The sequence below is a fragment of the Fredinandcohnia onubensis genome (genome assembly GCF_002734285.1).
GTDB lineage: Bacteria > Bacillota > Bacilli > Bacillales > Bacillaceae_L > Ferdinandcohnia > Ferdinandcohnia onubensis_A.
In genome coordinates this window covers 57,944-115,614 of the sequence record NZ_NSEA01000015.1, presented here as the reverse complement: position 1 = coordinate 115,614, position 57,671 = coordinate 57,944, and the positions used below count along the sequence as shown (strand labels likewise).

49 protein-coding genes, 1 pseudogene and 3 riboswitches (2 of these 53 running past the window's edge) are annotated in these 57,671 nt (G+C 38.7%); of the genes and pseudogenes, 39 read left to right on the top strand and 11 right to left on the bottom strand.

The features are described 5' to 3' along the window. Positions 1-21 (top strand): annotated as a pseudogene (locus tag CKJ95_RS23865) (branched-chain amino acid transporter permease); its annotated part reaches 171 nt to the left of the window's first position; the annotation flags it as partial. Positions 22-118: 97 nt separating this feature from the next. On the opposite strand, the gene CKJ95_RS15785 reads toward CKJ95_RS23865, so the two are convergent. The 3 genes from CKJ95_RS15785 to CKJ95_RS15775 form a co-directional block, all read right to left on the bottom strand. Further along, positions 119-553, bottom strand: a complete 435-nt coding sequence (locus CKJ95_RS15785) for a CBS domain-containing protein (protein WP_099354411.1) — start codon at positions 551-553, stop codon at positions 119-121. 104 nt (positions 554-657) lie between these two features. Further along, positions 658-1,203, bottom strand: a complete 546-nt coding sequence (locus tag CKJ95_RS15780; RefSeq protein ID WP_099354410.1) for a LysM peptidoglycan-binding domain-containing protein — start codon at positions 1,201-1,203, stop codon at positions 658-660. Between the two features lie 113 nt (positions 1,204-1,316). Next, on the bottom strand, positions 1,317-3,257 hold the full coding sequence (locus CKJ95_RS15775; RefSeq protein WP_099354409.1) for an endonuclease MutS2: 1,941 nt from the start codon (positions 3,255-3,257) through the stop codon (positions 1,317-1,319). Positions 3,258-3,867: 610 nt separating this feature from the next. Between CKJ95_RS15775 and CKJ95_RS15770 the strand changes: the two genes are divergently transcribed. The 9 genes from CKJ95_RS15770 to CKJ95_RS15730 all read left to right on the top strand — a co-directional run bounded on the left by CKJ95_RS15770 (position 3,868) and on the right by CKJ95_RS15730 (position 13,323). Beyond that, positions 3,868-4,437 carry a hypothetical protein gene (locus CKJ95_RS15770; protein ID WP_099354408.1) on the top strand — a complete coding sequence of 190 codons (570 nt, stop codon included), beginning with the start codon at positions 3,868-3,870 and terminating at the stop codon, positions 4,435-4,437. A gap of 367 nt (positions 4,438-4,804) precedes the next feature. Further along, positions 4,805-6,046, top strand: coding sequence for an MFS transporter (locus tag CKJ95_RS15765; protein ID WP_099354407.1), 1,242 nt, complete (start codon positions 4,805-4,807; stop codon positions 6,044-6,046). A gap of 110 nt (positions 6,047-6,156) precedes the next feature. Further along, positions 6,157-6,579 (top strand): VOC family protein, encoded by a 423-nt coding sequence (locus CKJ95_RS15760; protein WP_099354406.1) that lies wholly within the window; start codon positions 6,157-6,159, stop codon positions 6,577-6,579. 193 nt (positions 6,580-6,772) lie between these two features. Next, the gene (locus CKJ95_RS15755; protein ID WP_099354405.1) at positions 6,773-8,200 is read left to right on the top strand and encodes an alanine/glycine:cation symporter family protein; all 1,428 of its coding nucleotides are present in this window, start codon (positions 6,773-6,775) and stop codon (positions 8,198-8,200) included. A gap of 197 nt (positions 8,201-8,397) precedes the next feature. Then, a complete protein-coding gene (gene nhaC, locus CKJ95_RS15750) occupies positions 8,398-9,819 on the top strand; it encodes a Na+/H+ antiporter NhaC (RefSeq protein ID WP_099354404.1) in 1,422 nt (473 codons plus the stop codon). Then, positions 9,819-10,685, top strand: coding sequence for an MBL fold metallo-hydrolase (locus tag CKJ95_RS15745; RefSeq protein ID WP_099354403.1), 867 nt, complete (start codon positions 9,819-9,821; stop codon positions 10,683-10,685). The genes nhaC and CKJ95_RS15745 overlap by 1 nt, the downstream gene beginning before the upstream one ends. A gap of 142 nt (positions 10,686-10,827) precedes the next feature. Further along, positions 10,828-12,060: a poly-beta-1,6-N-acetyl-D-glucosamine synthase gene (pgaC, locus tag CKJ95_RS15740; RefSeq protein WP_099354402.1), complete on the top strand. Its 1,233-nt coding sequence runs from the start codon at positions 10,828-10,830 to the stop codon at positions 12,058-12,060. Then, positions 12,024-12,470: a poly-beta-1,6-N-acetyl-D-glucosamine biosynthesis protein PgaD gene (locus tag CKJ95_RS15735; RefSeq protein ID WP_099354401.1), complete on the top strand. Its 447-nt coding sequence runs from the start codon at positions 12,024-12,026 to the stop codon at positions 12,468-12,470. The genes pgaC and CKJ95_RS15735 overlap by 37 nt, the downstream gene beginning before the upstream one ends. 4 nt (positions 12,471-12,474) lie before the next feature. After that, positions 12,475-13,323 carry a polysaccharide deacetylase family protein gene (locus tag CKJ95_RS15730; RefSeq protein WP_099354400.1) on the top strand — a complete coding sequence of 283 codons (849 nt, stop codon included), beginning with the start codon at positions 12,475-12,477 and terminating at the stop codon, positions 13,321-13,323. 91 nt (positions 13,324-13,414) lie between these two features. Here the strand turns inward: CKJ95_RS15730 and CKJ95_RS15725 are convergent, their stop codons facing one another. Both CKJ95_RS15725 and CKJ95_RS15720 read right to left on the bottom strand, forming a co-directional pair. Continuing rightward, on the bottom strand, positions 13,415-14,863 hold the full coding sequence (locus tag CKJ95_RS15725; protein WP_099354399.1) for an SLC13 family permease: 1,449 nt from the start codon (positions 14,861-14,863) through the stop codon (positions 13,415-13,417). A gap of 1 nt (position 14,864) precedes the next feature. After that, on the bottom strand, positions 14,865-16,046 hold the full coding sequence (locus tag CKJ95_RS15720; RefSeq protein WP_099354398.1) for a glycerate kinase family protein: 1,182 nt from the start codon (positions 16,044-16,046) through the stop codon (positions 14,865-14,867). Positions 16,047-16,843: 797 nt separating this feature from the next. Then, positions 16,844-16,943, top strand: a riboswitch (SAM riboswitch). A gap of 134 nt (positions 16,944-17,077) precedes the next feature. Between CKJ95_RS15720 and CKJ95_RS15715 the strand changes: the two genes are divergently transcribed. From CKJ95_RS15715 to CKJ95_RS15625, 18 genes are all read left to right on the top strand, one after another. Beyond that, positions 17,078-17,251 carry a YezD family protein gene (locus tag CKJ95_RS15715; protein ID WP_099354397.1) on the top strand — a complete coding sequence of 58 codons (174 nt, stop codon included), beginning with the start codon at positions 17,078-17,080 and terminating at the stop codon, positions 17,249-17,251. Positions 17,252-17,436: 185 nt separating this feature from the next. Continuing rightward, positions 17,437-17,988, top strand: coding sequence for an NADPH-dependent FMN reductase (ssuE, locus tag CKJ95_RS15710; protein WP_099354396.1), 552 nt, complete (start codon positions 17,437-17,439; stop codon positions 17,986-17,988). Between the two features lie 20 nt (positions 17,989-18,008). Continuing rightward, a complete protein-coding gene (locus CKJ95_RS15705; RefSeq protein ID WP_099354395.1) occupies positions 18,009-19,391 on the top strand; it encodes an LLM class flavin-dependent oxidoreductase in 1,383 nt (460 codons plus the stop codon). 141 nt (positions 19,392-19,532) lie between these two features. Next, complete coding sequence (locus tag CKJ95_RS15700) at positions 19,533-20,354, top strand: alpha/beta fold hydrolase (protein ID WP_099354394.1); 822 nt, start codon at positions 19,533-19,535, stop codon at positions 20,352-20,354. Between the two features lie 608 nt (positions 20,355-20,962). After that, on the top strand, positions 20,963-22,168 hold the full coding sequence (locus tag CKJ95_RS15695) for a CaiB/BaiF CoA transferase family protein (RefSeq protein ID WP_257215815.1): 1,206 nt from the start codon (positions 20,963-20,965) through the stop codon (positions 22,166-22,168). A 56-nt stretch (positions 22,169-22,224) separates the two neighbouring features. After that, complete coding sequence (locus CKJ95_RS15690) at positions 22,225-23,169, top strand: hydroxymethylglutaryl-CoA lyase (RefSeq protein ID WP_099354393.1); 945 nt, start codon at positions 22,225-22,227, stop codon at positions 23,167-23,169. A 45-nt stretch (positions 23,170-23,214) separates the two neighbouring features. Beyond that, positions 23,215-24,243 carry a tripartite tricarboxylate transporter substrate binding protein gene (locus tag CKJ95_RS15685; RefSeq protein ID WP_099354392.1) on the top strand — a complete coding sequence of 343 codons (1,029 nt, stop codon included), beginning with the start codon at positions 23,215-23,217 and terminating at the stop codon, positions 24,241-24,243. 41 nt (positions 24,244-24,284) lie between these two features. Next, positions 24,285-24,764, top strand: a complete 480-nt coding sequence (locus CKJ95_RS15680; protein WP_180271544.1) for a tripartite tricarboxylate transporter TctB family protein — start codon at positions 24,285-24,287, stop codon at positions 24,762-24,764. A 14-nt stretch (positions 24,765-24,778) separates the two neighbouring features. After that, positions 24,779-26,311, top strand: a complete 1,533-nt coding sequence (locus tag CKJ95_RS15675) for a tripartite tricarboxylate transporter permease (protein ID WP_099354390.1) — start codon at positions 24,779-24,781, stop codon at positions 26,309-26,311. A 258-nt stretch (positions 26,312-26,569) separates the two neighbouring features. After that, the gene (locus tag CKJ95_RS15670; protein ID WP_099354389.1) at positions 26,570-26,890 is read left to right on the top strand and encodes a PadR family transcriptional regulator; all 321 of its coding nucleotides are present in this window, start codon (positions 26,570-26,572) and stop codon (positions 26,888-26,890) included. 9 nt (positions 26,891-26,899) lie between these two features. Then, positions 26,900-27,511, top strand: a complete 612-nt coding sequence (locus tag CKJ95_RS15665) for a DUF2812 domain-containing protein (protein WP_099354388.1) — start codon at positions 26,900-26,902, stop codon at positions 27,509-27,511. Between the two features lie 390 nt (positions 27,512-27,901). Next, positions 27,902-29,074 carry a sulfite reductase subunit alpha gene (locus CKJ95_RS15655; RefSeq protein ID WP_099354386.1) on the top strand — a complete coding sequence of 391 codons (1,173 nt, stop codon included), beginning with the start codon at positions 27,902-27,904 and terminating at the stop codon, positions 29,072-29,074. 771 nt (positions 29,075-29,845) lie between these two features. Then, positions 29,846-30,457, top strand: coding sequence for a DUF4352 domain-containing protein (locus CKJ95_RS15650; protein WP_099354385.1), 612 nt, complete (start codon positions 29,846-29,848; stop codon positions 30,455-30,457). Between the two features lie 165 nt (positions 30,458-30,622). Further along, positions 30,623-30,883 carry a hypothetical protein gene (locus CKJ95_RS15645; protein WP_099354384.1) on the top strand — a complete coding sequence of 87 codons (261 nt, stop codon included), beginning with the start codon at positions 30,623-30,625 and terminating at the stop codon, positions 30,881-30,883. 355 nt (positions 30,884-31,238) lie between these two features. After that, the gene (locus CKJ95_RS15640) at positions 31,239-31,802 is read left to right on the top strand and encodes a tyrosine-type recombinase/integrase (protein WP_099354383.1); all 564 of its coding nucleotides are present in this window, start codon (positions 31,239-31,241) and stop codon (positions 31,800-31,802) included. A 106-nt stretch (positions 31,803-31,908) separates the two neighbouring features. Beyond that, complete coding sequence (locus CKJ95_RS15635; protein ID WP_099354382.1) at positions 31,909-33,399, top strand: DUF1538 domain-containing protein; 1,491 nt, start codon at positions 31,909-31,911, stop codon at positions 33,397-33,399. After that, complete coding sequence (locus CKJ95_RS15630; RefSeq protein WP_099354381.1) at positions 33,389-34,057, top strand: P-II family nitrogen regulator; 669 nt, start codon at positions 33,389-33,391, stop codon at positions 34,055-34,057. The genes CKJ95_RS15635 and CKJ95_RS15630 overlap by 11 nt, the downstream gene beginning before the upstream one ends. Before the next feature lie 150 nt (positions 34,058-34,207). Then, positions 34,208-35,197 (top strand): glycoside hydrolase family 43 protein, encoded by a 990-nt coding sequence (locus CKJ95_RS15625; protein ID WP_099354380.1) that lies wholly within the window; start codon positions 34,208-34,210, stop codon positions 35,195-35,197. Positions 35,198-35,285: 88 nt separating this feature from the next. On the opposite strand, the gene CKJ95_RS15620 is transcribed toward CKJ95_RS15625, so the two are convergent. Continuing rightward, the gene (locus tag CKJ95_RS15620) at positions 35,286-36,422 is read right to left on the bottom strand and encodes an ROK family protein (protein WP_180271546.1); all 1,137 of its coding nucleotides are present in this window, start codon (positions 36,420-36,422) and stop codon (positions 35,286-35,288) included. Positions 36,423-36,709: 287 nt separating this feature from the next. On the opposite strand from CKJ95_RS15620, the gene xylA reads away from it, so the two are divergent. From xylA to CKJ95_RS15595, 5 genes are all read left to right on the top strand, one after another. Beyond that, positions 36,710-38,032 carry a xylose isomerase gene (xylA, locus tag CKJ95_RS15615; RefSeq protein WP_099354378.1) on the top strand — a complete coding sequence of 441 codons (1,323 nt, stop codon included), beginning with the start codon at positions 36,710-36,712 and terminating at the stop codon, positions 38,030-38,032. A 69-nt stretch (positions 38,033-38,101) separates the two neighbouring features. Next, entirely contained in the window at positions 38,102-39,601 is a 1,500-nt protein-coding gene (gene xylB, locus CKJ95_RS15610; protein ID WP_099354377.1) for a xylulokinase, read from the top strand. A gap of 134 nt (positions 39,602-39,735) precedes the next feature. After that, positions 39,736-40,791: an aldose epimerase family protein gene (locus CKJ95_RS15605; RefSeq protein WP_099354376.1), complete on the top strand. Its 1,056-nt coding sequence runs from the start codon at positions 39,736-39,738 to the stop codon at positions 40,789-40,791. 91 nt (positions 40,792-40,882) lie between these two features. After that, a complete protein-coding gene (locus CKJ95_RS15600; protein WP_099354375.1) occupies positions 40,883-41,866 on the top strand; it encodes an aldo/keto reductase in 984 nt (327 codons plus the stop codon). A 216-nt stretch (positions 41,867-42,082) separates the two neighbouring features. Further along, the gene (locus tag CKJ95_RS15595; RefSeq protein ID WP_099354374.1) at positions 42,083-42,706 is read left to right on the top strand and encodes a YesL family protein; all 624 of its coding nucleotides are present in this window, start codon (positions 42,083-42,085) and stop codon (positions 42,704-42,706) included. Positions 42,707-43,591: 885 nt separating this feature from the next. On the opposite strand, the gene CKJ95_RS15590 is transcribed toward CKJ95_RS15595, so the two are convergent. The 5 genes from CKJ95_RS15590 to CKJ95_RS15570 all read right to left on the bottom strand — a co-directional run bounded on the left by CKJ95_RS15590 (position 43,592) and on the right by CKJ95_RS15570 (position 49,383). Continuing rightward, positions 43,592-44,482 (bottom strand): carbohydrate ABC transporter permease, encoded by an 891-nt coding sequence (locus CKJ95_RS15590; protein ID WP_099354373.1) that lies wholly within the window; start codon positions 44,480-44,482, stop codon positions 43,592-43,594. A gap of 16 nt (positions 44,483-44,498) precedes the next feature. Beyond that, positions 44,499-45,377 (bottom strand): carbohydrate ABC transporter permease, encoded by an 879-nt coding sequence (locus tag CKJ95_RS15585; protein ID WP_099354372.1) that lies wholly within the window; start codon positions 45,375-45,377, stop codon positions 44,499-44,501. A gap of 74 nt (positions 45,378-45,451) precedes the next feature. Then, entirely contained in the window at positions 45,452-46,759 is a 1,308-nt protein-coding gene (locus tag CKJ95_RS15580) for an extracellular solute-binding protein (RefSeq protein WP_099354371.1), read from the bottom strand. 112 nt (positions 46,760-46,871) lie between these two features. Next, a complete protein-coding gene (locus CKJ95_RS15575) occupies positions 46,872-47,657 on the bottom strand; it encodes a response regulator transcription factor (protein WP_099354370.1) in 786 nt (261 codons plus the stop codon). Between the two features lies 1 nt (position 47,658). After that, complete coding sequence (locus CKJ95_RS15570; RefSeq protein ID WP_099354369.1) at positions 47,659-49,383, bottom strand: sensor histidine kinase; 1,725 nt, start codon at positions 49,381-49,383, stop codon at positions 47,659-47,661. Between the two features lie 286 nt (positions 49,384-49,669). Next, positions 49,670-49,775: riboswitch (SAM riboswitch) on the top strand. 240 nt (positions 49,776-50,015) lie between these two features. Next, a riboswitch (SAM riboswitch) is annotated at positions 50,016-50,127 on the top strand. Between the two features lie 97 nt (positions 50,128-50,224). Between CKJ95_RS15570 and CKJ95_RS15565 the strand changes: the two genes are divergently transcribed. The 6 genes from CKJ95_RS15565 to CKJ95_RS15540 form a co-directional block, all read left to right on the top strand. Then, on the top strand, positions 50,225-52,024 hold the full coding sequence (locus tag CKJ95_RS15565; RefSeq protein ID WP_099354368.1) for a PLP-dependent aspartate aminotransferase family protein: 1,800 nt from the start codon (positions 50,225-50,227) through the stop codon (positions 52,022-52,024). A 125-nt stretch (positions 52,025-52,149) separates the two neighbouring features. Further along, a complete protein-coding gene (locus CKJ95_RS15560) occupies positions 52,150-54,114 on the top strand; it encodes an acetoacetate--CoA ligase (RefSeq protein ID WP_099354367.1) in 1,965 nt (654 codons plus the stop codon). After that, entirely contained in the window at positions 54,114-55,280 is a 1,167-nt protein-coding gene (locus tag CKJ95_RS15555) for a thiolase family protein (RefSeq protein WP_099354366.1), read from the top strand. The genes CKJ95_RS15560 and CKJ95_RS15555 overlap by 1 nt, the downstream gene beginning before the upstream one ends. Further along, positions 55,277-55,696 (top strand): Zn-ribbon domain-containing OB-fold protein, encoded by a 420-nt coding sequence (locus CKJ95_RS15550; RefSeq protein ID WP_099354365.1) that lies wholly within the window; start codon positions 55,277-55,279, stop codon positions 55,694-55,696. Before CKJ95_RS15555 ends, CKJ95_RS15550 begins: the two co-directional genes overlap by 4 nt. Positions 55,697-55,745: 49 nt before the next feature. Continuing rightward, positions 55,746-57,074: an MFS transporter gene (locus CKJ95_RS15545; RefSeq protein ID WP_099354364.1), complete on the top strand. Its 1,329-nt coding sequence runs from the start codon at positions 55,746-55,748 to the stop codon at positions 57,072-57,074. Between the two features lie 45 nt (positions 57,075-57,119). Further along, positions 57,120-57,671, top strand: partial view of an acetyl-CoA C-acyltransferase gene (locus CKJ95_RS15540; RefSeq protein WP_099354473.1) — the 5' portion only. It continues 606 nt past the right edge of the window; the window shows 552 of its 1,158 coding nt (coding positions 1-552); it begins with the start codon at positions 57,120-57,122; its stop codon lies off the right edge, out of view.

The following is a 57,671-nucleotide window of genomic DNA, read 5'->3' as shown; positions in this document are numbered from 1 at the left end:
GTTTTGGTTCAAATCATATTTAAGGGACGCGAGGTATCGCGTCCCATTAATTTTGTTACATATTCATTTCTGGGACAAGGGTCACTCTGTCCCAAACCAGCCCCTTGTCCCAAACCCATTATTGTTGAGGTGCGGAGGGGGTTGAGATGTTTTGTAATGCTTGTTCGGCCTCGTTTGCGTATTGATTTTGTACGGCTAAATCGCCTAAGGCAACCATTCCTGTTACTTGCCCATTTTCAACGACTGGTAAGCGGCGAATTTGTTGCTGAGCCATTAAATTTGCTGCCTCATGTACATCCATGTCCGGGGTACCTTGAACAATTTTCTGAGCAGTCATAACTTGAGAAACGGGTGTTTGTGCACTTTCACCTTGTGCAGTCGTACGCAGGGTAATATCACGGTCAGTAACAATTCCGACCATTTGTCCGTTGTTGTTTACTACTGGAACAGAACCGATATTGTGTTGGCTCATTAAAGCAGCAGCTTCTTGGACTGATTGTGTTTCGTTAATTGTAACAACATTTGATGTCATGATTTCTCTTAATTGTGCCATATCAATTACCTCCAAATAATTTTTTCCCTTTACTAGGTTGGGAATTATTTGTTGTATTTATTGGTGGAATGTTTTCCCTGTGAGCTTTTACCTTATTTTAAAGGTTAAAAAGACGCCGGAATATTAATGATCTGCCCAGCAAGAATTTGGTTAGGATTTGTAATTTGAGGGTTTACTTGTAAAAGGTTATCCACAGATACTCCAAACCAAATAGCTATTCCAAATAAGGAACTCCCAGGACGTACAATGTATTGGACAATCTCGGGACGTTCGTTACATTCAAATCCTAACGATACCCAAGTCTCCTCATCTACAATCCCTGTTATTTCAAGTTCCTTTGTATTCTGTTGCCAGGTTAAAAGTGCTCTCTGTGTCAATGGTCCATAAATGCCGTCAATTGCTCCGTTGTAAAGACCTTGATCTCTTAAGAGAATTTGTATTCTACTTACAGCTGGTCCGCGATCGCCTTGTCGTAAAATAGGGCAGAGCATGTAGGAATGACCTGTTGGAGGTAAATTAATAATCTGACCAGTGTAAATGAAATTTGGATTCGTAATTTGGGGATTGTACATGAGCAGTAAAGCTATTGACGTTTTAAATCTTTGGGTTATCTGATAAAGAGTATCTCCAGGTTGAACAATATAAATCATCGATTTAGCTCCTGTCGTTTTTAAACATAATATATGTTCAATGAAAAGTTTGTGAAACCTAGTAGATAGAAAAAACGTTAACCCAAGTATGGTCAACGTTTTTTAGTTCATGATTACTCATCTTCCTCTAACCATTGGTCTTCTACGAATTTGCGGTTCATGTCTTTTTTTATTTTTCGATATTCTTTACTTTTGAAGATGATGTCAAAATCGTAATCAGAAGGGTAGAGCTCTGCTGCCGCAATCTTTAACTCCATTCTCTTATAATTAACAGTTCGTTTTTCCCCTTTAATTTGCACAATATAATCTCCACGGTCATTTGGTCCTTTGTACACTATGCCGGTTTCTCCTGTTGCAACAAGAAGGACGTTATCACCTTGATTGTAGACCGTGACCTTAGGTGCAAGTTGCTCTTGTTTTCTTTTTTCAACGTTGCTTCGAGCATACTTATTTACAATGATTTGCTTTTGATAGGCGGGTGATTGCAATGTTTCGTGTGCAATGTTTTGATGATAATCTTTATCCTGTTGATACGCTTTCTTATGTGCTCGTTCAATAAGTGTTGGGTGCATCCCAAGTTTAGCAGCTATATCAAACGCTTGGCTTTGCCCACTCTTTCCAAGCAAAAGTCTGTACGTTGGTTGCAGTGTTTGGATATCGAACTCCATGGAACCATTTAAAAATCCTTCCGTTTCATCAGCAAATCTCTTCATTTCACTATAATGGGTAGTCGCAAATAATGTAGCCCCTTTTTCAAATAGTTGCTCTAAAATAACGATGGCGAGGGCCATTCCCTCTCTTGGGTCGGTGCCGGAACCAAGTTCATCAATTAATACAAGTGACGAATCATTGGTGGTTTTTAAAATTTCAATAATGTTAACCATTCGGGAGCTAAACGTACTTAAGTTTTGCTCAATGCTTTGGCCATCTCCAATATCGACAAAGATATGTTGGAAGATAGCAATTTCACTCCCTTTTTTGGCAGGAATAGGGAGGCCAGATTGAGCCATCAATGTGAGGAGTCCAACTGTTTTTAAAGTAACCGTTTTTCCTCCAGTATTTGGGCCAGTAATGACAAGAGCTCGTTCTTGTTCTCCGATTGGAACTGTGAGTGGAATGGCATTATGTCCAAGCATCGGATGACGTGCCTCTTTTAGATGAATCCTGAACTTTTCATTCATTGTTGGAATGTTTGCTTGAATCTTTTGACTGTACTTAGCTTTGGCGAAAAGAACATCATAATGATGCATGGTCTCTACGGCAACCTGTATGGTCTGTTCATATGAGAGAAACAACTGAGTGAGTTCATATAAAATGCGCTCTACCTCAGTTTCTTCTGCAATTTTAATGAGCTCAATATCTTCCTGAAGCGTGCTTAATTCAACAGGTTCGATAAAGAGGGTAGAGCCCGAAGCTGACGTATCTAATACGGCTCCTTGAATTTTCTTCCTAAATTCCTTTTTTACCGCTAGAACATAACGACCTGATCGTTCTGCAACATTCGTTTCCTGCAAATAAGGAGAAATTCTTCCACTTTTCACTAATGACTGTGCTTTTTCTTTTAATTTTTCCTGCTGAGTGCTGAGATGTCTTCGCAAGTAGTTAAGGTCACTTGATGCATAATCATCTACTTGGCCATTGCGCAAACAGCGGCTAATTTCACCTTCTAGTTCTGATACATCTCCAATGGATGCAGCGTACATGCTTACCATTGGACCGGCATATTCCTTATCTTTCATAAATTGCTTTAACTTTTGACAGTGGTCTAGGAATGAGACAATCCGAGTGAATTGATCTACTTTTATAGCGATTCCTTTTTTTCCTTGCTCAATATAATGCTCGATTTGGTCCAAAGAGTGTATCGGAACACTCCCACTGATTGCAAGGATATTCATCGCTTCTGAAATCTCATGTAAAGAATGCTCGATTTTCTTTTTATTTTGTGTAGGTCTTAAAGAGAGCAGTGTTTCCTTCCCCCGGTTTGTTCTTGCGAATTGTGCGATCTCATTCAAAATTTGATAATAACCTAATGCTTCCATTGTTTGACTATTCAATGGTAAATCCTCCTTTTTATAAAAAACATAGTTCGTGAGGAATTGTTCACGGGCTATATCAAAAAAGCCGTCATGAACAAATCGCTCATGACGGCTGAAGATAGACCTGGGCATAGTATAGTCATTGGTGTTTTTTAGACACAAAAAAACCATGACAAACATGCCATAGCAAGATCCATTTTTCATAGCTATGATGCGTGTTCTTAACTTTCCAAAAGAAGCCATAGTGAAATAAACATAGCCTTGCTACGTTTTTTTTGCTTCTTCCAGCTATCCAATTATGGATTAGTTAAGAACCACCGATAACATAAACTCATACCCCTTTAATTTAAGGCATTTTTTTACTTACACTTCCTTTATAACCTATGCTCGTATGCGAAGTCAAGTGTCTGGGACAGAGGGACAGGTCCCGCGTCCCACCATTTTTTACAAAAAATAAGACTGAGGACTTAGTAGATAATTAGGCTCTAGCAGGTTAAATGTATCCACATCATTTTATATGATGGAAGAAATTAAGAATTTCTTAAGAAAACGATTAAGCTCTTCTTAAGATTTGTATGTATATTGGAATTAATAAGGTAGCTTTTGATAAATAAAGGGGAGAATCATTTTGAGAGATAAGAAGGTATATATTCTTTTAACAGATACGGGGACAGTATTTACAAGATTGATAAAACTATATACGAAAAAGCCATATAATCATGCTTCGATTTCCTTCGATGCTGAATTGTCTGAGGTATATAGTTTTGGTAGAAAGACTGCTAGAAATCCATTTATTGGAGGATTTGTAAAAGAGGATATGAAAAAAGGACTATTTAATAGAGCTGATTGTGTTATCTATACTTTTACAGTCACAGAGGTTGAAATCCAAAAGATGCGACGATATATTAGCGAAATTGAAGCACAAAAGGAGTCTTATCGCTATAACTTTTTGGGGTTATTTGGAGTTGTGTTCAATAGACCACTGAACAGAAAGAAGGCTTTTTTCTGTTCTCAGTTTGTAGCATCTGTACTAAATGAATGTACCAGCATTGATTTTGGAAAACCAGCTTCACTTATTGAACCAAATGATTTAAAGAGTATATCGTCACTTCAATTGAAATATGAGGGGAAGCTAGCTCATTATCCTACTAAAAATATAGTGAAAAAATCAGTTTCTTTTCGTATTATCCCAGTTTAAGTGAGATATTCTTGTCTTTCGACTTGACATCCCCCAAAAAGTAATTGTATTTAAAATGGGATTTTGTTATGATGATATCGATTATAAAGAAATGGAGGTTTTCCTTGTGACAGCATCAATCAGATTACGTTTCCCACTTTTCACTCGTTAATTTAATACGTTTGAAGCTCTGCCTACGTTCAGAGCAACGGGATTGGTCTGTCATTTTTTAAGAAAACCTATATTTTACGGTTATCTAAAAGAGGGGGCGAGGATTCCCTCTTTTTTTGTTGTCTAAAAAAGGATCTTTGACATAAGTGACACGAAGTATGTGAATGTAGGTGAAGCGTGCATTAAATAAATCTGAATAGAAAAGAGTTGTTAGTAAATGGATACAATAGAAAATAATCGTAAGGAGAATTGGTTTAAGAATATTATTCTCTTTTTAAGTAGCCAGACGATCTCCCTCTTTGGATCGTCTCTGGTTCAATACGCCATTATGTGGCATATAACGTTAACGACGGAATCCGGTTTGATGATGACGTTATATATCATATGCGGTTTTATCCCAGCCTTTATTTTGTCCCCAGTGGCAGGGGTTTGGGCGGATCGATATAACCGCAAAATGTTAATCATTTTAGCTGATGGACTTATTGCCACTGCAACTTTAATCCTTGCAATTCTCTTTTTTATGGGATTCGATGCAATTTGGCTGTTATTTGTGATGGCCGCAGTCCGTGCCTTTGGAACCGGAATTCAAATGCCTGCAGTCGGGGCTATTTTACCGCAAATTGTTCCTAAGGATAAATTGACAAAGGTGAACGGGGTTAATGGAAGTATTCAGGCTATTATCATGTTTGTATCTCCAATGGTAAGTGCGGCACTATTAGGTTTTGCGACTATTGAAACGATCTTCTTCATTGATGTCATAACGGCTGCAATTGCTATTATCACGCTGCTTGCTTTAAAAATTTCTGTACACGAGAAGGCAGCAGAAAAACAAACAACGAGCTACTTTAGTGATTTTAAACAAGGGTTACAATATGTAAATAACCATAAGTTTCTGAAGAGCTTTTTCCTTTTCTTTGCAGTGTTCTTTGTGTTAATGGCACCGGCAGCCTTTTTGACACCACTACAGGTCACGCGCAGTTTTGGAGATGACGTTTGGCGTTTATCAGCAATCGAAATCGCCTTCTCCATCGGCATGATGGTCGGGGGAGGAATAATCGCTTCCTGGGGAGGTTTCGAAAACAAAATTAAAACATTGGGATTTGCTAGTGTAATCATGGGTGTTTGTACATTTGCACTTGGTATTGTTCCTAACTTTTGGGTGTATTTTGCCTTCATGGCTTTATTCGGCGTCGCCATGCCGATTTTTAATACGCCCGCAACCGTTTTGTTGCAGGAGAAAGTAGAAGAGGATTATTTAGGAAGAGTGTTCGGTGTGATGGGGATGATTTCAACCTCAATGATGCCACTAGGAATGCTTATATTTGGCCCAATTGCAGATTTCATTAAAATAGAATGGCTCCTTCTAGGAACTGGAATATTCATTATCATACTAGCCATTTTCATGAGCAGAAACAAAGTATTAATTGAAGCAGGAAAACCTACAATCGCACAATCATAGGGACAAGGGGACAGGTCCCGCGTCCCACCATTTTTTGACAAATAGGATAGTGGAGACTGTGATGACATACCTGTCGCTCTTCTTGTCCTAAAAGGAGGCATCATTCAATTATGAAAGCCAGAGTCAACGTAATTACGTTAGGTGTAAATGATTTGGAGAAAGCATTAGAATTTTATCGTGATGGATTAGGATTCCCAACAGAGGGTATTGTGGGCGAGGAATTTGAGCATGGAGCAGTTGCTTTTTTTGACTTACAATCGAGTTTGAAACTTGCAATATGGAAACGGGAGGATATTGCTTATGAGGCAAAGGTTCCAAAGACTCCAGCAAGTCCTACTGAATTTACAATAGGTCACAATGTAAACAGTAAAGAAGAAGTGGATAAGGTATTGGAGCAGGCCAAAAATGCAGGTGCAACAATAACAGATCCAGCTCATGATACCTTTTGGGGTGGATATTCCGGTCACTTCCAGGATCCGGATGGCCATTTATGGGAAGTAGTCTGGAACCCAGCTTGGGAGATTGAGGACTAGGTTATTGTTACTAAAATTGAATATTCTACAAGGTTTTGAAGAGGCTGTATGTTTATATTAAGCATACAGCCTTTTTGCATTCTTCAATAATGTTTGAGGATGAAAAATTGTGGGACGATGAACCTGTCCCTCTGTCCCAAAAAATGTATAAGGAATCTGGGGATAAGCAATTTTAACTGTAGGAGGGGAATCTATGGAATGGTTTGGTAGTACATTAGGTGATATCAATACATTTTTATATTCGTATTTATTAATTATATTGTTGGTTGGAGTGGGTCTTTTTTTTACGCTTAAAACAGGTTTTATTCAATTCCGATTAATTTCAGATATGTTTAAAGTGATTACGGAAAAAACTCCAAGAGATGAATCAGGGAAAAAAGGGATCTCTTCTTTTCAGGCTTTTACAATCTCTGCTGCTTCTCGGATTGGGACAGGGAATATTGCTGGAGTTGCAACGGCAATAGCCCTTGGGGGACCTGGTGCTATTTTTTGGATGTGGATGATTGCGCTAATTGGTGGTGCAACTTCACTAGTTGAAAGTACACTTGCACAAGTATATAAAATCAAGGATCACGATACTGGGTTGTATCGTGGTGGTCCCGCCTATTATATAGAAAAAGGCCTAAATAAAAGGTGGATGGGGATTATTTTTGCCGTAGTTATTACATTTACATATGGTTTTGTGTTTAATGCGGTACAAGCCAATACGATAACCATTGCGTTTGAAGAAAGCTTCGGCACTAATCGGGTTGTCGTTGGAATAATAATTGCGGTTATAACAGGTATTATCGTCTTTGGTGGCTTAAAGCGTATTGTAAGTGTCACTCAAATTATTGTTCCGGTTATGGCAGTTCTGTATATCATCATCGCACTCCTTGTTGTCATCATAAATATTACAGAGCTCCCCAATGTGTTGATGTTGATCATTAAATCTGCCTTTGGATTGGAAGAAGCCTTTGCTGGGTTGCTAGGGGCAGCAATCATGAACGGGATAAAACGTGGGTTATTCTCAAATGAAGCGGGAATGGGATCTGCCCCGAATGCAGCGGCAACTGCATCTGTTACTCACCCAGTTAAACAAGGTTTAATTCAAACACTAGGGGTTTTTATTGATACATTATTAGTTTGTACGGCAACAGCTGCTATCGTATTACTAAGTGATGCGTATCTTCAATCCGACGCTGCTTCTGTTAACTTAACTCAAGTTTCTTTAGCCGAGAATTTAGGCGATTGGGCAGGGATATTTTTAGCTATAGCTGTATTTCTGTTTGCGTTCAGCTCGATTATCGGCAATTACTACTATGGCGAGACAAATATAGAATTTATTAATGAATCAAAAATTGGTTTAAGTGTATTCCGTATTTTTGTTGTAGTTTTTGTGCTATTTGGTTCAATTGCAAAAGTACAAATCGTCTGGGATTTAGCAGATCTCTTTATGGCCATCATGGCCATCATTAACTTACTTGCAATTCTGCTGCTTTGGAAAGTAGTAAGGCAAGTTATTCATGATTATGTTGTCCAACGAAAACAAGGTAAGGACCCAGTATTCTACAAGAAAAACATATCAAATCTGGGTGATGTTGAATGTTGGGCAGAAGAAGAAAAAAGCCGTTTGCATTAATAAAAAAAACGAATTCTGTAAATGGAATTCGTTTTTTTGTGCATCCAAGATAAGGACATTGACTAATTAAATAAAATAAATTATGATTATCGCAGTAAAAAGCTTAAAAGCATAAAAGCTTTAAAGTGCTAAAGCGACATTAATCTTCTAAACTATTAAAGTGCTATGTTAATTTTTATGGACTGGTGGGGGAAACGGTGAAAACAAATCTTACAATTTGGAAAGCAATCATTCCATTATTAGGTTTAATCATTGCTGCAGCTTGCTCTATTTTTATCTGGAATGCAGGAATGAATTTTCCATTAATGATAGGGGTGATTTTGGCATCCATCGTTGCAATTAGCTGCGGATGGAGTTGGAATGACGTTCAACAAATGTTGGTAAATGGAGTAACAAGAGCTTTACCGGCCGTGTTTATATTAATGGTGATTGGGACGATTATTGGGTCTTGGATTGCGAGTGGTGTTATTCCAACAATGATATATTATGGTGTTTCGATTTTAGATCCGTCCTGGTTTGTTCCGTTCGTTGCGCTAATAACAGGTATTGTTTCGATTACTCTAGGAACATCCTTTACTTCGATCGCAACTGTAGGACTAGCTTTCATGGCGATTGGAGAAGGATTGGGATTCTCATCGGCACTCGTTGCAGGGGCTGTCCTTTCAGGTGCCTATTTAGGGGATAAACTTTCACCTTTATCAGATACGACCAATATTGCTGCAGCTCTAGTAGATACGGATTTATTTAGTCATATTAAACATATGCTTTGGGATACGATTCCTGCATTTGTAGTATCCCTTCTGTTATTTTGGGTGTTTGGCAGTTTTGAGATTGCTAATAACACAAGTATTGGTAATGGGACGATTGAAGCCATCATGTCTGGCTTAGACGAAGCGTTCGTCATTCACCCATTGTTATTATTGCTACCGATATTAACGATATTTTTAATGCTAAAGCGTACTCCTGCATTACCAGCATTAATGGGTGTCGGCTTGTTAGGGGCAGTTATAGCTGTTGTAGTGCAAGGAATCTCGGTAAGTTCAATTGTTCAATTTATGACAAGTGGATTTAAGATTGAAACGGGAATAGGTGAAATTGATTCACTGTTAAATCGAGGTGGACTTGCTTCGATGCTTGGAACCGTTGGAATGCTTATGATTGCTACCGCTCTTGGTGGTATTCTAGAAGAAACGGGAACATTTGAAATGCTAACAGGTAAAATGATGAAAAAGGTAAAAACGACTGGAGCACTCATTGGTTCAACTCTTTTATCAACCTTTGTTGTAGCATTATCAAGTGGGGCTCAGTTTTTGGCAATCATCTTACCAGCAAGAACATTCGTTCAAAAGTATAAAGATATGAATATTGATACGAAAAACCTCTCTAGAACAGTCGAGTCAATGGGGACTGTAGGAATTAACCTCATCCCATGGAGTGTTCCAGCCGTGTTTGCAACGAGCATTTTAGGTGTCAGTGCATGGGAGTTTATCCCGTATGCTTTCTTTATCTACCTTGTTCCATTAGTAAATCTGTTGTTTGGTTTCACTGGATGGACGATTGCTAAAAAGGATTACAGCCAAGAAAAAGAACTGGCACAAGTAGAAAGGGAAGTTGTATAGTGAGTGAAGTTATTTTAAGTGTGGTTGGAACTGCGCAAGACGGTGGTTTACCACAAGCGAATTGTTTTTGTGAAAATTGTAAAAGGGCAATGGAGGATTCAAAGTATAAAAGAAATGCTGCATCATTAGCGATCATTTTACCAGAAGAGAATAAATGGCATTTAATTGAGGCTACTCCTGATTTGCGGGAACAAATGGCGCGATTACAAATGAGATATGGATTGGAATCGAAATTGATGAGCAGTATTTTTCTAACGCATGCTCACATAGGCCATTATCCAGGTTTGATGTTTTTAGGGAAAGAAGCGATTAATTCCCGACAATTACCCGTAATGGCAGGGACAAAAATGAAAAGGTTACTGGAAAAAGATGCTCCTTGGAGCCAGCTAACGGCGCTTGAGAACATTGTTGTTCAAGAAATGAAGGATAGACAACCTGTGAATGTTTCTTCAGAAGTAACAGTGACTCCGGTAACCGTTCCGCATCGTAATGAGTTTTCTGAGACGTTTGCTTTTTGGATCAAAGGACCGAATAAAAAGGTTTTATTTATTCCGGATATTGATCGATGGGAAGAATGGGATATTGATATTCGAGAGGCAGTGAAAGAGGCGGACATATGTTTTCTTGATGGCACATTTCATTCCCCACAGGATTTAGCGAATATCGGGCGTGATTATCGACAGGTTCCCCATCCTCTAATGACAGAGACAATGGAGTTGCTTCAGGATTTAGTAGGAGAAACGGAAATTTATTTTACACATCTTAACCATTCAAATCCAGTATTGCACAGTGACGGAGCATTAAGGAAAGAAATAGAAGCAAAAGGCTTCTATATTGCAGATGAAGAGATGGAATTTAGAATATGAATTTGTGGGACGCGGTTATCGCCTCCCACTTTTTTATTTGGAGGATAAAAACCTGGGACAGTTGACCTTCCCATTATAAATCTATACGGAATTACATAGACTACTGTTACTTATGTTTATTTTACGAAACAGGGTTGATGATATGGAGAGTTTGGTAGCGTATCTTTCACAATTTATTTTTTGGTACCCTTTGGTAATGTCTTTATTTTGGATAGCGGGTGCGAGCCTCTTTTTTAGGTACAGAGAAAGAAGGAATAAGGTCGATTTTGACGAGGTTGAATGGCCCTTTGTTAGTATTTTAATCCCGTGTTATAACGAAGAGGATACGATTGAGGAAACAGTTAAACATATTGTAAAAGTGAATTATCCGCATAAAGAAATCATTGTTGTGAATGATGGCAGTACTGATCGTACAGCTGAAATTCTTCATACATTAGCCCCTCAATATCAAGAACTTCGAGTCATTGATTGTAAGGAAAATAGGGGGAAAGCCAATGCCTTACATATTGCCTTACATGCTTCTAAAGCAGAATATTTAATTTGTATTGATTCAGATGCCATTTTGGACCCTGATGCTCCTTATTATTTGATTCACCAATTTTTTAATCGTGGTGAGAGATTAGGTGCAGTAACCGGTAACCCAAGGATACGCAATCGTGATACATTACTGAGCCGCCTGCAAATTGTGGAATATGCGTCGATTATAGGTGCGATAAAAAGAACCCAGCGTACATTGGGTAAAATTATGACAGTGTCAGGAGTGGTAGTAGCTTTTCGAAAAAAAGCTCTAGTAAACGTTGGCCTTTGGGACCGCGATATGATTACCGAAGATATTTCAGTATCTTGGAAGCTTCAGGAGAAGTTTTGGGATATCCGATACGAACCACGCGCTCTGTGCTGGATGCTTGTACCTGAAACGATTAAAGGGATATGGAAACAGCGAATTCGATGGGCACAAGGTGGACAAGAAGTAATTCTAAGACATTGGAGAATATTGCTGAACTGGAAGCACCGAAGAATTTGGCCCATTTATATCGAGCAATGGGTAAGCCTAGTATGGTCGTACTCTTGGATTTTTGTGACACTTTATTATTTCATTACCGCAACTAGTATCCAAGAGCTATTTATTTGGATTACCTTTTCTTCATTTTCGCTGATCTTCTTAAGCTTAATTCAATTGTGGATTTCAATTAAAGTGGATTCTCCATATGACCAAATTTTGAAGTACTATCTGTGGGCAGCATGGTATCCGGTCATTTATTGGGTACTAAATGCAGTTATTGTGGTGTTTGCGTTCCCGAAAGCAATTAAGTCACGAATCAAAGGTGGTTATGCGACATGGACAAGCCCAGACAGAGGAAACAGAGTGAATTAATTATCAGAACAAAACGCAATTGGGTTCACGAAGTGATTATAGGTTTTTTCTCACTTCTAATATGGATATTTTGCATATTTGTCATCTTCTTTTTTATCAGCGCACTTTTTAACAATAATAATGAATATTTAAATGTTGTGAAGATGTTATTTAAAACAACAAATATTGAAATAAGAGAATTTCTCTATACAGTATTTGCTATTTTTATCGCATGTTACTTAGGATTATGGTTTTGGAAGTACTACAACACAAAAAGGTTTAGTCATTTGGTAAGAAGAAAGTATCCGCAACCAACGACTGAAGAAGAGGTTTTAGCACTTGGCTTAATTAGTAAAGAAGACTATGATTCCTTGCAAAATGCAAAGGACATTACATTGAAGAAAAATCCAATCCGGGATCTTATTAGGTGATGAAATGAGTAAGAACCTATTTATTATAATTGTTTTTCTCGCTCTCACTGGAGGAATCGTTTATTTTATTTATACAAAAGAATTTTACGAACCTGCAATGACGTTTCCAGAGGAACTCGACAAGGATGGTTGCTTAGGGTTGACGTATCATCGTGTTCGCAATGAGAGCTTATTTTATAGAGTTTTTGGCTTAGTCACCCAGTCTGAGGAATTAACGAAATACAGTGTCTACACCAAGCAGTTTGAAAATCAAATGAAACAATTAAAAGAACATGGAGCAACCTTTGTTACTCTGGATGAACTAAGGGAGGTAAAGAAAACAAGAACTTTTCCTGAAAAATGTATCTGGATTTCTTTCGATGATATTGACGTATCTGTTTATGAGAATGCCTTTCCTATTTTAAAGGAAAATAAAATTCCATTTACTTTATTTATCATTGCTGGCCAAGTTGGAAAGGATTACTCCAATTTGGAGATGGCATCATGGGAGCAACTCCAAATCATGATAAATAGTGGGCTGGCAACAATTGGCTCCCACACTTATGACATGCATTATTTTTCAGGGGATATCCCAGTGTTTTTCCTTGAAGGCCATTATCAAGATTTTCAAAAAGACCTCAAACTTAGTAAAAACACACTTGAAGAACAATTGAATGTGGAGGTAAAAGATTTTGCCTATCCATTTGGAAATGCGAGAGCAGATCTTGTGGATGCTATCAAACAATCAGGTTACGAGACAGCATCAATTCTTGCTCCTCGCTCAATCACTTCCGAAAATGACAACTACTGGATGAACCGTATTCTCGTCAATCAACCCGTATTCGACGAAATCGTCCAACAATGGATCAATTAGTGGGTCACAGGGACAGGTCCCGCGTCCCACCATTTTTTTACAAACAGGCTCTCTTCGAATTTTAAAAAAGGACATTAAAATTCTGTACGAACTATAATTGTAGTCCCGTCCATTGCCAGTAGGTGAAGTAGAATATCATCATGACGAGGATGTAGACTGGCATTAATATTGCACTGATTTTTAATAGGTTCCTTGCGTCATACGAATTTCCTTCTTCTTCATAAAAGAGAAGCAACGCTTTTGAGCTGACGGGAAATGTGACACAGTAATTAATCCCTATTAAACTTAAAAACACAACCGTCGAAGGGTTAACTCCGATTGTTTCACTAAATAACAATAAGCCCGGAATAAACACGATGGCACGTGTGGTATGTGAAGTAATATATAAATGACTTGTAACTGTTACGGCTAAAATGACCAAAACAATTAACCACTCCGGAGCTACTGTAAACAAATGCAGAAAGCTCAGCATTTCTTTTTCCAGCCATTTTACGACACCTGTTTCAACCAACATTTTTCCTAGGGCAGCAGCTGCTGCAACAAATAAAATCAAATTCCACGAAACTGACTTCATTCCTTGTTTCCAGTTAATGATTCCATAATTGGGCGTCATCACTAAGATGGCACCTACCATCGTAATAAACGCAATATCATAGCCATGTAAACTTTCTGTCATCCAACCAATTATTAAGACAATCATCAAGATCAAGGTCTTTTTTTCCGTTCTATTCATCTGTTTTTTCAATATAGATGGTTCAATCGATTGAGTGTTCTTCAACACTCTTAATTCATCCCTAGGCCATAGGAGCAATTTCACAGTAAAAAACGAAAGGATTGTCATTACCAAAGCAAAAGGAAGCCCCCATATGAACCATTGGATAAAAGAAATGGATTGATGTACGGTAGTTTCAAGTAAACCAATTCCGATTAAATGAGATCCAGCTCCTATAATGGTGGCGGACGTGCTCATTAAGATAATGATGGGTGCTAACAAAGCCAACACACTTTGTTCTTTTTTCGTATATTCGTGATTTAGTTGATTTATAATTGGCATAGATAATGCTGCCCGACCGGAAGTAGACGGTATGAAAAATGCGGATGCGAATAAAATGGAACTCACCCCAGCAAGCACTTTTCCTTTATCCTTCGATTTATTCAGCAGCATCAGGGTGACTCGATCTGCTAAGCCAGATTCTTTGACTGCTTCTCCAATAATAAAAGAGCCAATCATCAACCATACGACTTTCTCTGATAGTGATTCGTATAACAAACTCGGTTCTCCGGCATTCAAGATAATGGTAAAAACAATCAGTGATATGGCAACAAATCCAGCTGGGATTTTTGTTGTAACCCATAATGTCATAGCAGATAAAAAGGCAAATAAAGCAATCTTTGAGCGATAATCCAATCCATCGATAAAAGCAATACCTGCCAGGAAGAGAACATGTAAAACAACGAGAACAAGCGGCTTTGAAACGGAGTGGACGCCAGATTTTAATGGCTGACGCTTTTCAATTTGTTTCTCCAATCCCGTAATCATATTAAATAGACACTTTCCTTAACAGGTTTTTGTTTGCCATTCCCCAACCAATTGCAATTTTTCGCAATGCGGACTCCGTGCTTTCCTCTATCCATTTTGGTGCTTTTTTCATGGCCAGCTCCAAGGAAACAGGCCTTTTAATAATACTGCTATAGGCGTCTATACCTGCTTCATAGTTAAGCTTCGCCCCTTTTCCGATTGTTCCAGTAATAGCAATTACAGGAATATCGTTCTTTTTCGCGATCCGAGCTACTTCCGCTGGAATTTTTCCATGAGGAGTTTGAAAATCTAAACTTCCCTCAGCGGTAAAAACGATATCTGCGGTTGAAATTTCTTTCTCAATATTAATGAAATCCATAATGATATCAAATCGAGGATGTAAAGTTGCGTTTGTAAATGCGAGTAATCCTGCACCTAAACCTCCGGATGCACCGCTACCTGGTAGTGAGCGAACATTCAATCCAGTTGTCTCTTGAATGACAGCAGCATAATTTTCTAGCGCTGATGATAAGACCTCAACCTGTTCTGAGGTTGCACCTTTTTGAGGACCAAATACTCGTGCCACTCCTTTTTCTCCACATAATACGTTCTTCCAGTTGCAAGCTACATCGATAGAGACGTTCTTTAATCGTCTATCTATATTTGTCGTTCTGAGTGAACTCACTTTCAGTAAATCCTCGCCACCCTTAATTTGGACGAGTTGTTGCTCCTTATTAAAAAACTGAACCCCTAACGCCTGGGCCATCCCTGCACCGCCATCTGAAGTACCTGAATCTCCACAGCCAATCAAGATATGGTCGACACCGAAATCAAGAGCGGCCATTATTAATTCTCCAACTCCATAGGTTGTGGTTCGTAACGGGTTTCGTTGATTACGGGGCACAAGCTTCAACCCAGCTACGGCAGCCATTTCAATTACAGCGATCCGTCTGCCATTCTCTACATAAAAGCCAAAATAACTGCTGACTTTCTTCCCGACTGGTCCAGTTACCTTTTTATAAATTAAATCGCCACCTTTAATGCTAATAATGGTCTTTACAAATCCTTCTCCGCCATCAACCATCGGGATTACTACAGGTTCAATAGACGTATCAAAACGCCTCACACCTCGTTCCATTGCCAAAGCAACTTCCTCTGCATCTAAACATTCCTTAAAGCCCGAAGGCACAATAACAATTTTCATCTCAAAATCCTCCTATAAAACGTTAATACCTAGTAATCTACAGTACAAAAATTAAAAAAGAATGAGAGAATTATGAGAAATCATTGAGGGACACAAATTCCGCGCTCCAGTAGGGACACAAGGACAGGTCCCGCGTCCCACCATTTATTTACAAAAAGGTCGTCAATAATGATAGAAAAACTGGGACAGTGAACCTCTGTCCCATATTGAGATATGTGTCCTGAATACTTTAAACTTTGTCCGATTCGTAGAGACTGAAAGAATATTGTCCACTGAAGAAAAAGATGAGCTCGCACGATTGCTTCGAGATTTATAAAATAGCATAAACGGAGGCCACGACTTATAAAATGATTCGTGGTCTTTTTTTGGGGTTTTCACCAATTTTATCACGTAGGTTTTTCCTGTGATTTCCAAAAGTAACGCTATAAGCAGCGTTTATGCTATGAGTTTTTCCAGTTTCACCCAAAGGCCATAAGAAAAAGAGCGTTTATGCTATGGGTTTTTCCAAAAAAATCCATTAGTAATACTATAAGCAGCATTTATACTATGGGTAATACCAGTTTTATCCAACTGTCATATCAAAAAGGGCTATTAAGACTCGACTTTTTCCAAGTATATACAAAAGTCCTAGCATAAAGATTATTTTGAAGGTATGTTAACCACCAAATCATTAAAGTCACTATAACCACTATGACGAAATGACTAAAATTTCTAGCTTTTAAAAATTTTCGCGGAAATCGATTGACAGAAACAAAAATTCCGTGTAATTTATATATCAACAACTAAATTACAATTTTTTCTTATCCAGAGAGGTGGAGGGACTGGCCCATCGAAGCCTCGGCAACAGACAATTGTACTGTGCCAATTCCAGCAAGCGTAAAGCTTGAAAGATAGGAAGAGTGTATGAAACTATTCACGTATGCCCTCTTCTTAATTAGAAGAGGGTTTTTATTTTTGGGCCAAAGAACTGATTGCCATACTGGTCAACCAATGGCAATGAATCATATACATCTTGAACAAGGGGGAGTTGTATGGCGCAGCTTGATGAAACAAAGGTGAAGCATATTTTATCGACCTTGGAGAAATTGGATTTTGGTTCTATTGTGATCACGGTTCACAATGGGGAAATTACCCAAATCGATGCAACAGAGAAGAAGCGGTTTTCCTTGCAAAAATCTACATCAACCCAAACCACAAATAAGTAAATAACTTGCCGATTAGACGACTAAAGGCATCTTTATTTTCAAAGCGTCCATAAAAGACGTTTTAGATAAAGATGCCTTTTTTTATTCAATTTTTGTCTTGGAGGAAGAGGGGATTCTTTGCGGATATTCCCCCATTAAACTCATTTAGATGAACAAGGAAGACACAAACGAAAGGGATGATTAAAATGAGTGAAATCGTAATTTTATCAGGAAGTCCGTCCGAGAGTTCTAGAACGGATTTAGTCCTTCAGTATGTTGGAAAAAAACTGAAACAAGAGGGTTTCTCGGTCACACATGTATCCGTTAGAGATATTCCATTTGAGGACGTTTTTAATCTGAGGTTTGATAGTCCTGCACTTAAGGAACTGACTTTACTTCTTCAAGGGGCTGACGGAGTGATTGTAGGATCGCCCGTATACAAGGCAGCTTACACCGGGATTTTGAAGGCAGTACTAGATTTGCTTCCCCAGGATGTGTTGGCGCAGAAAACCGTTTTACCAATTATGACTGGTGGAAGCCCCGCCCACTTACTTGCGATTGAATTCAGCCTCAAACCATTATTGGCTGCATTAAAGGGGCAGAGCCAACAAGGAGTGTACTTCCAAGATTGCCAAATCGATAAGACACAAGTAGTCAACCCAATAACAGACGAAAATGTGTTAGCTAGATTGAAAAAAGAGCTTTATTACTTTATCGAAACAGTAAATAAGAAAAAAGATTTTGCCTTAAAAAATTAACGGAAGAGGAGCTAATTAAAATGACTAAGAAAAGAATTTATTTAAATGCGTTTGATATGAATTGTGTGGGACATCAATCCCCAGGCCTATGGACACATCCAGAGGATCAATCCCACCGTTATAAAGACAGTGAGTATTGGATTGAACTCGCGAAGCTTTTAGAAAAGGGTAGATTCGATGCTATATTTCTAGCAGATGTACTAGGTCCATACGATGTGTATCAAGGTTCAAGAGATGCTGCAATCCGTCAAGGTACACAAACACCTGTTAATGACCCATCCCTTGTTGTCCCGTTAATGTCAGCGGTGACGAAGCATTTAGGATTTGGAGTTACTGCATCTGTTACCCATGAGCATCCATATACATTTGCTCGCAGGATGTCGACGCTCGATCATATTACAAAAGGGCGTGTAGGCTGGAATATTGTAACTTCATATTTAAAAAGTGCCGCTGTTAATATGGGTTTAGAGGATCAAATTAAACACGATGAGCGCTATGACATTGCCAATGAATACTTAGAAGTTTGCTATAAATTATGGGAAGGAAGTTGGGAGGATGATGCCGTTTTACTAGACAAACAGAATCGAATTTTCGCAGATCCAAGTAAGGTTCACGACATCAATCATGAAGGTAAATATTATAAGGTTCCGGGTGCTCACCTTTGTGAGCCGTCTCCACAAAGAACGCCAGTACTTTACCAAGCCGGAACTTCTAGTAAGGGGCGCGCTTTTGCTGGTAAACACGCAGAATTAATCTTTATTGGTGCACCTACTAAAAATGCAGCTAAGCATTCTGTAAAGAAATTGCGTGAAGAGGCAAAAAAGGCTGGCAGAGCACCCGAGGAAATTAAAATACTTGCTTGTATTACTCCAATCGTTGGTCGAACGGAAGAAGAAGCACAAGAAAAATACAATGAATATCAAAAACACGTAAGCTATGAAGGGGCATTAGCACTTTTGGGTGGCTGGACTGGAATCGATTTTTCAGAGTATGGTCCAGATGAAAATCTTAAGTATGTTAAAAACGATGCGATTCAATCGACCGTTGAAAACTTTACAAAAATTGATTCAGATAAAAAATGGACGATTGATGAGATTAAAAAATATACCGGAATTGGCGGCCTAGGTCCTGTTACTGTTGGAAGCCCAGAACAAGTAGCAAATGATTTAGAAAGCTGGGTGGAAGAAACCGGAGTAGATGGATTTAACATTGCTTACGCGATTACACCTGGAACATTTAAAGATTTTATAGAGCTTGTTGTACCGGTATTACAAGAAAGAGGTCTAGTACGAAAAGAATATGAAGGTGACACACTAAGAGATAGTCTATTTGGTCAAGGAAGCCAGTTGCCTGCTCATCATCCAGGAAAACAGTACTCCAAAACGGCAGTACTAGTAAAATAAGCTGTAAAAAAAAGCACCAGTTAAGTCTTCGAAAATATTCGGAGGCTTTTCTATTGGCATTTTATGATTAGCGATATAAAAGGAATTTAGGTCTGAAAAGATGAATATAGTGTTTAAAAGCTTAATATTGGAGGAGTTAAGATGAGTATTAATGAGGAGAAATATATTGAAGTCGATTCAGGGGTAGAATTGTTTGTACAAGATGTAGGAGAAGGGGAACCTATTGTTTTCATTCCAGGTTTTACTTTCACGACAGAGGTTTTTATTAAGCAAATTGAGTATTTTTCAAAAACCAACCGAGTAATTGTAATTGATCCAAGGAGCCACGGAAGATCAACTATTACTCCTCATGGAAATGATTATGTCACACACGGATCTGATTTGGCATCCGTTCTGCAAGCATTAGATGTGAAAAATGCAACTCTGGTAGGCTGGTCGTTTGGTTGTTTTACAGTTTGGGAATATTTGAAGCAAAATGGATCAGAAAACATTAAATCTATAATACTTGTGGATATGCCGCCTAAATCTTTATCGGTAAATGATGAAGATTGGGTTGAAGGCAAGCTAGATGATATTGCAGCAATCTATAATGGTTACTTACGAAATCCAACAGGACATAGGGAGTTCATATCAAGTTATATCACCCAAGTAATGGTGCAGAGAGAACTTGAGAAAGAAGAGCTAACCTGGTTAGTGGAGCAATCTTTAAAAACGCCATATTACATCGCTGGAAATTTATTTGCTTCAGGTATGTTTTCAGATTATCGAGAGGAAGCCAAACAAGCTAGTAAAGCCGTTCCTACCTTAACGATTGTTGCAGAGCACTGGGCGGATATTGCCGTAAAGTATACAGAACAATTAACACCAGAATCTCAAGTGAGAATTCTAGGTGGCCACTTGATGTTTTGGGAGCACGGTGAAAAGTTTAATGAGATTGTTAAAGGCTTTTTGAATGAACATTAAAATTCCAATTCAATCTTCAATAAAGAAAGTCGGTCATTTTCGCTTAGTCACATCAGAAGCATTCTACTATGCGTTCTACGAATGATCTCGCCACACTGCATATAGAACACATTCTATAAATAGGTGCGTGATATGTTAGGGAGCTTTGAGCTCTCTATTTTTTATGCCAATTTTTAGTAAACCATCAGTTTCCGTTAGACTAACGTTTTCTTACAATTATATAGGAAGGTGATTTTTTCTTTTCTAATAAAATAAACGTATCCAAAAATTTAGATTGAAAATAATAATTAGAATTGTTAAAATGCAATGTATATAAATTTATCAGACTAGTAAAAAAAGTCCAAACGGTAAAAAATGTACTTATTTGTTAAGCTTTCTTCATTTAGTAAAGGTATACTCCTATACTTTATCACTTTAAAGTTTAAACGCCTTACCCGAGGAAAAAATAACCTCTACAAGGTTGGTACGAAAGGTCTTTAGCTACTAGTAACAAATAATAGTTATGCTTGTGCTAATTCAGGAGGAGATAAACATACAAACTTCATAATCTTAAGTGTAGCTTAAGAACAAACGGTAGAATGTGAGTGTCTAACAGGGGAGGAATTTACTTGGGAACTGAATCTACAAGTCTACCATTAGCAGGCGTGAAGGTATTAGAAATGGGAACATTGATAGCGGGTCCGTTTTCAACGAGAATTTTAGCTGAGTTTGGTGCAGAGGTAATAAAAGTAGAATTACCGGAGAGTGGAGACCCAATACGAAAATGGCGTGAACTACATAATGGAACATCGTTATGGTGGTATGTTCAATCGCGAAATAAAAAGTGTATTACCGTAGATATCCGAACAGAGGAAGGACTAGAAGTCATTAAACGACTTTTGAAGGAATGTGATGTGTTTGTAGAAAATTTCCGACCAGGCACCATTGCGAAATGGGGTCTAACTTCCGAAGTGCTTCAAGAAGTAAACCCTAATCTTATTGTTAGTCATATTTCAGGTTATGGACAAACCGGGCCATACAGCGATCGTCCAGGCTTTGGGTCTGTTGGGGAGGCAATGGGAGGATTAAGGTATCTAACCGGTTATCCCGATCGCCCACCTGTAAGAGTAGGAGTGAGCATTGGAGATTCTGTGGCCTCACTTTACTCTGTAATTGGAATTTTAATTGCTCTTTATAACCGTGATGTAAAAAAAGGCGGTGGGCAAGAAGTTGATGTGGCTTTATACGAGGCCATTTTTAGTTTAATGGAAAGTCTAATTCCTGAGTATGACAAAAAAGGTGTTATTCGGGAAAGGACCGGTTCAACTTTACCTGGTATAGTCCCGTCCAATGTATATAAGACAAAAGATGAAAAGTATATCATGCTTGGCGCAAATGGGGACAAGATCTTTCAAAGGCTATTAAAAGCAATGGGAAGAGAGGATTTGTTAGGCGATGAAAGATTTCTTAGTAATGACGATAGAGTTCGACATCAAGACATGATTGAACGGATGATTGAGGATTGGGTTTCACAGAATATGCTGGATAACTGTCTGGATATTTTAAATCAACATGGGATACCAGCGGGAACATTTTATAATGCTGAAGACATTGTCAATGACCCACATTATCAAGCTAGAGATATGATATTAGAAATGGAACATGAGGATATCGGGAAGATGAAGGTACCAGGTATAGTCCCTAAGCTTAGCAAGACACCAGGACAAGTGAAGTGGCTTGGACCGAAAATCGGTGAGCACAATATGGAGGTGCTCAAGGAAATAGGTTTAACAGATGAGATGATTCAGGAGATGGAGAAAAAAGGTGTGATATAAAGTAGATCACACTTGCATGTCTGTTAAGTATCCAGCAATGATACAGGAGGGATCATATGATTTGGGATTTCGATCGTTCCATCAAAGTAAAAGAAGTAGGCCCACGTGACGGCCTGCAGATGGAAGCTATCCTTACACCCGAAGAAAAAGTTAAGTTAATCAATGCACTTTCTAAAACAGGTGTACATTCAATCCAGGTTACTTCAGTCGTACATCCCAAAGCAGTTCCACAAATGGCTGATGCCGAAACAGTGATGAAGAACATCGAGCGTCAGTCAGGTGTTTCTTATAGTGTCCTCGTACCTAATGAAAGAGGTGCAGAACGAGCAGCCATGATGCAGGCTGATGAATGGGAATTAATGCACTCCGTCACAGAATCTCATAGTCTAGCAAATGCGAACAAAAGTGTAGATGAAAGTCTTAAGGAACTTGAAAAAGTCGTCAAAATTGCACATGAACATAATGTAACCGTACAAGGGGCAATGGCAACTGCGTTAGGTTGTCCCTTTGAAGGCAAAGTTCCGTATGAAAAGGTGCTCTATACAGTCGAAGGCTATTATTCTATGGGGATTCGAAAGATAAGTGTCGCCGATACAATCGGAGTTGCTGATCCTAAGCTTGTGTATACGATGATGAAAAAGTTGGTTAGTCAGTTTTCAGATGTAGAATTTAGTCTTCATCTTCATAATACACGAGGGATGGCACTAGCCAATGTCTTGGCTGGAATCAATGCAGGAGTATTTTCTTTTGACTCATCCATTGGGGGGCTTGGTGGCTGTCCATATGCTCCAGGTGCGACTGGAAATCTCCCGACAGAGGACCTTGTTCACATGCTTGATTTAATGAACATCAAAAGTGGAGTTGATTTAACACAACTACTTGGTGTTACAAAGGATGTTGAAAAAATAGTTGCACATCAGCTTGAAAGCTCAATTCACCGGGCAGGGCCATCTTATCAAGTTCATTCGGCACCGAAAGTACAACAAAAAATCAGTAGATAAAATTTTATAAAAATATAAAATGCGAAAAAAGAGGAGGAACTTTCATTGAAATCTTTAAAAAATAAATGGTTTTCATTATTTATAGTTTGTTTATCCCTGCTACTTGTATTAGCTGGATGTAGTTCAAGTTCGAATGGTGGGTCATCTTCATCTGAATCAAATAAAGGGGAAGATGTTTATTCCGATGGAAAACCAGTAACGATCGTTGCACCTGCTTCTCCAGGGAGTGGCTGGGATTTAACTGCACGTGCATTGGTTGAGACTTTCACAAAAGAAGAGTTAGTGGACTTCCCAGTACCGGTTGCGAATGAAGCAGGTGCCATCGGTGCTGTTTCATTATCTCAGCTTGTATCAGCAAGCAAAGGTAAAAGTGACAAAATTAGTGTAACTTCTACTGCCCTTTTATCCAATCACCTTCGGGGTCTTGCAGAGAACTCTTATGAAGATGTTACGATGATTGCAAGACTTATGACAGAATATTATACAGTGGTTGTACCAAAAGATTCAAAGTATCAAAATCTTACAGAACTATTAAATGACGTAAAGGCTGATCCTAAAATTGCGATTGGTGCTTCTGGGGACGATCAACTTCCGTTTGCTCTATTAGTAGATGCAGTTGGTGGGGATGCATCAAATATTAACTATATCTCCTATGAAGGCGGAGGAGAAATTACAAATGCATTATTAAACGGTGACCTTGTCGCTGCTGTATCAGGAATTAGTGAATTTTCATCTCAAATCCAAGCAGGTGAATTTCGTGCTCTAGGTGTCTTAAGTGAGGAAAGATTAGGCGGTGTCATGCAAGATGTACCTACTGCAATTGAACAAGGAGTTGATGTTGCGTTTGGTAACTGGCGCGGAATTATGGGGCCACCAGACATGCCAGAAGAGGCAGTTAAATATTGGGAAGATGTTCTAGAGAAGGCGTTACAGACTGAAACTTGGAAGGAATTAGCAGAAAAGAATCAATGGGAAATCACCTTTATGAAGGGTGACGAATTTAAAACATACCTTGATGAAACAAACGAAGCAGTAAGAGTAGGCTTAGAAAAAACAGGACAGCTTAAGAAGTAATCTATGAAACACTCAAAATAATGAAAGGAAGGGGTGGTCAGATGAATAAGAATATCATATCAGGATTGGTAATCCTTGCGTTCGCCTTAATATATACATTTATGGCCTTCCGGTTACCAGAACCAGCCTCAAATTCAGTGGTTATAGGACCATCCGTTTTTCCGGGTACCATTGGTGTTCTATTAATAATAACGTCAGTTCTATTGATGATTAATGGTTGGCTAGAAACTCGTCAAACAAATAGTAAGCAAGAAACAAAGGAAGTATCTCAAGAGAAAGAGGAGCAGCAGGATAAAAGAAAGGTTTTCCTTATTTCTCTTTTCCTTCTCGGTTATATTGTATTATTCGTTCCATTAGGCTATTTACTTTCAACTGCCCTTTTTATTCTATGTGTCACGTTGTATTTGGACAGAAAGCATTGGATTCGAAATGTGATATTTGCTGTAGCCTTCCCGGTTACCGTCTATTTCTTATTTGACCGAGTGCTTTCTGTATATTTACCGGTAGGTCCATTAGGATAAGGGGGGGTTAAAAAGTGGATGTGTTTTCTAATATTTTAAGTGGTTTTGGTGCAGTATTGTCTTGGGAAACTCTTGCTTTTGCATTTTTAGGTGTTCTAATAGGCACGTTAACAGGAATTCTCCCAGGTATTGGTCCGATAACAGCTATTGCCCTCCTTATCCCTATGTCCTATGGAATGGAGCCAATGAGTGGTCTTATAATGTTAATTGGGATTTATTATGGGTCCATGTATGGTGGGTCAACGACAGCTATTCTTGTAAAAACACCAGGAGAGGTCGCTTCAGTAGTTACGACGTTAGATGGGTATGAAATGGCTCGACAGGGAAAAGCAGGTCGTGCCCTTTCAGCCGCGGCCATAGGCTCATTTATAGCAGGTACACTAGCGACACTCGGTCTTATGCTACTAGCACCGATTTTGGCTAAGTTGGCCTATCATTTCGGTTCAGCTGAATACTTTTTAATGATTGTATTAGCGATGACCATGGTATCGAGTTTAACAACAGGCTCCGCTTTAAAAGCATATATATCGACTCTGTTTGGACTATCAATTGCTATGGTTGGAATAGATTTGCAGACAAATGTTCCTAGATTTTCGTTTGGAATTCCTAACTTACTTGATGGAATTGATTTTGTCTTAGTTGCCATTGCCTTATTTGCAATTCCGGAAGCGCTTGAAAATATGGCACGTAAAGGAAAGGGTTCTAAATTAGAGGTTCAAAATTTTAAAGGATCAAACTGGATGACTAGAGAGGATTGGAAACGATCAATCGGTCCGTTTGGTAGGGGATCTGTATTAGGTTTTTTTGTTGGAGTACTACCAGGTATTGGACCATCCTTAGCTAGCTTTTTATCATATGGAATGGAAAAGAAGCTCTCTAAGAAGCCTGAAGAATTTGGAAAGGGTGCGATCGAAGGAGTGTCAGGTCCTGAAGCTGCAAATAACGCTGGAGTAGGTGGGGCCTTAGTGCCGTTATTCACCTTAGGTATCCCAGGGTCTGCGACAACTGCACTCTTAATGTTTATTTTTATGATGTACGGCTTACAACCGGGACCGGGAATGTTCGAATCGAACCCAACTCTTTTATGGGCGATTATTGCGAGTATGTATATTGGAAACGTTATGCTATTAATCTTAAATCTTCCTTTAGTAGGTGTGTTCGCAAAGTTATTAAAGATGCCAACAGTTCCTCTCTTTGTTGGAGTGGTCGCGTTTGCGGTTCTTGGAGTATACGGAATTAATTATAATCAATTTGATCTCTTTCTATTATTTGGATTTGGACTTGTAGGCTATGCAATGCAGCGCTTTGATTTCCCTCTTGCACCTGCCGTTATGGCTTTGGTGCTCGGTCCATTATTAGAGCAAAACTTCCGCCGAAGCATGGAAATTACGAGTGGAAATTGGTTCACATTCTTTGAAAGGCCGATTTCATTAGTACTAAGCATTTTAGTTATTTTAATCGTAATTGTACCGATCATAAAATCTGTAATGAAACTTAGCAGAAAAGGGAAACAACAAGAAAATATCAATACAGATACAAATGTATAACTTGTAGGAGACGTGGCTTCGGTTTCCGAGGGACGCAGGGATTAGGTTCCGTGTCCCAAAAAATACGCTTAATGATGCTCCATATATGAGATAAGATTATAAAAAACAAGTGTGATACTTCAAAAGAGGTATCACCCTTTTTTTGTTTTATAAGACATCCGCACATTTTTAAAAGCATTATTGACATATACAGTATGACTATATATAATCAAACTATATAGTCAAACTATATAGTTTACCTGAATTGAGGCGAATCTTATGAAACGAGATAAAAATATTCCACTAACAGAGACAGTTTATTACATCCTTTTGGCGTTATTGGAGCCGGCACATGGGTACTTAATCCTTCAAAAAGTTGAAGAACTTAGCAATGGGCAGGTAAGAATGGCAGCGGGCACTCTATACGGGGCTATCGATAATTTGCTAAAGCTGGGGTTTATCGGGCCTGTACCAAGTGAGGACAGCAGAAGGAAGGTTTATGTCATTACAGAAACAGGAAAAGAAATGTTGCACCTTGATTTAGAAAGAATGAAGCATATGATTCGAATAACCGAAGAGGCTTTTAATATTGAAAAATGAGGTGAAAAGATGAGAAAGTTAAAGTTTTTCTTGAACTTTGAAAAAGAAGAAACTTGGTTATGTGAGATGGCGACAAAAGGCTATGAATTTGTTGAAAAGTCATTTGCTTATCAATTTCGCACTGCAGAACCCGAAAATGTAAATATAAAAATTGACTACCGAAAGTTTAGATCCAAAGCGGATTTTATCGACTATATAACTCTTTTCGAGGATTGCGGATGGAAGCATATTGCGGGAACAAAGAGTTCTGGCACACAATATTTTAAAAAGGTGAGTGAAAGTGCGGACGAGGATATTTTCTCAGATCCTGACTCCAGGGCTTTCCGATATAAAAGACTGTCAAAAATGTACATGACTTTTGCTATCTGTTATTTACCTATTTTTATGGTACTAATCTTCCAAGATTATCTTTACGCTTCCGCTCTTTTAAATCCAAAGGAACTTTATTATACTCCAGGTTTATGGGAAAAGGCTGGAATGGACTTTTGGGGAGCTTTTCTATTTGAAACACCATTTGCACTCTTCAGAGCAATAATAGTCTTCTTTTTCCCAATCATGGTAATACTCTACCTTATTTTCAGCTTCAAAGCCGACCAACACTTTAAAAACACGCTAAAATAGGTGGGGCAAGTGCGTTGTCCCACCATGGACCCTAAAGTTGGAACCAGAGGATTCGTCTAAATGATTTCGAAGAATCTTACCGACTACAAATAAAATCCTACATCCTTTTTTTCAAGCTTCTCATGCACGCATTTGACTTATTGTACAATATAATATCAAAGGAATGCTTCATGTCATTACGAACTTATGAGAATGGTGCAGTTCTGGATTTTATCAAAAAACGACATAATTGAAGAACATGATTATGTAAAGACTAAGCGAATATATTGGGCTGCACTCTTTTTTGGTAGTATAATGAAAATAGTGCTGAAAATGTGTCAAAATGCACACAAGGTAACTTGTACATGTGTTATTCTAACTATATATATAACTGTTGGAGGTTTTTAGAAAATGCAACGAACTATAGATAACGAAAAAGATCCGAAAAAACCTGTTCCTGCAACATTTTCAAGAACAAATCCATTTCAAGCAAAAGTTCTTAAGAACATCAACTTAAATGGGGAAGGTTCTAGCAAGGAAACCAGACATATTGAACTATCATTAGAAGGTTCAGGATTCTCTTATATTCCCGGTGATACACTTGGAATTGCTCCCTCAAATGATCCAGAATTAGTCGCAACCCTTCTTGAGGAAATGAAGTGGGATGCAGATGAGGTTGTAACAGTTGGTCGTAAAGGCGAAACAATGCCGCTTAAAGAAGCATTGATAACGTATTTAGACATCACATTACTTACAAAGAAAATATTACAAGGGGCGGCAGCATTCACAGATAATGAAGAGTTGCAAAAACTTGTGGAAGATACAACAGCAATAAAAGAATATTGCGATGGTCGGGACTTACTTGATATGCTACGTGACTTTGGCCCGTGGAAGGCTTCTGCCCAAGATATCGTTGCATTATTAAGACAAATGGTACCTAGACTTTATTCCATTGCGAGTAGTTTAGCAGCACATCCAGATGAAGTTCATCTAACAATCGGTGCAGTGCGTTATACTGCGCACGGTCGTGAACGCAAAGGCGTTTGCTCAGTTCAATGTGCGGAACGAGTTCAGGAAGGCGATACCCTTCCAGTTTTTGTTCAAGTCAATAAACACTTCCATTTGCCAGAAGAATTAGATAAAGATATTATCATGGTTGGTCCTGGAACAGGGATTGCGCCATTCCGTTCATTTATCGAAGAGCTTGCTGTAAACAAGGCAACAGGTCGTTCTTGGTTGTTCTTTGGAGATCAGCATAAAGCGACTGACTACTTGTATCAAGACGAGTTGGAAAAATACCAACAAGAAGGTATCTTGACAAAAATCGATGTTGCTTTCTCACGTGACTCTGCTCAAAAAGTATATGTACAACATAAAATGCTTGAGCATGGCAAAGAATTATTTGAGTGGATTAACAACGGTGCTTATTTCTATGTTTGTGGAGATAAAGAACATATGGCAAAAGACGTGAATGAAGCCCTTCTCACAATCATTGAACAAGAAGGAAGCATGGACCGAGAGGCAGCAGAAGCATACCTCAAAGAAATGAAAACACAAGGTCGTTATCTACGCGACGTATATTAATAGTAGAGTTACGAAACCCTTTGCAATTAGCGAGGGGTTTTTTCTTGGTTTGTACTGCTTTTCGTCTTTTCGACAATAAAAAATATTTTTTGACAAAATGTTTACTTTAGGAAGGAAATGGGTTCAGTTTGGCGAATATATAAAAATAGATTTGAGAGGAGGTATGGAAATGCAAACAGATTAAGAAGAACCATTTATAAGTCATTTTGCTGTACGTAACCACTTTTTTAAGAACTTTTCTTTTGCCTCAATCGATTTCGGCTACATGGAACCTACCACTACTAACAATTAGCCTCAAAGAAAAACCTGCTCTACATCTATTGAATCCCATCCGTTACTAATTTCTAAAAACATTCAAATCTATAAAATGAGGTGCAATTTTTGTTTTTTGATGCCCGGTTTTAGCCATGGTAAGGAAATTGAGACCAGGTATGCTTGAATGTGTTTAAAAAAAGTGAAGTGAATAGGAAAGGAAATTCCTAATAAGATAAGAGCCTCTATTATCTCCAAACTCATAAGCTTTTACCAAAGTGATATTACCATCACAACCGGAGAATTCTTCTCTAGACATTATCCCGACATGCTAAAAATGACGTTGGATCATTTACTCCATCACAATATTAGGTTGAAACATTCATAGTACCGCCTATTTAAATTTGCCGATTGAAGAAATTCAATTGGGCAAGTTCTACTTTTCTACGCGAAAATACAGGCTACTCTAAAAAAATATCGTCTATTAAACATTCATTCATTAAAAGGAGATGTTAGAAAATGACTAAAGAAAAGAAAGTGAAAGTAAGAAAACCGTTTTACAAAAAGGTTTGGGTCTGGGTTTTGGCTGTGATTATTATCGGTGTGATTGCTAGTGGGGGCGGAGAGGAAGGGACGGAACAAGCCTCTACTACACCTAAAGAAGAAAAGTCTATCGAAAAAGATGAAGTTAAAGAGGAGGAAATAGTAGATACAGAGGAACCTGAAGAAGAGGTACAGACAGTAGGAATCGGACAACCATTAATGGTTGGTGATGTTGTGTTTACTGTGACCGGTACAAGTACAGCTACAAATATTGGTGGTGAATACGGAAAAAGTTCTTCAGGAGAATTTTTTATTTTGGATGTAGTTGTAAAAAATGAAGGAAAAGAAGCGATCACAACAGATTCCTCATTTTTTAAGTTGAAGTCTGGGGATATCACATACGAAGCGGATTCAGAAGCGGGAATATGGGCGAACGAAGAAAATAATTTTTTCCTGCAAGATGTGAACCCCGGCATTGAGAACAAAGGGAAAGTGGTTTTTGACATCCCAGCAGGTACTTCAAATCTTGTCCTACAAGTACAAACCGGCTTCTGGGGAACAGAGACCGGAGAAATCACGCTACAATAAAGATAGAATGATTTAGTTGGAAACTTGCTATTGGTATGGGGGAGAAGGGTACACAGAACCACCAATATTGGGGCTTGAATACATCTATCCTTTCTGCTGATTGATATATTTTTATTATGAATGTGATATAATCTAGGAAGAAAAAACCACAAGGTGGTGTAAAGTTTGAGTATAAATCGTGAAGAATTAAAACGAATGATTGACCAAATTCCTGAACAAGATGCTCTTGAGGTTTTTGATTTTATTAAGTACTTAAACAAGAAACGGGAAAAAGAAATACTAAATGAGACGGAAATTGAATATCTTTCAAAAGACGAAAAACTAATTCGTCAGATTGAGAAAAGTCGTGAGGATCGTCAGAATGGAAGAGTTTTTAGTAAAGATGAAGGGCTCAACTATCTTCGAGAACGCTCCGAGGATTCATAAACATGGAAAAAGAATATAGTGTTTTTTGGTCTCAAACTGCACTTGAAGAATTAGCAAATATTCTTGCATACCCACCTGGTTGATGAAGACGAATTAATAGTTTGGATTGATGGAATAAAACATAAGCGAGAAAATGTTTATTGGAATAAGTAAATATGTGATATAGAAAACACCTACAAGGAGAATGTAGGTGTTTTCTTTAGCGTTAAGATTGGTACCCAAGTGGTGTGTTTTTTGATAAACCCGGATATGCCTGGGACAAGGGACCTGTCCCTGTGACCCATTTTTTATTGTGGTGTTACATAGTTGGTGTTAAAATATGGTTAAGTAACATTGGTAATTGGAGGAAAATCCTATGGAGTTTGTTGAACCTATAAAAAAGGTTGCTGATATTAAGGTAATGAAGGAAGTATTGAGTCAACATTCGCAGCGGGATTTGTTGTTCTTTGTCTTTGGGATCAATACAGGGATGAGGGTTAGTGAATTACTTTCTTTAAAAGTCAGTGATATCTGGGATGGGAAGGATATAAAAGAATTTGTTTCGATAGAAGGTTCTTCCACAGATGAAGTAACTGATTTCTATATTAATCTTAGTGTGAAAACAGAATTAAGGAAGTATTTAAACCAAGTTGAATTGGAGGAGAGTGATTATCTATTTAAATCAAAAAAACATGATAAGCCGATTACTCGTCAGCAAGCGTATCGAATTATTAATCATGCGGCAAAAGAGGTGGGGATTCCAGGGAAAATAGGTACCCACACTTTAAGAAAAACGTTTGGGTATCATGCATATCGTAAGGGGATAGCCGTTTCCATCCTATCAAAAATTTATCGCCACCAATCCTCTGCAGAAACGTTACATTATATCGGTATTGATAAAAATGAAAAATATATTATAAAAGTGGATGTTAATCTATAATCTAAAATTTTATATAAACCATCATTTTTGTGTAATAAGACACTAGATATCATTTTTTTCAGGTTTTCAGGTTAAAACAAATCTAATAGAAAGGAATGAGCTAAAATTGCATGTATTAGTTTCTAAACTTGTAGAAGTTTTGTATGCTGTTCTCCCTATAACAGCCATCGTCTTGATACTAAACTTTACTTTGGTTCACTTAGATATGACACTAATAGTTCGCTTTATCATTGGAGCGATTTTAATCATTATTGGATTGTCTATCTTTTTATTTGGAGTCGATCTTGGAATCACGCCAATCGGACAGTCGATGGGGGCAAGTATTGCAAAATCTAATAAACTATGGATCGTGGTGATAGCTGGATTAGCGCTAGGATTTTTCATCTCAATTGCTGAACCCGATTTACATATTCTCGCCGGACAGGTTGATCTTGTTACATCTGGATTAATTTCTAAGAGCAGTCTTGTCGTGATCGTTTCAATTGGAATTGGTGCTTTAATTGCGGTTGGTCTTGCAAGAATTGTTTACAACTTTCCTTTATATAAATTGTTATCCATCTTGTATTTACTCATCTTTGTACTCGCCATATTTACATCTCCAGAATTTTTAGCCATATCATTTGACGCTTCAGGAGCAACGACTGGTGCATTGACCGTTCCGTTTATTTTAGCTCTTGCCTTAGGGGTTTCTACGCTAAAAAAGGATAGCAAAGCGTCTGAAAAAGATAGCTTTGGACTGGTAGCGGTAGCTTCTACAGGTGCGATCATCTCTGTCATGATCATGAATATCATTGCCAAAACAGATAAAATCTCAGGAAGTTTGGAAGACTCTGAGGTTTCAAGCTCTATTATTGGACCTTTCCTACATAAATTTCCAATCATAGCGTTTGAAATCATCATAGCGTTACTACCTATTTTAATTCTTTTTCTTATCTTTCAAAAAATCTCATTTAAGAAGTCTAAAAAAGCAGTTCGGAAAATTTTAATGGGGCTCTTATTCACATTTATCGGACTTGTCCTGTTTTTAGTCGGAGTGAATGCTGGATTTATGGATGTCGGTACAGCAGTTGGGTATAGTATTGCATCTTTAGACAGTAAAGCATATCTTGTTATTGTAGCTTTTATCTTGGGGCTTGTAACAATATTGGCAGAACCTGCTGTTCACGTGTTGACACATCAAATAGAAGATGTTACAAGTGGGTATGTACCGAGAAAGACGGTCATGTTTTCTTTATCCATAGGAGTAGGTATTGCGGTGGCATTGTCGATTCTGAGAATATTAATTCCCGAACTACAGTTATGGCATTATCTTCTACCTGGGTATATGATTGCTATAGCGATGACTTATTTCGTACCGAAATTATTCGTTGGGATTGCATTTGATTCAGGCGGTGTTGCCTCTGGTCCAATGACAGCCACTTTTATCTTGGCGTTTATTCAAGGTGCAGCAGAGGCAATTGAAGGTGCCAATGTCCTAATAGATGGATTTGGAATGATTGCGATGGTAGCGTTAACACCACTAATTGCTTTACAGGTGTTAGGATTTGTATTTAAATTAAAATCAAAAAAAGGAGGACTGGAGAAGAATGTTGGGTAATTCTGAATCAGCCGACTTTGAACTGATTTGCATTATTGTAAATCATGGTATGGGAAGTAAAATCATGCAAACAGCTAAGAAAAACGGGATATCAGGGGGAACAGTGTTGTTAGGAACAGGAACGATAAAAAATCGCCTCTTAGAATTCTTAGCTTTAAACGATGTTCGAAAAGAAATTGTCTTAATGGTCTCTAATAGTAAGATAGCGGAACAAGCGCTAGATCAACTCGATAAAAAATTTAAATTCTCCAAACCCAATCATGGCATAGCTTTTACGACTTCTGTTGGTCATATTGTTGGAGCAAGTAGCTGTAAAAGTGGAGAAATTAAAGAAGAGGAAGGTGCTGACAATCCAATGTATCATGCGATTACGGTGATTGTAGAAAAGGGTAATGCGGAAGATGTGATCGATGCAGCGGTCGAAGCTGGTTCTAAGGGTGGTACAATCATGAATGCAAGGGGTTCTGGAATCCATGAAACAAGTAAACTATTTTCAATGGAAATCGAACCGGAAAAAGAGATTGTATTGATTTTATCCGAGATAGACAGCACTGATGCAATTGTGGAATCAATAAGGAAAAAAATTAAAATTGATGAACCAGGTAATGGAATCATTTTTATACAAGATGTAAAGAAAACGTACGGAATATATAAGTAAAATGAGGTGCCAGCCCTGACGTGTTAAAGAATCGGGGTTGGCACTTTTTATTTTAAAAAAGCAATTAAAAAGTTAGTTGTTTCACTATACAAAGTATATCGAATATGATTTAATGAATGTGTAGGTATCATAAAGTTACTGGAGGCTGTTATGGTGAAAAACACGAAACCTAATGAACCAATTGTTACACATATTTTTACAGCAGATCCTTCTGCACACGTTTTTGAAGGGAAACTTTATATTTATCCGTCACATGACCTTGAACACGATGAACCGTCAAATGATAATGGGGACCAATATAAGATGGAAGATTACCACATTTTATCCATGGAGGATATCGAAGGACCTATTGTAGACCATGGGGAAGTGCTTCATGTAAAGGATGTACCATGGGCAAGTAGGCAAATGTGGGCACCAGATGCAGCTTACAAAAATGGCAAGTACTATTTTTATTTTCCTGCACGCGACAAGGAAGATATTTTCAGAATTGGGGTTGCGACAGCGAATAGCCCAGCTGGACCTTTTACACCAGAGGAAAATTATATACCAGGAAGCTTTAGTATCGACCCGGCTGTTTTTGTAGATGAAAATGATAGCGCTTATATGTATTTCGGAGGACTTTGGGGTGGTCAGCTTGAAAAGTGGCAAACGGGTTCATTTAAAGCTGAGGTTACAGAAGGACCAGCTCCTACAGAACCTGCATTAGGACCAATTTTCGCTGAATTAAATGATGATATGCTTACTTTTAAAAGTGAGCCAAAGGAAATTTCAATTGTTGATGAAGATGGAAACCCAATATTAGCAGGTGATGAAGACCGTCGATATTTTGAAGGACCATGGGTTCATAAATACAATGGACTTTATTATCTATCCTATTCAACGGGAACAACACATAAAATTGTATACGCTGTCAGTGACAATCCACAAGGACCATTTGTGTTCAAAGGGACAATACTTAATCCAGTCATTGGTTGGACAACCCATCATTCAATCGTTGAATTTAAAAACAAGTGGTATCTTTTCTACCATGATTGCTCTTTATCAAATGGGATTAACCATAAGCGTAGCGTTAAATTTACTGAACTTAAATACAATGAAGATGGAACAATCCAAACGATTGATCCATACGGTGATAAATAATGTAGAGATTCGACAGGTGAGCCTGTCGAATTTTTTTATAAAAAAAGCCCTGCTACTAAAAGCAGGGGACAGATGTGGGACAGTTTCCTTAACTTTTAATAAAGTTGTCTACAGCGAAGGCCGATACACCTAATGAGGTTGAGTATTTTCCAAGTTTTGAAAAGTTGAGTTGCAAGTCGTTTTGGTGGAATGCGAGTGTGTGTTTTTCAATCGTATTCCGGATTGGTGCTTCGAGCCATTCTTTCGCTAATGCAAGTCGATTTCCAATGATGACTTGTTCTGGGTTAAACGTATTAATGATATTATTAATTCCAAGTCCAAGATAGTTTCCAATCTCTTCAAAGAGATGCTTCGCTTTTTCGTCACCATTCTTCGCTAACTCAAGCAGCGCTTCCAGTGATTCAATACTAGGGTCAGACATTTCCAGTAATGCTTGCTCTGATGCATAAGCTTCCCAGCATCCGCGGCTGCCACAGTTACAACGCTTGCCGTTCATGTCAATAATCATATGTCCCATTTCACCGGAGAATCCATTTATTCCTTTATAAAGCTCCCTGTTAACAATGATTCCGACACCAACTCCTATACCAGCGCTGATATAAAGAATGTTTTCGTGGTTTTGTCCTAAACCAAAATTCTGTTCACCGACAGCCCCGGCGTTTGCTTCGTTCTCAATAATAACGGGAACACTGTAGAGTTTTTCAAGCTCCTCTTTTAATTGGATATTACTCCATCCAAGATTCGGTGCTAGCAGGACGGACCCCTCATTATTAACAATTCCCGGTACACCAACTCCGATGCCAACAATTCCGTACCTGCTCTTTGGCATTTCATCCATTAACGACTGAATCATCTTTTGTAAAATATCCATGACTGACGCATAAGTAGTACGGTTCAGAGTTTGGCTTTTTTCAATTAAAATAGTCCCTTTTAAATCGGTAAGAACAGATAGCACATAGTTCACACCAATATCGATCCCAATTGCATAACCGGCATCCTTATTGAAATGAAGGATAACGGGACGGCGTCCTCCACTAGAGACACCTGGTCCTGATTCAAAAAGTAAATCTTCCTCTAATAGTTCCGTAACCAAAGTTGAAACTGTTGTTTTATTTAAGCCTGAAATCTGAGCAATGTCCGCACGTGAAATTGGCTCATTTTCCATAATTAATTGTAAGACGAGTGCTTTATTATTTTTTTTAACAACCTGTTGATTCCATGTCATCGTTCTCACTGATTATAACTCCTTATTTGGTATTGTATTTATTTTATCATAAAACTTAGTATGGTGAGTATACGAATGTGAAACTTAGATTAAATAAGGGAATTAAGACTAAGTTATGCTCATTTAAACTAAAAATAAAATAATTTTTGAGATACTTAGTTTATCGTGTAGACAAACTTTGTAAGCGGTGTTATAATCTGATTATAAAAGCTTGCTTAAAGATGACGAGCTTTTGATTGCATTTAAAAAACTATTGAAATATTAAAAATACTAGGAGGAATAACCCGATGGCTTATTTCGATTCAGTTAACAAAATTAAATATGAAGGCGCTAAATCAACGAATCCTTTTTCATTTAAATATTACAACCCAGAAGAAAAAATTAATGGCAAGACAATGGAGGAAATCCTTCGTTATTCTGTTGCTTACTGGCATACATTTACCGCTGATGGAACAGACCCATTTGGTGTAGGGACTGCAGTACGCCCTTGGGATCACCTTAAAGGTTTAGACTTAGCAAAAGCTCGTGTTGAAGCATCATTTGAGCTTTTTGAAAAATTAGATGTTCCTTTCTTTGCGTTCCATGATGTTGATGTTTCTCCAGAAGGAAGTACATTAAAGGAAACAAATGAAAATCTTGATGTCATTGTTGCAATGATTAAAGATTACATGAAGACTAGCAAAGTAAAATTACTTTGGAACACAGCTAATATGTTTACAAATCCACGCTATACACATGGTGCTGCGACTTCTCCAAATGCAGATGTATTTGCTTACTCTGCTGCGAAAGTGAAAAAGGGCCTAGAAGTTGCTAAAGAACTTGGTGCAGAAAACTATGTTTTCTGGGGTGGCCGTGAAGGTTACGAAACACTTTTAAACACAGATATGAAGCTTGAGATGGACAACTTAGCTCGTTTTTTCCACATGGCTGTTGACTATTCGAAGGAAATCGGATTAAATGTTCCATTCTTAATTGAGCCAAAACCAAAAGAGCCTACTAAGCACCAATATGATTTTGACGTAGCTACAGGTCTAGCATTCTTACAAAAATATGACCTAACAGATTACTTCAAGTTTAATATTGAAGCAAACCATGCAACACTTGCTGGTCATACTTTTGAGCATGAGTTAAGAACAGCACGTATTAATGGTATGCTTGGTTCAGTTGATGCAAACCAAGGGGATACATTGCTTGGCTGGGATACAGATGAATTCCCAACAGACCTCTATACAAACACATTAGCCATGTATGAAATCTTGAAAAATGGCGGACTTGGCAAAGGTGGACTAAACTTTGATGCAAAAGTAAGAAGAGGTTCATTTGATACAGATGATCTTTTCCACGCACATATTGCAGGTATGGACGCATTTGCAGTGGGCTTAAAAGTGGCTAACAAACTAATCGAAGATAAAGTGCTTGATAACTTTGTAGAAGAGCGCTATAGCAGTTATACGAAAGGCATTGGCTTAGATATCGTAGAAGGAAAAACTAACTTCCGTGAGCTAGAAGCATATGCACTTGGATTAACTGAAATTAAAAATACATCAGGTAGAACAGAACGCTTAAAAGCGTTAATCAACCAATATCTACTAGAAACTTTAAATGCTTAATGAATAGAAACCAAGAATGTGCTGGATGTATGCTACTCCAGCACATTTTTGCAGAAAAGGATGATACGGATGAAATATGTAATCGGTGTGGACCTCGGAACAAGCGCTGTAAAAATTTTACTAGTAAATCAAATCGGAGAAGTAGCTGGTGAGGTATCGAAGTCATATCCTCTTATTATTGAAAAATCAGGTTATAGTGAACAAAATCCGGAAGAATGGGTTGAAAAGACAACTGCAGGTTTAAAAGAACTTGTTGCTCAATTCGATGGAGATGTAAATGATATTGAAGGGATTAGTTTCTCTGGACAAATGCATGGACTCGTTTTACTAGATAAAGAAAATCAGGTGTTGAGAAACGCCATTTTATGGAATGATACAAGAACGACAAAGCAATGTGAAAAAATCTATGAGACTTTTGGTAAGGAAAAACTATTGGAAGTAACAAAGAACCCCGCATTAGAAGGTTTTACATTGCCGAAAATTCTTTGGGTAAAAGAAAATGAGCCGCAAATATTCGAACGCTCTAATCTGTTCATGCTTCCAAAGGATTATTTACGTTATCGTATTACAGGTGCCATTCACATGGAGTACTCAGATGCGGCAGGGACATTGATGTTAGATGTGGCAAAACGTGAATGGAGTCAGGAAGTAGTAGAAGCATTTGGACTTGTGCCGGAATTTTGTCCACCATTAGTGGAGTCACACGACTTTGTTGGTACGGTAATCCCTGAATTTGCTGAGGTAACTGGACTATCTAAGGCAACTAAGGTATTTGCTGGCGGTGCGGATAATGCTTGTGGTGCGATAGGTTCAGGTATTTTATCGGAAGGCAAAACCCTCTGTAGTATCGGAACCTCAGGTGTGGTGTTGTCTTATGAAGAACGAAATGACCTTGATTTTGAAGGTAAGGTTCACTATTTTAACCATGGTGAAGAAAACACGTATTATACGATGGGTGTCACTCTTGCGGCAGGTTACAGTCTAAGTTGGTTCAAGGATACGTTTGCAAAAGAAGAGGCTTTTGATCAGTTTTTAGAGGGTGTCGATGAAGTGCCTGCAGGCAGCAACGGTCTATTATTTACGCCGTATATTGTGGGCGAAAGAACACCACATGCTGATTCGAATATCCGCGGTAGTTTCATTGGAGTTGATACAGCCCATGAACGAAAGCATTTTGCTCGTGCAGTCCTTGAAGGAATTACATTTTCTTTAAACGAGTCGATTGAGATTTTCAGAAATAGCGGCAAAACGATAGATTCAATTATTTCAATTGGTGGCGGTGCGAAAAACGAAACTTGGCTACAAATGCAGGCGGATATTTTTAACGCAAAAATAGAGAAATTAACATCTGAACAAGGTCCTGGAATGGGAGCAGCCATGCTTGCTGCATATGGCAGTGGATGGTTTGAATCATTAAAAGAATGTGCAGATTCATTCCTGCAAACTTCAAAAACGTATGAACCAATTCCAGAAAATGTGGAAGCGTATAAAAAATTATTTGCCATCTATCAACAAGTTTATACCCAAACAAAAGCACTCAACGAACAACTAAAAGACTTTAGAAAATAATGGGACAGGGGGACAGGTCCCTTGTCCCACTTCCCAATTAAATGAAACTTAATGAAGTGTATTGACTACCCATATAAAAACTGGAAACGGCAGGATCAACCACAACTTGTCTAGTAGTAGGAAGGAAGTTGAAAATGAAAGTTAAAAAAGAAAGTTTTGGTCAAATTGATAACCAACCTATCTTTTCATTTACACTGCTGAATGATCACGGCATAGAAGTTTCGGTCATAAATTATGGCGGTATAATCACGAAAATCAACGTTCCGGACAAAAATGGAGTTCTTGAAAATATTGTTCTTGGCCATGACACACTCAACGATTATATGCAGGATTCCTCATTTTTGGGTGCTATTTGTGGACGTGTGGCAGGTCGAATAAAGAAAAGCTCTTTCGAACTTGAAGGAAATACATACAATCTAGCGAAAAATGACAATTCCAATCATCTTCATGGAGGCATAAACGGGTTTAACAAGGTTGTATGGGATGCGGAAATTCTTGAAGACGGAGTTCGTTTTTCGTATGTAAGCCCCGATGGTGAAGAAGGGTATCCGGGAATTTTAACCGTCGAAGTGATTTATACGCTAAACAACGAAAATGAGCTGACGATTCATTATGGTGCTCAATCAGATCAAAAAACGCTACTAACTCTTACCAACCATTCTTATTTTAACCTAAGCGGAGATTTGAAAAGGGATGTGTTAGACCATACCTTAACTATAAAAAGCAATCAATTTCTTGAACTCGATCAAGAATTTATCCCAACAGGTCACTATTTAAATGTCGATAATACACCATTTGATTTTAGAAATGAAAAAGTAATTAAATCGGGGACAAATTCTCAGCATCCGCAAAATGTTCTTGTAGGCAATGGCTATGACCATCCGTTCATTCTCGATAAAAACCATGAAAACGAAGTTCTATTAAAGGATCCAGAAAATGGCCGAATATTAACGATAGAAACAGATGAACCTGCTGTTGTGGTTTACTCAGGAAATTCCCTGCAATCTGAAGGGAACTTTCGAGGTGTTCCTTCCAGACAATACTTAGGGATATGCTTAGAGACACAGGCATTTCCTGATGCCATCCATCATTCTCATTTTCCATCAATTACTCTCGAAAAAGGCCAGGATTATTCTTCGGTCACTAAATATAAATTCGGAGTAGCGGGAGAAGAGAGTATTAAAAAGTGAGCTCTGATACGAATAGGACATGTTTCATCCACCAAATAATGGTCAATAAGAAGATATTAAAGGATAAGCAGTAGTGAAAGGGGACGTAAAAATGAATTACCGTGAATTAGGTAACACTGGAATAAAAATTAGTGAAGTGAGCTTTGGTACTTGGGCGATCGGCGGTGCTTGGGGGAAAACGAGTGATACGGAGGCACTTAAGTCCTTGGAATTTGCGATGGATCAAGGTGTAAACTTTTTTGATACAGCCGATGTGTATGGTGACGGACATAGTGAAGAGTTGTTGGCCAAGGCAACGAAAGGCAAGGAAGATAAGATTCATATTGCCACTAAGTTCTGCCGTCAAGGTGACATCTTTGATCCCCAAAATTACAGCTATGAACAAGTAAGTAAATATTGTGAAGACAGCCTTCGACGTTTAAATCGAGAGGCAATTGATTTATATCAAATTCATTGCCCTGCTACAGAGATTTTACGAGATGGAAGTGTTTTTGAAGTACTCGATCGCTTGCAACGTGAAGGGAAAATTCGTCACTATGGGGTAAGTGTAGAAACAGTTGAGGAAGGGCTTATTTGTTTGGAGAATCCAAATGTGAAGAGCCTGCAAATTATTTTTAATATGTTCCGCCAAAAGCCCTTGGAAGAGTTAATTCCTGAGGCCCACAAAAAAGGAGTCGGACTACTTGTGAGATTGCCACTTGCTAGCGGGCTGCTCACTGGTAAATTTACCGCTGATCATGTCTTTGAAGAGGATGATCACCGTCGTTTTAATGAAAATGGGGAAGCATTTAATGTTGGGGAAACGTTTGCAGGTCTTGGTTTTAAAAAGGGTGTTGAACTCGCGGACCAGTTAAAGTGGATTGCAACTGGACGTAACTCGATGGCAAGTGCAGCTCTACGTTGGATATTAGACCAAAGAGAAATAACATGTATAATTCCTGGCTTTAAAAATGTAAAACAAGTTCAAAATAACCTGTCAGCTCTTGAAGAAAAGCCATTTACAAAAGAAGAAATAGAAAAGATACAGCGTTTTTATAACGAAAATGTAAAAGAGTTCATCAGAGGCGCATATTAAAAGGACGAGCTTAGTCTCGTTCTTTTTTTAGAGAGAGGTTGATCGATATGATGATCGACTTCAAACAGTTGAAGCTGTTTGGATGCTTGTTCAGGAATTGAAAAAAACAAGTCTACCGGTTTGTTACTGTTAGCGAGCTATTAAAGGATTTTAAGAGTAGATTGTGATAAAATTTTATTGAAATAATTTTGTTTTTGTCGACGTCGGAGGGATTTGATGAGTAAAACAGCAAACCGAGCCTATGCGGCTACATTGTGGATTTCAAAATTCGCGTATCTAAATATACTTTGGATTGGGTTCTCGTTAGTGGGTCTGGTTGTTTTGGGGTTCTTTCCAGCAACGGTGGCCATGTTTGCGGTAGTCCGCAAATGGTTATTGGGAGATACTGATATTCCAGTCTTTGGTACTTTTTGGAGTACCTATAAAGCTGAGTTTATAAAAAGTAACGGTCTAGGGTTGATCATTGTAGTAGTTGGTGTCCTGATTGTACTTGACCTGTTTTTTATTAGGAATTTAGGTGGAAGTTTTGTTCGTGTAATTCAAATCCCAATTTATTTGTTTATTTTTGCCGCATTAATGACGTTGTTGTACATTTTCCCAGTGTTTGTCCACTATGAACTTAAGATTGTCCATATGATTAAAAACTCCTTTTTATTAATGCTGATTAATCCACTTGAAAACGTTGTGATGGTTATTAGTTTGGTAATGGTGTTCTTTGTCGTAAAATATATCCCTGGATTGGGCTTTTTCTTCGGTGGGAGCCTATCCGCAGCAATCATCATGGCTGCATGCTACCGCACTTTTCAAAAGACGGAACGGAAGAAGGAACAGTTAGGTTGATGGAAGAAGTTTTATCTTAGGTCAGAAAGTAGTTGAAGATTACTGAATCCTCTTCATCGTGCCGATGAAGGGGAAAAGCAGCGTACGCCTGTTGCTGAATCCCTTTCATGGCATCTATGAAGGACTGAAAGTGAGTAGAATGATAGAAAAAAGGTCTTCATAAGGGTCATGAAGTCCTTAACGAATGAAATTGTCTAAGCTAAAGTCCTTCATCAAGGTTATGAAGGACCGACCGTGAGTAGATTGCTAGAAAAAAGGACTTCATAAGGGCTATGAAGTCCCCAACGAATGAAGTTGTCTAAGCTAAAGTCCTTCATCAAGGTTATGAAGGACCGAAAGTGAGTAGATTGATAGAAAAAAGGACTTCATAAGGGTCATGAAGTCCCAAACGAATGAAGTTGTCCAAGCCAAAGTCCTTCATCAAGGTTATGAAGGACTGAAAGTGAGTAGAATGATAGAAAAAACGTCTTCATAAGGGTCATGAAGTCCCCAACGACTGAAGTTGTCTAAGCTAAAGTCCTTCATCAAGGTTATGAAGGACAGACCGCAAGTAGATTGATATAAGAATGGTCTTCATAGAGCCCATGAAGGCCAGAACGAACGCATGGAGTTACCTAGAAAGAGTTCTTCATTGAGGTGAGGAACGCCCAATTAAGATTGCTCAATAGCATAAAAACTCCTTCATCCGCCTAATTCCTACAGTATTAACTCCAAACGCAAAGTCCCACAATAACAAAAAGACAGATAAGAGGATCTAGTACAACCTTTCCTATCTGTCCCTTTATTATTTGACTCTCCAAGCCTATTTGCATCCAAATTTCAGGCAGGCTTGCGGCATGTCCCTTACGAAGGTCGCAAGCCCAATCCTTGTCCTTACTCACAACCTTATCCTTTCACAGACCCAGCTGCCATGCCTTCAACGATCTTATCACTTAAGAACAGGAATGCTAGTAGAATTGGCACGATACTGATAACAAGGGTTGCACCGATTGCGCCCCAGTCTGTTAAATACTGACCAACGAAGTTATTGATTCCCACTGTTAGTGTCTTCCACTTATCAGAACTGATAAAAGTATTTACAAACACAAATTCATTCCAATTGTAAATCATGTTGATGATTGCGGTTGTTGATAATACAGGAACCGTCATTGGCAGCGTAATTTGGAAGAAGATTCGATGTACTGAGCATCCGTCCATAACCGCAGCTTCTTCAATTTCGCGAGGGAATGTTTTATAAAACCCAAGTAAAATCATGATTGTCAATGGCAAGTTAAATGCTGTATAGGATAATACAATTGATAATGGATTATCAATTAAGTTCGCACTGTTGTACATTTTAAACAGTGGAATTAGAGTAGAATGTAACGGAATCATATAGGCGACTAGGAATAATCCAAGAACAGGGCCGCTTAGTTTCCAATGCATTCGTGTTACTGCAAATGTTACAAAACTAGCGAGAATGATTGTTAGGAAAACTGATAGCACAGTAATCCAAACACTATTAAAGAAGTAGACACCGATATTTCCGGAAGTCCAAGCTTTCGTATAGTTTTCCCATTGTGGGCTTTGTGGTAAAGCGAAGGGAGACATACCGAAAACTTCTTTATTGGTTTTTAGGGAAAAGAACACCAACCAAACCAATGGATAGATTTGAATAATAGCAAAAGTACCTAGTAAGAGATATAGAAACCCAAATCCAATTTTGTTCAAGAAGGATTTCCTTGGCTTTTGTGTGGAAAGGTTTGGTGTAACTTGTTGTGTACGAACCTCACTCATTTTGATTCACTCCCCCTTAAAATTGAACATCGTCTTTAGATTTCGTTAATTGTGATGTTAACCATGTCATAACTAGACAGATCACTAATAGTCCAAAGCCAATGGCACTACCATATCCAAAGTTGTTTAGTTTGAATGCTTCTTTGTACATGTATGAGGCCATAACTTCACTTGCTCCGTTTGGTCCTCCTCCGGTCATAACATAGATTAGGTCGAAATATTTTAATGAACCCACCACTGCTAGCATGATTGTTACCTTGAAAACGCCAGAGATGAGTGGAAGTTTGATTTTATAGGCAATTTGAAATGGGCTAGCCCCATCGATTTTTGCTGCTTCGATGACTTCGTCAGGAACATTTTTCAAAGCTGCATAATAGATCAAAATGTAAAATCCTGCGTACTGCCAAATGATTGGGATGAAGATTGCATACAGTGCAATCTTTGGATCTGCTAACCAGATCGGTGTGTTTTCAACACCAAAGAACTCTAGCAATTTGTTTGCCATACCGTTTGTTGGGTCAAAAATTTTCATCCATAGTTGGGCAATCGCAACAGAAGATAATAGCATGGGTATTAAATAAATTTTTCGTAAAAGGTCAGAACCTTTGATTTTGCTAGCTAGAACAAGTGAAATAGCTAAATATAAAAGTAAGCTGGCTGTTGAAAAGATTGCTAGTAAAAATGAGTGCCAGGTACTTGACCAGAATAATTTATCCTGAATTAAAGTAATATAGTTATCTAATCCGATAAATGTCATTTCACCAATTCCGTCCCAATCCATGAGACCGTAGTAACCTGATAAAGCAATTGGAATATAAATAAGGACTAGAATGAGAAGTAAAGCCGGGAGTGTATAAAGGGCGATAACGAACTTATTCGACATCACAGTTTTCATAATGGTTTTGCCCCTTCCTTTCTATAAAGAAGAGGGCATATTACAAGCAATATGCCCTCTCTTTTAAGCCACAATTATTTTTCGGCAGCAAGAGCTTCCTCTTGTGTTTTTGCAAATTCTTCTGGAGTTGTTTGACCGCCAAATAATGCTTGAATTTGATTTAAGTGAACATCAGCCACACCAGCAGACATTTGAACATCAGCATAAAGTGTTAAGTTTGAAGCTTTTCCTAAATCGTTAAGAATGTCAATGTACATTGGGTGAAGGTCGCCATTAGATGTATCAACAACTGTTGCAGGGATTACACCAGCATCAACAACTGAACGCTTGCCCCACTCATCAACAAGGTAAGAAACAAATTCTTTTGCTTCATCTTTTACTTTTGATTGTTCAGAAACGAATAAACCAACACCAGGACCACCTACGTAGCTATCAATGTCGCCTTTGCCACCTTCATAGGTCGGGAACTTAAAGTATCCAACTTTATCTTTGAATTCTTGATCGACATCAGGTGTTGTTGTATAGTTTGGTAATTCCCAAGTTGCCATTAAGTACATAGCTGCTTGTTCATTCATGAAATATCCTTTTGCTTCATCATTTGAAAGACCATTAAATCCTTTAACAAAGGCATCCATATTTACAAGGTTTTCGATTTCCTCAGCTGCTTTTACAAGTGCTGGATCTTCGAAGCTACCTGTACGGTTGATTGCATTATTTAAGCTTTCAGGCCCTCCGATTCTATCTGCAAGGTACATGTACCACATAGAGCCAGTCCAACGGTCTTTGTTACCTAAAGTGATAGGGGTAACGCCGTTATCAACAAGTGTTTCAACAACATTTAAGAACTCATCATATGTTTTTGGAGCTTCTAAATTATATTTTTCAAAGATTTCCTTATTGTAGTAAACTGGAGTAATGTTCAATTCTAAAGGTAATGCATATGTCTTTTCTTCAACTGAGAAGGCATCCAAAGTGCCAGCTACGAACTTATCTTTCTCAACAATATCATCAAGTGGAGCGAACATGTTTCCATCTACAAAAGGCTTCATATAACCAGCAGCCCAAGTAATACCTACGTCAGGAAGTTCATTTGAAGCAGATAATACTTTTACTTTCTCTTTGTATTGCTCGTTACCTAAAATTTCAGTTTGAACGTCTACATCTGGGTTCTCTTCCTCATAAGCTTTGATAATATCATCTACGATTGTAAACTGAGCATTGGAGCTACCTTCTGGCCATAAGTGCATCATTTTTACAACGGTTTTATCACTGCTAGATCCACTGGAATCTTTAGCGGTATCATCTGATGAAGAACATCCTCCTAAGATTAATCCACCAGCTAATGCCATCGACATCACAGTAGCAAACGCTTTCTTTTTCATTGTTCAAAAACCCCCTTAATTTGTCTTATACCCTCTTTGCCTTACATTTAAAGTCTACCATCACGGGAATTATCAAAAAAGGGAACGATGATTGGGAAAAATACTACTATTTTTAGAAAGCCCTTTCATTCCTGGTTTTTCGGTATGTGGTTGGTGTCATACCTTCATACTCTTTAAAAATCTTAATAAAATACTTAGCAGTTTTATAGCCAACTTCTTCAGCAATTTCATTGATGGTATGGTTGGTGGAAAGGAGAAATTCTTTTGCGCGTTGAATTCTGCGTCTTGTTACATATTCACTAAAATTCAATTTCACTTCTTCTTTAAATAGCACGCTAAAGTAACTAGGGTTTAAATGGACATGAGCTGCAACGTCTTTTTGGCTGATATCATCCTTAATGTGACGATCAATATAGGTAATGGCCATGCGAATTGTATCTGTTGTTGTATCAATTTTCGTTGAGGCATCGATGATTTTTTTATCGACAACTCTTTCGATCATACCCACTCTGAACTGATTTTCCAAAATCTGAATCGCTTCTTCAACCGCCTCAATTAATTTAGTTTTGCTAATTGGCTTTAATAGATAGTTCACGACACCAAGACGAAGCGCCTCTTGGGCATACTCAAACTCCGAGTAAGCGGATATAACAATAACGACAGGAGACATTCCCTTTTCTTTAATCGTTTTTAATAGCTGAAGTCCTGTCATCTCTGGCATACGTATATCGGAAAGCAATATATGAATCTTTTGCTCTTCTGCAATTTGTAACACTTCCTCACCGCTTTGCGCAGTGAGGATATGAAATTCACCATTATTCCAACTTTCCAACGTCCTCTGCAAGCCCTGCCTAGTTCTTGGTTCATCATCAACAATCACGATATTTTTGATAAACATTCTAATTTCCCCCATTTATTGGAATTTCAAATGAAATTCGTGTTCCTTTATCTGGCTCACTGTCTATTAAAAGTTCGGGATGCAAATTCTCGTTGTAATAGAGTTTTAATCGTTTATATACATTTGAAATGGCGATGCCCTTTCCTCTTGTAGAAGCGACACCGCCAGTTTTCATAGATTCTGTTATTTGATTGATTCGATCTTGATCCATTCCTGGACCGTCATCCTGAACGGATATTCGAATTCTATCCGTTTTAACTGATTCAATGGATACAGTAACAAGACTATCACCGACCTTATTTCCAGCCCCGTGTAAGATTGCATTTTCAACAAGTGGTTGAATGATGAGTTTTGGTATTCGAGTGTGTTCAAATTGCTGTGGAACAGAGACCTTCCATTTCAATCGATCACCAAAACGCATTTTCATAATTTCCATGTAGTCACCGATATGTTTGAGTTCTTCCTTTAAAAATACCCAATCATCATCTGTTTCTTTTGTAATGGTGTATCGAAACAAATCAGACATTGCAATGACGACTTCAGACAGTTCATCTTCATTTTTTTCTTCAAGTGACCAATGAAGTGCATCCAAGGTATTGAAGAGAAAATGCGGATTGATTTGTGCTTGTAGAGCTTTTAATTCGCTTCTGCTTCGTAAAATTTCCTTTTGATAGACCATTCGGATAAGATGATTCGTTTCCTTCACTAATTGATTGTACGTACTGTTTAGTTCATTGATTTCATTAACAGATGAAACATCTGGATTCAAGGTAAGGGCACCTTGGCCAGCGCGCTGCATTGTTTTTGTTAAATGAACAATCGGTCTTGTAATCACAGTTGATAGAAATAAGGAAAAAATCATAAAAATGATACCACCAGCTACACCCGATAAAATGATGCCAGTCCGAATTCCAGCTAGCCCCTTTGTAAGTTCACTAATGGGCGTTAAAATAAGGACGGTCCAGCCTGTAAGATTGGAAGTTTTCTTTGTTACGATATAGTCCCCTTTTTCGAGCTGAACTGTACCCTTAGGAGTTGAAAGGATTTCTGAGATATTTCCATCGTAATTTTGAACAATAGGCTCATCGTTTTCGTCCAAAAGAATGGAGTATTGGTTGTTTGATGTCGCAAACTGAAAATGGTCACGGTTTATGCTTATTAAAAGGTAACCGCCATTTACATATCTGCGCTCGATTAGACTAATCCTACGAATGGCTAGGAAATTGTTTTTATCTTGTGGATCATCTCCAATCCAAACCAATCCACCTTTTGCAAGTCTAGCTTTTTCAATCCACTTTTTCTCTACCCGATTTTTTAATAAGTCTTCATCAAGAGGAATAACACGTTGCTGTTCCCCAGAAAAGATTTGAAACGAAAAGATGCCATCTGTATTCCCCATAATTCGGTTCACATGTCCCATTAATTGTTGACGTTCCTGGAATGAGATTTCTGATCCATCAAAAATTTTCGTTAGGATCTTTTGAACGCCCTCGTCCGTAATGACGAGTTTTGATGACATATTTATTTGTTCGTATAAAGATTCCATTCTACCGTTTGCCTCAATCGCAACCTGGTGGATTTGTTTTTCAGCATTGCTTTTTAAAAGAGTGGAGACCTGTCTTAATGTTAATAGACCTACGATCAAAAGAACGATAATCATGACAAATAAAAAGATAAATAAGATCTGATTACGTAATGTATTCCACTTTTTCAATTTTTTGATCATGGGCTTCGCCTTTCTATTGTCATTAGTTTAATAATCCTGTATTTATTTGTAATCGCTATCATCAAGAGGGATGTTAAAGTTCTTAATGCAGGAACTACGAACTAGTGCCATTTTATCATTTGTTCCGGAAATTGAAAATATTTGTTTATCGGTTAGACTAAGTTAGAGGGCTGCCTTCTAGGGTATTCTTTTGTTATATTTTAAAAGAGGATTTTTTATATTAAAAAACATTGACTAAATTATCTAAAATGTTTAACATTACTAATAAAGTTAAATAATGCAATTCTTCTTATCAAGAGAGGTGGAGGGACTGACCCTACGAAGCCTCGGCAACCAGCATTTGAATGCCCGGTGCCAAGTTCAGAGGAGTATTTTTATTCCGGAGATGAGAAGGTGGACGAATGCGAATATTATTTCTGTATATTCATGAGCCCCTTCTGATTTCTCAGAAGGGGCTTTTATTTTAGAGTCAAAGAAGTAGCATTTATCCAATAATTAACTAAATGTGAATAGAATAAATCTTATAAATAGATATATTTTTCTAAAAAATACATTGACTGAAAAAATAAATTATTCTATAATACTTTATATGATTGAAGGATTAACGCGTTAATACGCCATTTTAATAAAAAATCTTATCCAGAGTGACTGAGGGAACAGGCCCGATGAAGTCCAGCAACCTTCAAGTGAAAGCTTGAAAAGGTGCTAATTCCTGCAGATGCGTGTGCATCTGAAAGATAAGTTGAGGCCCCCTCTTCTTATGTTGAGGGGGCTTTTTATTTACATAAAGTCAGTAATTATCTAGCAAACTTGTAGAAAATTGAACTTGGAGGTTTAAACAATGACAAAACAATATGAAACTTATGATGATGAAACGATACTTTTACATGGAGGTCAATCCCCAGATCCTACAACTGGTTCACGTGCGGTGCCGATTTATCAAACGAGTTCTTTCGTATTTCATAATACAGATCATGCTCAAAGCCTATTTAGTCTTGATGAGTCAGGTAATATTTATTCTCGAATCGGTAACCCGACTGTTGATGTGCTTGAGAAACGGATCGCATTATTGGAGGATGGTGTCGCAGCTGTAGCAACATCTTCAGGAATGGCTGCAATTGCTCTATCCATTATGAACGTCGCACAAGCGGGAGACGAAATTGTAGCAGCTTCCAATTTATATGGAGGAACTTACAATCTTTTCGCGGTTACGCTTCCGAAATATGGAATTAAAACTCATTTCGTTGATCCAACAGATCCTGAGAATTTTAGAAAAGCGATTACGCCGAATACAAAGGCCGTCTTTGCCGAAACAATTGGAAACCCAAGCTTGCATGTTTTAGATATTGAAGCAGTGTCAGCGATTGCACATGAAAATGGAGTACCGCTCATTATTGATAATACATTTGCTTCTCCATATGTTTGTAAACCAATCCAATATGGTGCTGATATCGTGGTTCACTCCGCAACAAAGTGGATAGGTGGACATGGAACGACAATTGGTGGGTTAGTCGTTGATGGAGGCCGTTTTAATTGGAACAGTGAAAAGTTCCCAGGCTTTACAGAGCCAGATCAAAGTTATAACGGAATTAAGTATGCAAATGAATTTGGAACATTAGCGTTCAGTACGAAACTGAGAGTTCAGCTTTTAAGAGATTTTGGTTCTTCATTAAGCCCACATAGTGCGTTCCTACTGATACAGGGTCTTGAAACATTACACCTTAGAATCGAAAAGCATAATGAAAATGCACTTAAGGTTGCAAAATTCTTAAAAGACCATCCTGCAGTTGATTGGGTTTCATACCCTGGTCTTGAAGAGCATCCAGCACATGAACTAGCTACTAAATATTTGCGTTCTGGATATGGTTCTATCGTAAACTTTGGCATTAAGGGCGGTAGAGAAACTGGTAAGAAAGTAATTAATAACATTGCGTTATGGTCACATGTGGCTAATGTTGGAGATGCCAAGTCACTCATTATTCACCCAGCATCAACAACTCATCAGCAGTTAAGTGCAGAAGAGTTAGTAAAAACAGGAGTAAGTGAAGAATTAATCCGTTTATCGGTTGGTATCGAATCATACCGTGATTTAGTGAATGACTTGGACCAGGCTTTTTATGAAGCGACAGGCATTTCATCAAAAGGTGAGCAAAAAGGAGAAACAGCGGTTAACGATGAGGGAGTCATACGCTGGGCACTTCAATCAACATTTATTCGTGAAGAAGTAGAAGGGAAAGAAGTTCAACGTGCAAAAACAATTGCTGTTGTTGGTTTAAGTGGTAATCCAGCTCGCCCAAGCTACAGACTTGCACGGAAAATGCAGCGTCTAGGTTATAAAATTATCCCGGTTAATCCAAGGGAAACAGAAGTACTCGGTGAACAGGCATATCCGGATTTAACATCTATTCCGGTTAAGGTAGATATCGTTCAAGTATTCCGTAGCCCTGAGGCAGCGATTGGAGTTGCAGCAGAAGCAGCAAAAATTCAACCAAAAGTATTCTGGCTACAAGAAGGGGTTATCTCCCCAAGGGCAGTGGAAGTTGCGAAAGAAGCAGGTCTTGAGGTTGTTCAAAACAGATGTACCTATAAGGAGGCACAACGTCTCAGAGGCGCAATTGTGACGTATGCTTGTGAAATATAATTATGAAGAATTCCCCTACCTCTATAGGTAGGGGATGATTGTAAAGAGAGTCTATCAAAACATGAACTAAGGGATGGGCGTGTGCTAAGAATGATGCTTCTCTTAGTATGAGGGAGGAATAGATAATGACAACACAACACAGCTTACTAGAATCCAAGGTTCTATGGGAGCCAAGTGAAACTTGGGTCTCACAGTCAAATTTGATGAAATTTTCACAAGAGGTCGGCTTTCCACTCCTACCCTATGAACGATTTCATCGCTGGTCAGTTGCTCAACCTGAATCATTCTGGTCAGCAGTATGGGATTATGCAAATGTAATTGGAGATAAAGGTGAAAGAGTCGTGGTTCCTCCAAGTGATGGTGGGATGTTAGGTACACAATGGTTTCCTGATTCTAGAATAAATTTTGCAGAAAATATTTTACGTGGTGACGATCGGCAAACTGCGGTTATTGAATCAGATGAAAATGGCGTCTCTCAAACAATCACAATGGGAGAACTGCGTAATAGGGTGGCACGGGCCCAGTCTGGGTTAAAGAGCTTGGGAGTAAGTGCTGGTGATCGGGTTGCTGGAGTTGTAACAAATAGAATTGAAGCGTTCGTAGCCTTATTGGCAACCACTTCATTAGGTGCTGTTTGGACATCTTGCTCACCTGATTTTGGTCCAAAAGGGATTATCGATCGGATTGGGCAAGTTCATCCAAAGGTATTAATTGCAACTTTAGATTATCAATATAACGGAAAGTCTTATGATATTCGAGATAACATCTCAGCTGTAAGTGAGGTACTGAAAGAGGTTTCCGCTATCGTGACTTTATCTGAGAATGCAGATATCTCGATTAATCAAGAAACGAAAGTGATGAGCTGGCAGGAGCTATGTCAAAATGCATCATCTCATCTGGAATTTACCCGAGTTCCCTTCAATCATCCGCTTTACATCCTTTATACTTCAGGGACTACCGGGCTGCCAAAAGCTATTGTTCATTCAGTCGGTGGTACATTAATTCAACACGTAAAGGAACATCAGTTACATTGTGATTTAAAAGTTGGAGATGTCATGTTTTGGTACACAAATACGGCATGGATGATGTATCCTTGGCTGCTTTCTGGATTAGCAAGCGGTGCTGCTATTCTTCTCTATGATGGGTCACCAATCCCTAAGGCGAATATAGGAATCCTTTGGGAAATTTCAGAAGAAATTGGGCTTACGCATTTCGGAACGAGCCCGAAGTATTTAGATACCTTGAAGAAGTCAGGTTATCAGGTGGGGCAGAAGCATGATCTTTCTTCTTTACGCAGTGTTCTTTCTTGTGGAGCACCTTTATCGGCGGAACAATATGACTGGATTTATAGCGACATTAAGCAGGATATTATGTTGGCATCGATTTCAGGTGGTACCGAAATCATCGGATGTTTTGTGATGGGTTCTCCTGTACATCCAGTAAGACGCGGGGAAATTACCTGTAAAGCACTAGGTATGGCAGTTGATGTCCTCGATGAAAGAGGAGTATCTGTCATCAATGAAAAAGGGGAGTTAGTGTGTACAAAGGCTTTTCCTAGTATGCCAATTACATTCTGGGGAGAGGACGGAGATGAGCGCTATTTTTCCGCCTATTTTGCTGAACGTACTGGTATATGGTCACATGGTGACTTCGCTGAACAAACAATAGAGCAAACGTTGGTTATTTACGGAAGAGCTGATACTACGCTTAATCCTGGCGGTGTCCGGATTGGAACTGCGGAAATCTATCGGGTTGTTGAGCAACTTCCTCAAGTACAGGACTCAATCGTTTTTGGTTACCCTGTCGACAATGATGAGGAAATCGCACTGTGTGTCGTCACCGAGGATGGATCATTGGATGATACATTAGTGAATCATATTCGTAAGGAAGTAAGGGAAAAAGCTTCACCGCGGCATGTGCCAAGACGTATTTACAGTGTCAAAGAGATTCCTTATACAATTAACGGCAAAAAGGTTGAAGGGGCAGTCCGTTCAACTGTTCTTGGACAGCCAATAAAGAACAGGGGTTCACTTGCCAACCCAGCATGCCTAGAAGAATACAGCAGCTTGTCTGAAAGGAGTTTCGTATAATGGTTAACCGCCGAGTTCCAAAAGGTGCAATTATAGGGATAGGAGAACTAACTCCAGTCCGCTATAGCGAGGGTGTGACAACTCTTGCATTAATTGCCGAGTCAGTAAGACTGGCCATTCAAGATGCCGGAATCGAAAAAGACAAGATAGATGGTTTATTAATTGGTCCCCAAGTAGGCGAAACTCCGCAGCATGTGCCAGCAACTGTTGCGGAATACCTTGGTCTTGAGCCGACAATGTCAAATGTAGTTGATCTTGGAGGTGCAACCGGTGCGGGAATGATCTGGAGAGCGGTAGCTGCAATAGAAGCAGGAATGTGTGAAACAGTTGTATGTGTGCTTGCAAATATCAACGAAAAGGGAAAAGCCTTACGTTCACCAAACCGTAATCCAATTCGTGAATTTGACGTTCCATTTGGTGCTTCTGGCGCAAACACCTCCTATGCGCTGTTAAAGCAACGACATATGGCCGAGTATGGATCGAAACAAGAAGATTTTGCACTCATTGCACATTGGGCACGAAAAAATGCGCAGCTAAACCCAAAAGCCATTACATACGGAAAACCAGCCTCAATTGAGGACGTATTGAATTCTCCATTAATTGTGGATCCCTTGCATTTGTTTGAAATCGTTATGCCTGTTGCAGGTGGCGCAGCGGTCGTTGTTACCTCCGTTAAAAATGCCTCTAAGGGAGGACATCCTCCAGTTTATTTACTAGGGGCGGGTGAGAAAATCACTCATAGAGCTGTCAGCCAAGCCCCTTCATTGGAAAATGCTCCACTAAGCTATGCGATTCCAAGAGCATTGGAACAAGCAGGTTTATCAGTGCAAGACATGGATTTACTTTCTATCTATGATTGCTATACGAGTGTAGTTGCACAAACATTAGAAAATGCGGGGCTATGTGCACCTGGAAAATTTGGTTCCTGGATGAAAGAGCATACTTTCGGTCATGATGGTGATTGGCCACTTAACACGCACGGGGGTCAATTAGGATTTGGTCAGGCAGATCTTGCTGGTGGAATGTCACATATTATTGAAGCTGTTCATCAATTGCGACATGAAGCAGATTTGAGACAAATTCCAAATGCACGTCATGCTCTGATAACAGGGAATGGAGCTACATTGAGTGAAGCTGCTGCTCTGATTTTGGGGGTGGAATCATGATAGAGAAATTTGAAAATTTAACGGTCCCAGGTCCGACTATAACACCTATCACTAAGCCGTTCTGGGATGCAGTAGCTCGTAAGGAATTTATTTTGCAAAAATGCTGTGATTGTGGTGAATGGGTATTTTATCCTCGCTCCCATTGCCCGCATTGCTGGAGTAACAAGTTAGATTGGAAACCAGCTTCAGGAGAAGGAACGTTAAAGACGTGGAGCATTGTACATAGACCTGGTCATCCAGGGTGGGCAGCAGTTACACCTTATGTATTAGGGGTTGTTGAATTAGAAGAAGGTCCATCGATGCTGACACATCTATTAGTTGATTCTGATCAAGAATTAAAAATTGGGCAGCCACTTAAAGTCAAATATATAAAATACAATGATGTTTGGTTACCATTTTTCGAAAGTAAGGAATGAAAAATGGCCTTAAGACATATTACACCATCGTAAAAAGGGAGGAAAGTCGATGTCAACAGCTCCAGTAATTCAGGAGGATATAAATACCGAGAAAAAAGGTTTTTCTAAAGAACATCGCAAGGTCGGTTTGGCTAGCTTTATTGGTACAACAATTGAATGGTATGATTTTTACTTATACGGTACAGCTGCTGCTTTAGTATTTCCAGCATTGTTTTTTCCAACTTTCGACCCTCTATATGGGACACTAGCAGCCTTTGGGTCATATGCTGCAGGATTTATTGCTCGTCCGTTAGGAAGCGCGGTATTTGGACATTTTGGTGATAAAATCGGCAGAAAAAAAATGCTTACACTTTCACTATTATTAATGGGAATCGCAACATTCTTAATGGGGCTGATTCCATCCTATCAAACAATCGGGTTGATGGCTCCACTACTAATAAGTCTTCTTCGTATTGTACAGGGATTTGCTGTTGGTGGTGAGTGGGGTTCAGCAGTAGTAATGGCGGTTGAACATGCACCGAAAGGAAAACGGGGGTTATACGGCAGCTTTCCACAGATGGGAGTTCCCGCAGGACTTTTATTATCCACCTTCGTGTTCTCGATGGTAAATAACAGTATGTCAAATGAAGCTTTCCTTGCCTGGGGCTGGCGTATACCATTTTTACTCAGTGCTATACTTGTCATCATTGGACTCTGGATTCGCCTAAGAGTGAGTGAATCGCCTGTATTTGAGGAACTGGCTGAAAAGAAGCAGATAGAGGAAAAGCCTGTGCTTACCGTTCTACGCAGCCAGAAAAAACCATTATTCTTAACAATTGGTATGAAATTAGTTCAAAACGCAACGTTCTATATCTATTCTGTATTTGTACTAACGTATCTCGTAGGTACGGTTAATGTCGATCGCTCTATTGGTCTAAATGCAGTCATGATCTCCTCAGTAGTTGGTTTAGTGACGATGCCATTATGGTCTTACTTATCTGATAAGATTGGCCGTAAACCTGTCTATTTGGGTGGGACAATAGCTACGACGCTGTTCATTTTTCCGTTTTTCGCGCTGATGGATACAGGGTCGGTTCTTTGGATCACAATAGGAATCGTGCTAGGATTGAATGTCATTCATGACTCTGTTTACGGTCCTCAAGCAGTATACTACTCAGAGCTTTTTGGGTCGAAGGTTCGTTTAAGTGGTGCTTCCATTGGTTACCAAATTGGAGCTATCCTAGCAGGTGGATTTTCCCCTCTAATTGCGACTTGGTTACTAGCAAAATATGATGGGCAAAGCTTACCAATCATTTTATATTTAACCGCACTTGGAGTGATAAGCATTGTTGCAACGTTATTCGCACGGGAAACGTACCGTGATTCACTAACCCAGTAATTTAGTTTAGTTTCTTATAATCTACTAAAAGGATGGGTGATTTTGTTGAAAAAAACTGTATTAATTGATGGAGTTCGTACTCCTATTGGACGGTTCAAGGGAAGTTTAAGCAAGAATACAGCAACTGAACTAGGTGTTGCGGCAGTTTCGGAGCTCATTCGCCGTGTTCCTGAAACTGCAAATGCAGATGGCGTTATACTAGGTCAAGTCATACAGGCTGGGCAAGGTCAAAACCCTGCACGTCAAGTTGCTTATCAAGCAGGTGTTGGGATACATACCCCTGCCTTAACATTAAACAGCGTTTGTATTGCTAGTTTAGCAGCAGTGTCCGATGCTGCTCGCCGTGTAGAAAGAGGAGAAGGGGATCTGTTTGTTGTTGGAGGATTTGAATCCATGACAAATGCACCTCATGTATCTAACCTTAGACGAGAAGTGAAAATGGGTGCTATCGAATTCTATGATACGTTGAATGACGGTTTGTGGTGTGCACTTTCTGATCAATCAATGGGCGGGTTATCTGAACGTACAAATCGTGAATTACATATTAGTCGAGAAGTACAAGACGAATTTGCTCTACATTCACAACTAAGGGCAGCT

Coding starts and splice junctions, on each gene's coding strand:
- CKJ95_RS15730 (WP_099354400.1), top strand. CDS start 12,475: ATGAGTAAGAACCTATTTATTATAATTGTTTTTCTCGCTCTCACTGGA.
- xylA (WP_099354378.1), top strand. CDS start 36,710: ATGGCTTATTTCGATTCAGTTAACAAAATTAAATATGAAGGCGCTAAA.
- CKJ95_RS15595 (WP_099354374.1), top strand. CDS start 42,083: ATGAGTAAAACAGCAAACCGAGCCTATGCGGCTACATTGTGGATTTCA.
- CKJ95_RS15655 (WP_099354386.1), top strand. CDS start 27,902: ATGCAACGAACTATAGATAACGAAAAAGATCCGAAAAAACCTGTTCCT.
- CKJ95_RS15715 (WP_099354397.1), top strand. CDS start 17,078: ATGGCGCAGCTTGATGAAACAAAGGTGAAGCATATTTTATCGACCTTG.
- CKJ95_RS15785 (WP_099354411.1), bottom strand. CDS start 553: ATGGCACAATTAAGAGAAATCATGACATCAAATGTTGTTACAATTAAC.
- xylB (WP_099354377.1), top strand. CDS start 38,102: ATGAAATATGTAATCGGTGTGGACCTCGGAACAAGCGCTGTAAAAATT.
- CKJ95_RS15720 (WP_099354398.1), bottom strand. CDS start 16,046: ATGAAAATTGTTATTGTGCCTTCGGGCTTTAAGGAATGTTTAGATGCA.
- CKJ95_RS15585 (WP_099354372.1), bottom strand. CDS start 45,377: ATGAAAACTGTGATGTCGAATAAGTTCGTTATCGCCCTTTATACACTC.
- CKJ95_RS15690 (WP_099354393.1), top strand. CDS start 22,225: ATGATTTGGGATTTCGATCGTTCCATCAAAGTAAAAGAAGTAGGCCCA.
- CKJ95_RS15700 (WP_099354394.1), top strand. CDS start 19,533: ATGAGTATTAATGAGGAGAAATATATTGAAGTCGATTCAGGGGTAGAA.
- CKJ95_RS15760 (WP_099354406.1), top strand. CDS start 6,157: ATGAAAGCCAGAGTCAACGTAATTACGTTAGGTGTAAATGATTTGGAG.
- CKJ95_RS15600 (WP_099354375.1), top strand. CDS start 40,883: ATGAATTACCGTGAATTAGGTAACACTGGAATAAAAATTAGTGAAGTG.
- CKJ95_RS15650 (WP_099354385.1), top strand. CDS start 29,846: ATGACTAAAGAAAAGAAAGTGAAAGTAAGAAAACCGTTTTACAAAAAG.
- CKJ95_RS15550 (WP_099354365.1), top strand. CDS start 55,277: ATGATAGAGAAATTTGAAAATTTAACGGTCCCAGGTCCGACTATAACA.
- CKJ95_RS15780 (WP_099354410.1), bottom strand. CDS start 1,203: ATGATTTATATTGTTCAACCTGGAGATACTCTTTATCAGATAACCCAA.
- CKJ95_RS15570 (WP_099354369.1), bottom strand. CDS start 49,383: ATGATCAAAAAATTGAAAAAGTGGAATACATTACGTAATCAGATCTTA.
- CKJ95_RS15680 (WP_180271544.1), top strand. CDS start 24,285: ATGAATAAGAATATCATATCAGGATTGGTAATCCTTGCGTTCGCCTTA.
- CKJ95_RS15555 (WP_099354366.1), top strand. CDS start 54,114: ATGGTTAACCGCCGAGTTCCAAAAGGTGCAATTATAGGGATAGGAGAA.
- CKJ95_RS15640 (WP_099354383.1), top strand. CDS start 31,239: ATGGAGTTTGTTGAACCTATAAAAAAGGTTGCTGATATTAAGGTAATG.
- CKJ95_RS15590 (WP_099354373.1), bottom strand. CDS start 44,482: ATGAGTGAGGTTCGTACACAACAAGTTACACCAAACCTTTCCACACAA.
- CKJ95_RS15705 (WP_099354395.1), top strand. CDS start 18,009: ATGACTAAGAAAAGAATTTATTTAAATGCGTTTGATATGAATTGTGTG.
- CKJ95_RS15765 (WP_099354407.1), top strand. CDS start 4,805: ATGGATACAATAGAAAATAATCGTAAGGAGAATTGGTTTAAGAATATT.
- CKJ95_RS15620 (WP_180271546.1), bottom strand. CDS start 36,422: ATGACATGGAATCAACAGGTTGTTAAAAAAAATAATAAAGCACTCGTC.
- CKJ95_RS15545 (WP_099354364.1), top strand. CDS start 55,746: ATGTCAACAGCTCCAGTAATTCAGGAGGATATAAATACCGAGAAAAAA.
- CKJ95_RS15670 (WP_099354389.1), top strand. CDS start 26,570: ATGAAACGAGATAAAAATATTCCACTAACAGAGACAGTTTATTACATC.
- CKJ95_RS15560 (WP_099354367.1), top strand. CDS start 52,150: ATGACAACACAACACAGCTTACTAGAATCCAAGGTTCTATGGGAGCCA.
- CKJ95_RS15755 (WP_099354405.1), top strand. CDS start 6,773: ATGGAATGGTTTGGTAGTACATTAGGTGATATCAATACATTTTTATAT.
- CKJ95_RS15580 (WP_099354371.1), bottom strand. CDS start 46,759: ATGAAAAAGAAAGCGTTTGCTACTGTGATGTCGATGGCATTAGCTGGT.
- CKJ95_RS15575 (WP_099354370.1), bottom strand. CDS start 47,657: ATGTTTATCAAAAATATCGTGATTGTTGATGATGAACCAAGAACTAGG.
- CKJ95_RS15725 (WP_099354399.1), bottom strand. CDS start 14,863: ATGATTACGGGATTGGAGAAACAAATTGAAAAGCGTCAGCCATTAAAA.
- CKJ95_RS15605 (WP_099354376.1), top strand. CDS start 39,736: ATGAAAGTTAAAAAAGAAAGTTTTGGTCAAATTGATAACCAACCTATC.
- ssuE (WP_099354396.1), top strand. CDS start 17,437: ATGAGTGAAATCGTAATTTTATCAGGAAGTCCGTCCGAGAGTTCTAGA.
- CKJ95_RS15625 (WP_099354380.1), top strand. CDS start 34,208: ATGGTGAAAAACACGAAACCTAATGAACCAATTGTTACACATATTTTT.
- CKJ95_RS15630 (WP_099354381.1), top strand. CDS start 33,389: ATGTTGGGTAATTCTGAATCAGCCGACTTTGAACTGATTTGCATTATT.
- CKJ95_RS15665 (WP_099354388.1), top strand. CDS start 26,900: ATGAGAAAGTTAAAGTTTTTCTTGAACTTTGAAAAAGAAGAAACTTGG.
- CKJ95_RS15735 (WP_099354401.1), top strand. CDS start 12,024: ATGGACAAGCCCAGACAGAGGAAACAGAGTGAATTAATTATCAGAACA.
- CKJ95_RS15565 (WP_099354368.1), top strand. CDS start 50,225: ATGACAAAACAATATGAAACTTATGATGATGAAACGATACTTTTACAT.
- pgaC (WP_099354402.1), top strand. CDS start 10,828: ATGGAGAGTTTGGTAGCGTATCTTTCACAATTTATTTTTTGGTACCCT.